Source organism: Streptomyces sp. NPDC006798, from assembly GCF_040635975.1.
In the GTDB taxonomy this organism is placed as follows: domain Bacteria; phylum Actinomycetota; class Actinomycetes; order Streptomycetales; family Streptomycetaceae; genus Streptomyces.
Genome location: NZ_JBEYIS010000016.1, coordinates 1 through 57,346 on the forward strand (window position 1 = coordinate 1; position 57,346 = coordinate 57,346).

Here is a 57,346-nt window from a genome sequence, read left to right on the forward strand (position 1 = left end):
ACCACCCGGGCCGTCCGCGACGGCGACACCTATGTCCTCGAGCCCCGCGCCCCTGACGGGGCCCGTCCTCTTACGAGGTCGGAGAGGGGGAGAGCATTTAGGGGCGCGGGGAACTGCGCGACCAGCCGCAGGCGGTCCGCAGGCCGCCGACAACCCGCGGTTGTCGGGCGCGGCCCGGGTAGTTCGGGGCGATGCCCAGGAGGGCCGGGGCGCTGGGGATCCCCCCATCGCCGAAGGCACAGGGGGCGGAACCGCGCGACCAGCCCACGACGGGCCGCGGTCGAAACACCTCCGGACGAGGCACTGCCCCCCCGTGGCGCTACCCGACCGCAGGGGTCAGGTGGAGGCGGGTGAAGGCGAGGGCCTCCGCGAGGTCGGACTCGCGTTCCGCGGAGGACATGGCGCGGCGGGTGTTCACCTCGATCACCACATGGCCGTCGAAGCCGGTGCGGGCCAGGCGTCCGAGGAGTTCGGCGCAGGGCTGGTCGCCGCGGCCGGGGACGAGGTGCTCGTCCTTGGCGGAGCCCTTGCCGTCGGCGAGGTGGACGTGGCCCAGGCGGTCGCCCATCCGGTCCACCATCGCCAGGGCGTCGGTGCGGGCCGTCGCCGTATGGGACAGGTCGACGGTGAAGTGGCGGTAGTCGTCTTTGGTGACGTCCCATTCGGGGGCGTAGGCGAGCATCTCGCGGTCGCGGTACCGCCACGGGTACATGTTCTCGACGGCGAACCGGACGTCGGTCTCGTCCGCCATCCGCCAGACGCCCGTCACGAAATCGCGGGCGTACTGCCGCTGCCAGCGGAACGGGGGGTGGACGACGACCGTCGATGCGCCCAGCCGCTCGGCGGCGGACCGGGCCTTGTCCAGCTTGACCCACGGGTCGGTGGACCAGACCCGCTGGGTGATCAGCAGGCAGGGCGCGTGGACCGCGTGGATCGGTACGGAGTGGTAGTCGGAGAGTCCGCGGAGCGCCTCGACGTCCTGGCTGACGGGGTCCGTCCAGACCATCACCTCGACGCCGTCGTAGCCCAGCCGGGCGGCGATCTCGAAGGCGGTGGCGGTGGACTCCGGGTAGACGGAGGCGGTGGAGAGCAGCACTTTGGGGGTGGGGCGGCTCCCGCCGAAGCGTGCGGCCCGGGTGCTTGTCGCTGCCTGTGGCGCTGAATCTTCCACGGGGACAGGGTACGGGGCGCGGGGGCGGGGGCGGCCGGGCCACCCCCGCGTCGTCCGTGGTGGGGCAGGGCCCGTCAGCGGGCTGTCGGGGACGGCAGGTGGTCGAGGCGGCGGAGGATGACGCCCTCGCGGAGGGCCCAGGGGCAGATCTCCACTTCCTGGGCGCCGAAGAGGTCCATGGCGCCTTCCGCGACCAGGGCTCCGGCGAGGAGCTGACGGGCGCGGCCGGTGGAGACGCCGGGGAGGTCGGCGCGTTCGGCGGCCGTCATCGCGGCCAGTTTGGGGACCCAGTCCTGGAGGTCCTTGTGGCTGAGTTCCCGCTGGACGTACAGGCCCTCGGCGTCCCGGGCGGCGCCCGCGATCCGGGCGAGCTGTTTGAAGGTCTTGGATGTGGCGACGATGTGGTCGGGGCGTCCGAAGCGGCTGAACTCGCCCACCGTACGGGCGATCTCGGCGCGGACGTGGCGGCGCAGTGCCCGTACGGCTTCCGCGTCCGGCGGGTCGCCGGGGAGCATTCCGGCGGTGAGCCGGCCCGCGCCCAGGGGCAGGGAGACGGCCGCGTCGGGCTCCTCGTCGATGCCGTACGCGATCTCCAGGGATCCGCCGCCGATGTCGAGTACCAGCAGCTTTCCGGCGGACCAGCCGAACCAGCGGCGGGCGGCGAGGAAGGTGAGTCGGGCCTCCTCCGCGCCGGTGACGACCTCCAGGGCGACCCCGGTCTCCGCCTTGACGCGGCCGAGGACGTGGTCGGCGTTGCTGGCCTCGCGGACGGCGGAGGTGGCGAAGGCGATGACTTCCTCGCAGCCCTGGTCCTCGGCCGCTTCCATGGCCCGGCCGATGGTGCCGATCAGGCGCTCTATCCCGGCGATGCCGATCGCGCCGTCCGCGTCGAGGAGTTCGGCGAGGCGCAGTTCCGCCTTGTGGGAGTGGGCGGGCAGGGGGCGGGCGCCGGGGTGGGCGTCCACCACCAGCAGGTGCACTGTGTTCGAACCGACGTCGAGGACTCCGAGTCTCATGAGTACGAACGCTACTGCGGTTGCGGACATACCCTTGACCTGTGCCAAAGACGAAAAAGGCGAAGCCGGGCAAAGCAGAGCGCTCCACGGCCCCGGACCCGACCCCGCGTGACGAGGTCGGAGTGGACTTTCCGCGGGCCTGGGTGGAGTTTCCCGACCCCGCGGACGACGAGCAGGTCTTCCGTTGTGATCTGACCTGGCTGACCTCGCGCTGGTCCTGTGTCTTCGGCAGCGGCTGCCAGGGCATCCAGGCCGGGCGCGCCGACGACGGCTGCTGCACCCTGGGCGCGCACTTCTCCGACGAGGAGGACGAGGAGCGGGTCGCGGGGCATGTGGCCAGGCTCACGCCGGATGTGTGGCAGTTCCACGACGTGGGGACGGACACCGGCTGGGTGGAGGTCGACGAGGACGACGGCGCGCGGCAGACCCGCAGGTGGAAGGGGTCGTGTGTGTTCCAGAACCGGCCCGGGTTCGCCGGGGGCGCGGGCTGCGCGCTGCACATCCTGGCCCTGAAGGAGGGGCGGGAGCCGCTGGAGACCAAGCCGGACGTCTGCTGGCAGTTGCCGGTGCGGAGGTCGTACGACTGGATCGAGCGGCCCGACGACACCAAGGTGCTGCAGATCTCGATCGGCGAGTACGACCGGCGTGGCTGGGGTCCCGGCGGTCATGATCTGCACTGGTGGTGTACGTCGGCGCGGTCGGCGCACGGCGCGGGCGAGCCGGTGTACGTGTCGTACCGGGCGGAGCTGACGGAGCTGATGGGCAAGGAGGCGTACGACGCGCTGGTCGGCCTCTGCGAGCAGCGGCTGGCTTCGCAGCTTCCGCTGCTGGCGCCGCATCCGGCGGACCCCGTCTGACCTCCTTTTTCGCGGTTTCGTACGGCTCAGGGTGCGGGCTGGGGCCCTCCGCCGTCGTCGCCCGATGGCGCCGGTGACGGGTCCGGGTCCGTCGGGCTCGGGGTCGGTGACGGATCCATCGACGGCGTCGGCGACGGCGTCGGCTCGGTCGGGGTGGGGCTCGGGGTCGGCGACGGCGTGGGCGAGGGGGTCGGGGCCGGGGTCGGCGAGCCGGTCGGGTGTGCCGGGCGGGGCGGCAGCGGTGGCGTACGGCCGCCGCCCTCGATCCTCAGTACGGCTCCGGCCGGGTCGATCCGCAGATAGGCGCGCCACGGTCCGAGGGGTTCGCGGTCCCGGTCGACGGTGACCAGGACGGTGACGGACTGGCCGGGGCGGAGGGTGCCCGACGCCCGGTTCGGCAGCAGCCAGCGGGCTCCGGTCCTGACCGTCCAGTCGACGGGGGCGCCGCCGGAGGCGGTGAGCGTCAGCCGGGTCGTGTCGCCGTACGCCCTGGCGGTGACGCCGAGCCTGCCCGGGGCGGGCGCGCCGGGCCTGGCCCGGGGGACGGTACCGGTACTCACCACCTCGACGGTGACTCCGGGGTGTCCGGCGGAGCCGGTGGGGGCGGCGCTGCCGGTGTGCTCGTACCGGTCGTAGGGGTCGTGCCGGTCGCCGGGGTGTTCCGTACCGGTGTCGGCGCCGCCGTTCCCGGGGTCCTCGGTGGTGACGGCGGGCCCGGCGCCGGATTGGCCGGTGGCGGGGGCGCTCCGGTAGGCCGCCCAGAAGGCGAGGACGGGCGCCGCGAGGACGGTGGCGACGACCGTGGTGGTGACGGCGCGGGCCCGCAGCCGCTCGCGGCGGGCCGCGTGGTCCTTGGGGTCGAGGGGGAAGCCGCCGGGCCCGAAGCGGGGCGTACCGGCCCGGGTGCGCCCGGCGCGCGCGGCGCTCATCGCGGCGTACGCGGCCGGGCGCTCGCACCGGACCAGTGGCAGGCCCGCCGGGGCCGGGGCGGATCCCGGCCAGGGGCCGAGGGCTTCGACGCGTTCGGCGGCGGCCCGGCAGCGGGGGCAGTCGTCGACGTGGCGGACGAGTTCGGTGCGGAGGGCGGCGGAGATCAGGACCCGGTCGTCGGCGCCGAGCCGGGCGACTGCGGGGCAGTCGCCGCGGCCGACGACGGCGAGGGCGGCCCGGGTGCGTTCGAGTTCGCAGACGGCGGTGGCGAGGAGGTCGCGGGCGTTTGCGGGGTCGAGGGAGAGGACGGCGGCGATGTCCTGGGTGGCCAGACCGTGGCGGACGGCGAGTTCCAGGGCCTCGCGCTGTTCGGGGGTGGTTCCGGCGGCCTCGGGCCAGGCGAGCAGCGCCAACTGGTCCCGGCGGCCGTCGGCGGGCGGGTGCGGGGTTCCGGTCGTGGCGGGTTCCTGGGGGCGTACGGGCGGATGCGCGCGCACCGGCGGGGGCGCGGGGGCGTGCGTGGGGCGGCGGCGGCCGGTGTGCGCGCCGGGGCGGGTACGGCGCTGTTCGACGAGACGGCGACGGCAGGTCCAGCGGGCGAGCGCGTAGAGCCACGCCCGGCGGCCGGGGCGGGCGGTGGTGTGCTCGACGGGGGCGCGGCCGTGGTGGCGTTCCGCGACGGCGAGGACGTCGCCGAGGGCGGCGGTGGCGGCGTCGTGGTCGCAGAGCACGGAGAGGCAGTAGGTGAAGAGGCCGTCGAGATAGGGCTCGTACCGCTCGTACCGCCGCTCGTACCGGTCCGGCCGCCCGGGGCCGGGGTTCGGCGCGGGGGCCGAGTCCGGCGCGGAGGCTGATTCCGGCGCGGGGGCCGCTGATGCCGGGACACCTGCGCCGGAGGTCCGGAGGACCCGGCCCGCCGGGCGGCCGGGGGCGGAGGGGGCGACCGGTCCGGCCTGCGCGGCAGGGCCCTGGTCCGGCCCTGCCGGTGGGTACGGCTCCGTCGCGCCCGCGCCCGCGCCTCCGGCGGGGGCGGTGGGGCCGGACGGCCGCTCCGCCTGCCCCGAAGGCCCGGCCGACCCGATGGCGCCCGGCCCGAGGCCGGAGCCCACGGGGCCGGGGCCGTCCCATTCCTCCGGCCGGACCGGGCCCGCCGCGCCCGGGCCCCGGACGGGGTCGTCGGCGCCGGAAACCGGCCGGGGCCCGGCGGGGGCGGGCTGGCCGTGGCGGGCCGCACCGGCGGGGGCGCCGGGTGGGTGGGGGTCGTGGCGGCGCGGCCGGTGCGGGACGGCGGTGTGCGGGGTGCGGGAGGTCGGCTCCGGCCGGCTGCTGCTCGTCACCCGGCGACCGTAGGCACCCGAAGCATGCCCTTCTCGCCACTTTCCCGCTTTTCATTCTTACGGGTGAGTAGTTCGCTCAAAAGGGGACACCAATCTTTCGATCCGCCCCCAATTGAGCCGCTTCGGAGCCGTTCGCGCCCCGGGCCTGAAGTGGCTCCGGCCCCGGCCCGCGCGCCGGAGCCGCCGGAGTTACCGGAAGGGACGGCCGGGCGGGGCGGGTGGGATGGGTGGGATGGGTGGGACGGGTGGGGTCGGCGCGGAGGACGGCGGGGCCGGTTGTCGGTGGCGGGGGCTACGGTTTCCCCATGGCTGCCCGTACCAAGTCCGCTAAGGACCGTCCGTCCTACCGCTGTACCGAATGCGGCTGGACGACCGTGAAGTGGCTCGGCCGCTGCCCCGAATGCCAGGCGTGGGGCACGGTCGAGGAGTACGGCGCGCCCGCCGTACGGACCACCGCCGCCGGGCGGGTCTCCAGCCCCGCGCTGCCGATCGCCCAGGTCGACGGGCGGCAGGCGACCGCCCGTACGACCGGGGTGGCCGAGCTGGACCGGGTGCTGGGCGGCGGTCTCGTGCCCGGGGCCGTGGTGCTGCTCGCGGGCGAGCCCGGTGTCGGCAAGTCGACCCTGCTGCTGGACGTCGCCGCCAAGGCGGCGGGCCCGGAGCACCGGACGCTCTATGTGACGGGCGAGGAGTCCGCGAGCCAGGTCCGGCTGCGCGCGGACCGGATCAACGCGCTGAGCGAGCATCTCTATCTCGCCGCCGAGACCGATCTCTCCGCCGTCCTCGGCCATCTGGACGAGGTGAAGCCGTCGCTGCTGATCATGGACTCCGTGCAGACGGTCGCCTCGCCCGAGATCGAGGGCGCGCCGGGCGGGATGGCGCAGGTCCGGGAGGTCGCGGGCGCCCTGATCCGGGCCTCGAAGGAGCGGGGCATGTCGACCCTCCTGGTCGGCCATGTCACCAAGGACGGCGCGATCGCCGGTCCCCGGCTGCTGGAGCACCTGGTGGACGTGGTGCTCCACTTCGAGGGCGACCGGCATGCCAGGCTGCGGCTGGTACGGGGCGTCAAGAACCGCTACGGGGCGACGGACGAGGTCGGCTGCTTCGAGCTGCACGACGAGGGCATCACCGGTCTCGCCGACCCCTCCGGCCTGTTTCTGACCCGCCGTGACGAGCCGGTTCCCGGCACCTGTCTGACGGTCACGCTGGAGGGCCGCCGCCCGCTGGTGGCCGAGGTGCAGGCGCTCACCGTGGACTCGCAGATCCCCTCGCCCCGGCGGACCACGTCCGGTCTGGAGACCTCCCGGGTCTCGATGATGCTGGCCGTGCTGGAACAGCGCGGCCGGATCAGCGCCCTGGGGAAGCGGGACATCTACAGCGCCACCGTCGGCGGGGTACGGCTCTCCGAGCCCGCCGCCGATCTGGCGGTCGCCCTGGCGCTGGCGTCGGCCGCGAGCGACACCCCGCTGCCGAAGAACCTGGTGGCGATCGGCGAGGTCGGCCTGGCGGGTGAGGTCCGCCGGGTGACGGGGGTGCAGCGGCGGCTCGCCGAGGCGCACCGGCTCGGCTTCACCCACGCCCTGGTGCCCACCGACCCCGGCAAGGTGCCCGCGGGTATGACGGTGACCGAGGTGGCGAACATGGGGGACGCGCTGCGGGTCCTGCCGCGCGGCCGCCGCCGGAGCGACGCGCCGAAGGGCGGCGGTACGGGCGGCGGACCGGAGAACGCGCCCTGGTAACCCGGCAGCGGGAGCCGGACCGCCCCGGTGACCGGCGAAAACGCGATGGCCGAGCCGTCGGCGAACGGCCCACGGGCCGTGGCCGGGCCGGTTCACCGGACGTGTGCACCGGGCCCGTGAGCGGTCGTCGTGGAGCTTTCGGCGGGCGGTGTGACGGCGCCCGGCGCACAGAGGGCGCGGACAGCCCACGGGGCGCGGAGACGCGCCGGTAGACTTTGCCCTGGTCTCGCCCATCCGTACGAGCCGGAGGAGTGCAGTGGCAGCCAACGACCGGGCAGCAGCACCCGGAAAGTCCGGCGCGGGCTCCGGTACCGAGGGGCAGATCCGCGCCGCCCTCAGCTCCGTCGCGCCCGGTACCGGTCTCCGCGACGGCCTGGAGCGCATCCTCCGCGGCAACACCGGCGGCCTGATCGTCCTCGGGATGGACAAGACGGTCGACTCGATGTGTACCGGCGGCTTCGTCCTGGACGTGGAGTTCACCGCGACCCGGCTGCGCGAGCTGTGCAAGCTGGACGGCGCGCTCATCCTCGACAAGGACATCACCAAGATCCTCCGCGCCGGGGTGCAGCTCGTCCCGGACGCCTCGATCCCCACGGAGGAGACCGGCACCCGGCACCGTACCGCCGACCGGGTCTCCAAGCAGTGCGGCTTCCCCGTCGTCTCGGTCTCCCAGTCGATGCGGCTGATCGCGTTGTACGTGGACGGCGAGCGGCGGGTGCTGGAGGAGTCCGCGGCGATCCTGTCCCGGGCGAACCAGGCGCTGGCGACCCTGGAGCGGTACAAGCTCCGCCTCGACGAGGTCGCGGGCACCCTGTCGGCGCTGGAGATCGAGGACCTGGTCACGGTCCGGGACGTCACGGCCGTGGCGCAGCGGCTGGAGATGGTCCGCCGGATCGCCACCGAGATCGCGGAGTACGTGGTCGAGCTGGGTACGGACGGGCGGCTGCTCACCCTCCAGCTGGACGAGCTGATCGCGGGCGTGGAGCCCGAGCGGGAGCTGGTGGTCCGGGACTACGTCCCCGAGGCCACGTCCCCCAGGGCCATGGCGTCGAAGAGCGGGCGGCCCCGTACGGTCGAGGACGCGCTGGCCGAACTCGACGCGCTCAGCCATCCCGAGCTGCTCGAGCTGGCCAATGTGGCGCGGGCCCTCGGCTACAGCGGCTCGCCCGAGACTCTGGACTCCGCGGTATCGCCGCGCGGTTACCGGCTGCTGGCGAAGGTGCCGAGACTGCCCGGGGCGATCATCGAACGGCTGGTGGAGCACTTCGGCGGGCTGCAGAAGCTGCTCGCGGCCAGCGTCGACGACCTCCAGACCGTCGACGGCGTCGGCGAGGCGCGGGCGCGGAGCGTCCGGGAGGGGCTTTCGCGGCTGGCGGAGTCCTCGATCCTGGAGCGGTACGTCTGACCCACGGGGTTACGGGAACGGGGGCGGGGCCGTCGCGACACGGCCCCGCCCCCGTTCCCGTACCTCCGGTACATCTGCCCGGCCCGCCCGGGGCCGGGCCGGGCCGGGCGGGTGAGCCGTCGAGGCCACGGCCCCTAAGACGACCTGCGGACCTCTGCGAGGCGCGTGCCCCGGGGTCCCTCGCCTTGGCCTCGCCCCGGAGAGGCGAACCGAGCCACAAAAAAGATCAATCCTTGGCGAGGACGAATGATGCCGGGCTGACGGTCTCGCCGGGGAACTTCGCCTCCAGGAGGTACGTACCGGCGCCGACCTTGGCCGGGGCGGCGGTGGAGCAGTGGCCGGTGCTGCGGGAGCGGTCCCACTCGTAGGTGTGGGTGATGGTGGTGTTGGCCGGGACGCGCAGGAGCAGGCTGGCCCGGTCGCGCGGGCAGTCGTTGGACGACCAGATCCGCTCGTCGTCGGCGTCCGTGACCGTCAGAACGGCCGAGGACCGGCCGAGGTCGACCTTGCAGTCGCCGCTCGACGAGTTGACGGCCTTCAGCCGGAAGCCGGGCTTCTCGCCGAGCGGATAGGTCAGCTTGGTGGGCTCCAGGCTCAACTTGAGGGTGTCCGTGGAGCAGTTCGGCAGGTTGGAGCCGACGGCGACGGGGCGGCCTTCCGAGCCGCCGGAGCTCCCGGATCCGCCGGCGCCGCCGGTGCCCTGGCTCGTACCGCCGTCGTCCGTTCCGGTCCCGCCGGTGCCGTCGGTGCCCTCGGAGGAGCCGCCGGTGGCGTCGCCGCCGGAGGAGTCCCCGCCGTCGCCGGTCTCGTCCCGCCCGCCGGGCTGCTGGCTGATCGCCGGACCGGACGGTTTGGGGCCCGGGGTGATCGAAGACGCGGGCGGGGAACTCTTGTTGGCCCCGTCGGTCTTGTCGTCGTCTCCCCCGCCCGACGTCAGCATCCAGACGACGACCAGCAGGGCGAGCACGGCCATCGCCAGCGCCACCGCCCTCCGTCGCCAGTAGATGGAGGAGGGAAGCGGCCCGATCGGATTGCGCAGAGATCCCACGGGGCAACTCTACGAGAGGACGGGCCCAACTCCCGTCCCACCCGCCGCACTCGTCCGAAGTTCTACGGATCATCATCCCGGAATCGGCCCCGGGGGCCCTCGCGGCGGCGCCCCGGAGGAGCAACGGGCCCGGTGGGGACCCCCTACTTTCGTCGGGGTCGGCTCATGCCGATCGCCTGAGGGCCGGGGCGGGCGGACTCGATACGTTCGCCCGTATGGACAGTTCTCTCACCCGCGGTCTGTACCGCGACATCACCGATCTCGCCCAGGACTCTCCCGGCTGGCTCCAGCACCTCGCCGAGTTGTGGACGGAGGCCGGGCTGCTGCTGTTCGGGGCGCTCTTCGTGGTCGCCTGGTGGCGGGCGCGGGTCGCGGACGCGCGGGCCCTCGCCGTCGCCGTACTGGCGCCGCTCGCGACGGCCGTGGGCTATGTCGTGAGCGAGTCCCTGAAGACCGTCTTCGACGAGGAGCGGCCCTGCCGGACCGTCGAGGACGCGGCGGCGTCGCTCGTGGCGTGCCCGCCGACCGGGGACTGGTCGTTTCCCAGCAACCACGCGTCCATAGCGGGCGCGGCGGCGGTGGCGCTGGTACTGGCATGGCCCCGGATCGCGGCGCTCGTCGTCCCGATGGCGCTGCTGATGGGCTTCTCCCGGGTCTTCGTCGGGGTCCACTACCCGCACGACGTGGCGGTGGGGCTGGTTCTGGGCGCGGTGGTCGCGGCGGTCGTGATGACGGGCGCGGCGCGGGCGGTGACGGGGTTGGCGACGACGGTACGGGCCGGTACCCCGGGGGTCTTCACCCGGCTCGCGGGCCCGGGCCCGGGCCCGGAGGCGCGGGTGCGCGGCAGCCACCGCGCGTAGCGCCGTATGGCCTCGGGCCCCGTGCTCCGTGCTCCGTGCTCCGGAGCGCCGCGCCCTCCGGGTGGGAGGGGTAGTGCTCCCTCCGGAGGTGTTCCGACCGCGCGCCGTCGGCGGCCGTTCGCGCAGTTCCCCGCGCCCCTGGTTGCCCACCTCCTGGCCCCTTCAAGGGCAACGCCCTCGCAGTGCCACCTCTGGAAGTCTTCCGACCGCACGCCGTCGTGGGACGTTCGCGCAGTTCCCCGCGCCCCTGGTTGCCCACCTGACCGTCCCTCCGGGGAGACGGGCCCTCCGAGGCCGGGAACCCTTTCAGGGGCGCGGGGAACTGCGCGAACGGCCAGCCACGGTCCGCAGACCGCCGACAGCATCAGGGCGCCGGGCTTATCCCGGGCTCAGGGGCCCGGGGTCGTGGACGCGGCCCGTAGGCCGGGGGCGGCGCGGGAGGCGGGGGCGCGTGGACCAGTTGGGGCAAGGGACTGCGCCACACGGCCGGACGGGCTCCACCGCTTAGCCGACGGCCCGGGGCGGCTGCGGTGGGCCTCCTCGTGGACGTGTCAGGATCGACGGGCCATGACTGACACGACGACTGCCCCCGCCCCCGCCGCCGGGATCGCCGGCGAGCCTTCCGCATCCGATGCCGCTTCCCTTCACAGCCCGGTGATCTCGTGGTTCGACGACCACGCCCGCGATCTGCCCTGGCGCCGCCCGGAGGCGGGTGCGTGGGGTGTGATGGTCTCCGAGTTCATGCTGCAGCAGACGCCCGTCAACCGGGTGCTGCCGGTCTACGAGCAGTGGCTGGCCCGCTGGCCCCGGCCCGCCGATCTCGCCGCCGAGCCCTCGGGTGAGGCGGTCCGCGCCTGGGGCCGGCTCGGCTATCCGCGCCGCGCGTTGCGGCTGCACGGGGCCGCGCAGGCGATAGCGGAGCGGCACGGCGGCGATGTTCCGAGCGATCACGCCCAGCTGCTGGCGTTGCCGGGGATCGGCGAGTACACGGCCGCGGCCGTGGCGTCGTTCGCGTACGGCCAGCGGCACGCGGTGCTGGATACCAATGTGCGCCGGGTCTTCGCCCGGGCGTCGACCGGGATCCAGTATCCGCCGACGGCGACGACCGCGGCCGAGCGGAAGCTGGCCAGGGCACTGCTGCCGGACGACGACGAGACCGCCGCCAAGTGGGCCGCCGCGTCGATGGAGCTGGGCGCGTTGGTGTGTACGGCGCGCGGCGAGGACTGCGGGCGCTGTCCGATCGCCGCGCAGTGCGCCTGGCGGCTCGCCGGGAAGCCCGCGCATCAGGGTGCGGCCCGGCGGGGTCAGACATATGCCGGTACGGACCGTCAGGTGCGGGGAAAGCTGCTCGCGGTGTTGCGGGCGTCCCGTGAACCGGTGTCGCGGGCGGCGCTGGACCGGGTCTGGCACGAGCCGGTGCAGCGGGCCCGCGCGTTGGACGGGCTGGTCGCGGACGGGCTGGTCGAGCCGCTGGACAACGGTCAGTACCGGCTGCCGGGCTGATCGTCTCCACCGGCTTCACCGGCCTCGGAGCAGGCACCGAGCTGTCCCCGAAACAGTCACCGAGCGGCGCACGGTCATCGGTGAACGTAACGTCCGCCGTATCGCCCCTACCTCCGGGGCATTCCATCCCGAACTACGACAGAACACCCCCGGATTGACCTCTCCGTCAAGAGGAGTCGACCTCCGTTCCCCATCCGCCCGGCGTCGAAACATCCGCTGTTACACAACCGATGGACGGCCGTGCGTCCGCCGTCGGGTGTACACGACAGTGCCGTGACAAGCGCTCCGTAACTTCTGTCTCACAAGGACCGGCAGGGACGGGAAGCGCCGAGCGACACGGGTCGCCAGGGGCGGGATCCGCGGTGGCGTTCGGTTCACGGACACGGGGTGGAGGCGGTCGGGATGACGGTACAGGGCGAGGTGCTCGGCTTCGAGGAGTACGTACGAACCCGGCAGGAGGCGTTGCTGCGCAGCGCCCGCCGCCTGGTGCCGGACCCGGTCGACGCCCAGGACCTGCTGCAGACCGCCCTCGTACGGACCTACGGCCGCTGGGACGGCATCGCCGACAAGTCGCTGGCCGATGCCTATCTGCGCCGGGTGATGATCAATACCCGGACGGAGTGGTGGCGGGCCCGCAAGCTGGACGAGGTGCCCACGGAGCAGCTTCCGGACGCCTCGGTGGACGACGGTTCCGAACAGCGCGCCGACCGGGCCCTGCTGATGGACGTGCTGAAGGTGCTGGCGCCGAAGCAGCGCAGTGTCGTGGTGCTGCGGCACTGGGAGCAGATGAGTACCGAGGAGACGGCTGCCGCGCTCGGCATGTCGACCGGTACGGTAAAAAGCACCCTGCACCGCGCGCTCGCCCGGCTCCGCCAGGAGTTGGAGAGCCGGGCGCAGGAGTGCGAGGACCTTCAGCTCGGCGAGCGGGCCCTGCGGGCGGTGCGTTCCGGCGGTGGCCGGGTCGCCGGGCCCGATGGAGCCGGCGTGCCCGCCGCGCCCCGGTCCGCCCGCGATCTGACCGACCGCGGGGACCTGGCGCACGGGTCGGTACGGACGCGGGACCGGGTGGGACGACAGCGGCGGCAGGACGGACGGGGGCAGGAGCGGTGCGCGGCCTGACGGGCGGACGCGACGGCGGCAGGCGGACGGCGAGCGGAACGGCGATGGCCGGGCTCGCCGTCCTCGGCGTGTTCGCGGCGGGGTGCTCGACGGGCGGTACCGGGCTGCGGGACGACGGTCCGGCGACGGGTGAGGCGGGCCGGGCGACCGGCTCCGCCACTCCGTCGGCGCCCGCGTCCCCGGGGCCGGTCTCGCCGGGCGCCGCGGCGGGGGCCAAGCGGCCCGATCCGCTGAAGCTGCTGCGGAAGGACCCCGAGGTCGACCCGGAGATCAAGGCGGCGCTGAAGCCGTGCGTGGAGGGCGGTCCGTATCCGGTCGACACGGCCTTCGGGCATCTCACCGGCGGTACCGCGCCCGATGTCGTGGTCAATGTGGCGACCTGCGACGACAGCATCGCCCTCGCCTCGTACGTCTACCGGCTCGAAGGCTCCGGTTACCGGAACGTCTTCATCCGGGAGGAGCCCGCGGTCTTCTCCGCGATCGACCGGGGCGATCTCGTCGTCACCCAGCAGATCTACGAGAAGGACGACCCGACCGCGACGACGGCCGAGGAGGTGCTGACGTACCGCTGGACCGCCGGTACGGACGGCGGCGGCCGGTTCGTCGAGACGCACTGGACCCGTACGCAGTACCGCAGCCTGCCCGCGGAGGACGGGGAGGCCTACTCCCCGACCTTCGAGGGCGATACCGAGCCCGAAGCCGAGCCCGGCGGAGGCCGGGGCGGGGTGTCCGGCGGGATCCGGTCCGGTTCCCTCCCGTCCGGACCGGCCTCCGGAAGCGCCTCCGGTACGACCGGTTCGGCTGCCCGCGGTGCTTCCGGTTCGGTTTCCGGTACGGCCTCCGGCGGCGGGCTCGCCGTCGCCGTGGACCGGTTCTACGCCGTTCCTTCCCCCGTCCTGCCCGCCGCCCTGGCCGTCCCGCCCGGCACGGGCGCGCGCCGAGAGAGCTGAGAGACCCGATGGCCGAGACCCATGTCCTGTTCGTCGAGGACGACGACGTCATCCGGGAGGCCACCCAGCTGGCCCTCGAACGTCAGGGCTTCGTCGTCACCGCGATGCCCGACGGGCTGCTGGGCCTGGAGGCGTTCCGGGCGAGCCGGCCGGACATCGCCCTGCTCGATGTGATGGTGCCGGGGCTCGACGGGGTCAGCCTGTGCCGCCGGATCCGGGACGAGTCGACCGTGCCGGTGATCATGCTCTCGGCGCGCGCGGACTCCATCGACGTCGTCCTGGGCCTGGAGGCGGGCGCCGACGACTATGTCACCAAGCCGTTCGACGGTGCGGTGCTGGTGGCCCGGATCCGGGCGGTACTGCGGCGGTTCGGCCATGCGGGCGGTGGTGACGGCGGCGGCCCGGGCGAGGGCCCGGGCGGCCAGGGCCCGGTCCTGACCTTCGGCGATCTGGTGATCGACACGGAGGGGATGGAGGTCCGCAAGGACGGCGTGCCGGTGGGGCTGACCCCGACGGAGATGCGGCTGCTGCTGGAGTTCTCCTCGGCGCCGGGGACCGTGCTCTCCCGGGACCGGCTGCTGGAACGGGTCTGGGACTACGGCGGCTGGGGCGGTGACACCCGGGTCGTGGACGTCCATGTCCAGCGGCTGCGGACGAAGATCGGCCAGGACCGGATCGAGACGGTCCGCGGCTTCGGCTACAAGCTCAAGGGATGAAGCGCTCACCGAAGGAGTGCGCGACGGCGGCGGTCGGCGTACCGGATTCGACCCCCGAGCCCGCTTCCCCTTCCACTTCCGCTTCTCCTTCCTCCTCCGCTTCCGCTTCCCGTTCCGTTTCGTCTTCCGGTCCTCGTCCCGGGTCCCGTTCCGTACCGGCTGCCCGTACGGCCTTTGGCAGCGGCTCGGGCCCCCGCGGCTCCGGCGGGTGCGCGGGGCGGCTGCGCGCCCTGTTCCGGCGGATCAAGCCCGGCCGCCGGGATTCCGGAACGGCGGGCGTACGGCCCCGGCGCGCCCGGCGCGCGGTGATCCGTACCGGCATCCGGTGGAAGATCAGTATCGCGATCGCCGCCGTGAGCGCCCTGATCGCGGTGGCTCTCAGCCTGGTCGTGCACAACGCGGCCCGGGTCTCCATGCTCGACAACACCCGCGACGTCCAGATGGACCGGGTCCAGCTGGCCCTGCGGGCGTACGAACCGCACAAGTCGAAGGAGAGCCGCTACGGGGCGAAGCTGAACGACCCCCAGCTCCCGCGCGAGCTGCGGAAGCTCGTCGACCAGAACCGGAAGGGCACCTATGTGGTCGACTCCGGCGACGGCCCGCCGGAGATCTGGGCCGCGGTGCCGACCGTGGACGGCAATGTGCTCTCCTCACGGATCCAGTTCACCGGCCGTAACGCCGCCATCCTCAAAGACCTCAACCGGGCCCTGATCATCGGCTCGGTCTCGGTCGTCGTCGGCGGCTGCGCCCTCGGGGTGCTGATCGGCGGGCAGATCTCGCGCAGGCTGCGGAAGGCCGCCGCGGCGGCCGGGACGGTGGCGGCGGGCCATACGGAGGTCCGGGTCCGGGACGCGATCGGCGGTTACGTCCAGGACGAGACCGACGATCTGGCCCATGCCGTGGACGCCCTCACCGACGCCCTTCAGGAGCGGATCGACGCCGAGCGCCGGGTGACCGCCGATATCGCGCACGAGCTGCGGACCCCGGTGACCGGGCTGCTGACGGCGGCCGAGCTGCTGCCGCCGGGACGCCCGTCCGAACTGGTCCGGGACCGGGCCCAGGCCATGCGGACCCTGGTCGAGGACGTACTGGAGGTGGCCCGGCTGGACGGCGCGTCGGAGCGGGCCGAGCTCCAGGACATCGCGCTCGGCGAGTTCGTCGCCCGCCGGATCGGCAAGCTCAATCCGGGCGTACGGGTCCAGGTCGTCCACGAGTCCTGGGTGGCGACCGATCCCCGGCGGCTGGAGCGCATTCTGCTGAATCTGCTGTCGAACGCCGCGAAGTACGGGGCCGCGCCGGTCGAGATCACGGTCGAGGGGCGGGTCGTACGGGTCCGGGACCACGGGCCCGGGTTCCCCGAGGCGCTGCTGCGGGACGGGCCGAGCCGGTTCCGTACCGGGGCGAGCGACCGGGCGGGCAGCGGGCACGGCCTCGGGCTGACCATCGCGGCGGGGCAGGCCAGGGTGCTGGGCGCCCGGCTGACGTTCCGCAACGCGGGGCCCGGTATCGGCACGGCGGCGACGGGCACGGCGGCCACGACGACTACCGCGACCCCGGACCTGGTGAAGGCCACGGACACCGGCCCGGTGAAGGCGGCGGGCACGGCGCCCGGTGACGGTGTGGAGCCGGGCGGTGCGATCGCCGTGCTGTGGCTGCCCGAGCACGCGCCCACGAATACGGGCAGCTTCCCGATGCTCGCCGAGGACGAGCTCCGGTCGCTCGGCCCCTGACCCCGCCGGTCACCCGGCGCCACGGCGCCGAACGCCACGACCCCGAGGCGGCGGATCGCCGTTCTCGGGGTCGTGGCGCACGGGGGGGGTGACCGTCACGGCCGGTACGCGATCACGTACCGGCCGCCCGGTCCCGGCCCGTCGGACCGTTCAGGCCCTCCGGGTCGTACAGGTCATGCGGTTCATGCGGTCCGCGCGGCCCCGGTCGGGTCAGATGCTGACGCCGACGGAGCGCAGGAAGGAGACCGGGTCGACGGCGCTGCCGTAGTTCGCGGTGGTGCGGATCTCGAAGTGCAGGTGGGGACCGCTGGAGTTACCGGTGTTGCCGGACTTGGCGATCAGCTGACCGGCCTTGACGGTCTGGCCCGCGGAGACGTTCACCGTGGAGAGGTGGGCGTACTGCGAGTACTTGCCGTTGTTGTGCTTGATCACCACGGCGTTGCCGTACGCGGGACCGTCACCGGCACCGTTCGGACCGGCCTTCACGACGGTACCGGCGCCGATGGAGACGACGGGGGTACCGGTCGGGACGGCGAAGTCCTGGCCGGAGTGGTTGCTGGCCCACATGTTGCCGGCCTTGCCGTAGGTGGCGGTCAGGGCGTACGAGCCGACGGGCTTCACCCAGGACGGCGCGGCGGCCTTGGGCGCGGCGGCGGGCTTCGGCGCGGCCTTAGGCGCGGCCTTAGGGGCGGCGGCCTTCACCTCGACGGTCTTGACCGGGGCGGCGGCCTTGGCCTCCAGCGGCTTGGCGGCCGGGGCCTTGGCCGGGGCGGCTACGGGAGCGGCGGACGGGGAACCGGTGGCCTCTACGGCGAACGCGGCGCCCGTTCCGAGCACGGCGGTTGCTCCGAGACCTGCGGCGAGGACGCCGGCCCGGGTGCGGAGAAACGCCGGGCGGGAGAAACGAGTGGTGACGCGCGTCATATGAGAATGCCTCCGGACAGAAACTGACCCGACGCGGAATTGCGCCGGGGGTGCGTTGTCGCCATCCCTTGGTAACCGATCCCGGCACTTCACCTCAAACCCCCCAACTACGACATTCCGTCGTAGTGGCGACGCAGTGATTCACCCCATTGACACCCTTTGGTCATCACTGTCTTACATGATCGAAAAGTCGGAGATTTCCGCTCCGAAATGGGGTTTAGCCCCCGGTACGTACGGTGGACCGGGCCCTCCGAACCACCCCGGAACCCCCCGGGGCCGCTCCGGCGGCCTCCGGAGGCCCCCGCCCGGCCGCCGCACCGGCTCCGGCCGCCACCGGCCCGGAGCGGCCCGTCCCGGCGCCGCTCCTAATCCGGCTAGTAGGCCCGAAACGGCCTGTGCGCCTTGTCACGGATTCGGCGGCGGAATTGTGGCCCGCGCCACTAATGTCGGAGCAGAAACGGGGCGCGTAAACGGGGGTGGAAAGCGTGCGGAACGGCCCTTCCATGCGCGTGGTCGCCGTTCTCGGCGGTCAGCAGGGCACCGGCGTCCTCCTGACCCCCAGATACGTGCTGACCTGCGCACATGTCCTCAACGGCCAACGCGGGGCACCCAGCGTGCTCCATCTGACCAGCTCCCGCGCCTTCCGCTGCGACGTGGTGAAGCTCTGGCCCGGCCGGGACGCCGCCCTGCTCCGCGCGGAGGACGACATCGTCTCCGCCGACCGGCTGGGCCGCCTCAGGATCGCCCGGCTGACCAGGGACGATCCCCTCCCCGGCGCCCAGACCACCGGCTTCCCCGGCCAGCAGCGCTACGGCGGCAACAAGCTCGACTTCGGCCAGTACACGGGCACCGTCTTACCCGCCGCGGGCCAGGCCCGCGGCACCCTCACCCTCTGGCTCGACCACACCCCCGGCCCCCCGCTGGCCGACGGCCGCTCCCCGCTCTCCGGGCTCTCCGGGGCGCCCGTCCTGGCGGGCCCCGTACTCCTCGGCATCGTGGCCCGGGTCAACGGAGCCCCCGGCCAGCAGCTGGAGGCCGTACCGATCGACGCCCTGCGGAACTGGGCCTTCGACCTCCTCCCGGTCAACCCCCGGCTGGAGAACATGTCCGGCTTCGACCCGGCGGACGCCCCCTTCGAGGAGCGGTACACGGGCGCGGTGAAAGCCCAGTACGGCAAGACGGAGATCTTCGGAATCGACGAGCTGGGCGTCAGCGAATCCAGCTGGGACCTGGACACCGCCTATCTCAGCCTGGAGGCCACCGGGCTCGACGAGGAGCTGCGCCGGACCCCCCAGCAGTTACTGGACGAGCTCCGGGACACCCTGCCCGACCAGCGGATCACCGAACTGGGCCTGCCGACCGACGGCCGGCGGATCACCATGACGCGCGAGGCCGAGCAGCGGCTGCGCAATCTGCTCGACCACCGGCCGCCGGGCCAGGTGGCCGGATCCCGCCGCCGGGTGGAACAGCTCATCGGCCGCAACCCCCGCACCCTGCTCCGCGGCGAGGCGGGCGCGGGCAAGACCACCCTCGTCTGGCGGCTCGCCGCCCACGCCGCCTGCGACACCCTCCCCGCCGAGCTGGACGAGCTGAACGGACTGATCCCGTTCGTCGTCCCGATGCGCAGCGTCCGGGCCCACGGCAGCGGCTTCCCCGCCCCCGACGGCCTCGGCCACGCCGCCGAGCTGCCGGTCGGCCGGGCCCCCGACGGCTGGGCCGAACGCACCCTGGAGGCGGGCCGCGCCCTGCTCCTCGTCGACGGCCTCGACGAGCTCCCCCAGGGCGACCGCGACCGGGCCCGCGGCTGGCTCACCCGGCTGCTCGCCCGCTATCCCGACACCCGCTGTCTGGCCACCGTCCGGCCCGGCGCCGTCGAGAAGGACTGGCTCACCGCCGAGGGCTTCACCGATCTGCTGCTGCTGCCGATGAGCGACGAGGACATCTCCGCCTTCGTCGCCGCCTGGCACCGGGCCGCCAAGCTGGAGTACGAGGGACGCGACGACGGCCGGGCCGCCGCCGAACAGCGCCGCCTCGGCGAACTCAGCCGACGGCTCACCCGCGAGTTCACCGGCAACCGGGTCCTGCGCGACCTGGCCAGGACCCCGCTGCTCTGCGCCGTGATCTGCGCCCTGCACCGCAAACGCCGCGGCCGCCTCCCGCACACCCGCTGGGAGCTGTACCGCGCCACCCTCGACATGCTGCTCGGCAAACGCGACCGGGAACGCGGTATCGACGCCCCCGAGGGGCTGATCATCGGCGTCGACGAGCACAAACTGCTGCTCCAGCACATCGCCGTCTGGCTGGTCCGCTGCGGCCAGACCCAGTTCACCCCCGAGGAGGCCGTCCAGCAGATCGACAAGGCCACCGGCTATATGCCGCAGGTACGCGAGCAGGGCGGCGCGTACCGGGTCCTGGCCCATCTGGTCAACCGCAGCGGACTGCTCCAGCAGCGCACCGGCGACACCATCCAGTTCATCCACCGCACGTTCCAGGACTATCTCGCCGCCAAGGAACTCGCCGAAACCGACAGCGTCGGCGAACTCGTCGGCCGCGCCGGGGACGAGCTGTGGCGCGATGTCATCCTGCTCTCCGTCGGCCATCTCGACCGCCGCGTCGGCCGGCTCGTCACCCGGCTCGTCGAGAAGGCGGGCACCCTTCCCGAACCGCCGGCCCGGCCGCTCCGCATCCTCGCGGGCCAGTGCGCCGCCAATGCCGTCTTCCTCGACGCGGACGCCCGGCTCCGGGCCGAGACGGCGGTACGGGAGGTGATGCCGCCGCGCTCCGACGAGGAGACCCACCTCCTGGCCGAACTCGGCGAATACGTCCTCCCCCTGCTGCCGGGGCCCTCCGGCGACTGGGTCACCGACCGCCTCGTGATCGGCGTCCACGCCCGGGTCGGCGAGGCCGCCGCGATCCCCCTGCTCCGCGAGTTCACCGGCCTGACCGACCCGAACACCCGTGACGCCCTCGCCCGCGCCTGGGGCAGTTTCCCCGCCGAGGAGTACGCCCGCGAAGTCCTGGCCCGGATCGACCTGAGCCGCACCCGGCTGCCCGTCCCCACCCCCGAACACCTCGGGCTGCTCAAAAGCCTCACCGGCGTCAGTTCCATCGCCCTCTACGGGAACCACCCCGTCCCGGCTCTGCGCTCGGCCCTGCCCGACAGCGGACTCGTCATCGTCTTCTTCGAGGACAACACCGTCCTCACCGATCTCCGGGTGATCGCCGAGCGGCCGTCGGTCCGGCGGCTGGGACTGCTCGGCTGCCCGGCGCTGACCAGCCTCGGACACCTCGCGGACCGCACCCTGGACTCGCTCACCATCGACGCCCGGATCTTCGCCCTGCGCGGCCCGCGCCCCGAGATCCACACCCTCCAGATCGTGGACGACGCGGAGCTGCCGTACGACTCCCTCGTCACCTGGCGGCCCGCCAGTCTGATCGTCAGCTCACCGGCCCGGCTGTCGGCGCTGACGGCAGTGGCGAACCGGATCCCCCGGCTGCACGAGCTGCAACTCGATTCGCAGCCCGGGATCGACATCGACAGCGCCGCGACGCCCTCGTCGCACATCACCGACCTGCTGCTGATCTTTCCTCCGTCCGCGCCCGACACGGAGGTAATCGCTCGCGCCTTCCCCAATCTGACGTCCCTGCGGATCAGCACCCCGCCCAATGTCTCGCCGTATCGGCTCGACCTCGGCCCGTTCCACGACTCCCACCCCGAGCTGCGGATCAAGCTCTACGCCAACCACACCAACCAGTTGCTCCTGACCGGTCACGAGCACTTCGGCGCCCGGCTCAGCACCACCCCCTGACCGGAGCCCGGGGCGCATCCGGGCGTACCTCGCGCAGTTCTCGCAGTTCTCGTACCTCTCGTCCCTCCGACCGAACGGCGGTCCCCATGAACCACACCGACCCCGGTGCCAACCGCACCGGCTCCGGCCTCGACGCCGGTATCGATCTCGCGGACGCCGTGGACGCCGTACGCGCCCAGCTCGTCACCGCGGCGGCCCGCGCCGACGGCTCCCCCGTCCGGTTCGAAGTCGACGGCATCGAGCTGGAGTTCACCGTCGAACTGCGCCGCGACACCACCGGCGGCGGCCGGGTCAGAGCCTGGGTGGTGGACGCGGGCGCCGAGCGGACCACCGGAACCGGCCGTACGCACCGGGTCGCCGTCACCCTCACCCCGCGCGGCGCCGGAACCAACGACTCCTGGCTGGTCGGCAATGACGACCTCGACATCTCCGCCGACTTCGGCCGCGACCGCACCGGCCACGACGGCGCTTCCGACACCGGCACCCCATGATCTCCGCCAGGCCCGGGCTCGGCACCACGATGGTGGTGGTCACCGGCGCCGCCCGGGGCACCGGGGTCTTCCTCTCCCCCCATCTCGTCCTCACCTGCGCCCGGGTCGTCGGCGACCGGGAGACCGCCGCCGTGGTCGAACCCGCCACCGGATCCGTCGGCACCTGTCGCGTCATGTGGACGGACCGGCGGCTGGACGCCGCCGTACTCCTCGTCCCCGGCGGCCGGATCGACCTCCGGCCCCGGCTCAGCGCCCTCACCACCAGCCGGCCGCTCCGGGGCTGCCGGATACTCGGCTTCCAGCCCACCGGGGACGACGACCGGCTCGACCTCGTCACGTACCACGGCACCGTCCGCCCACCCGGCGAGCCGGGCGGCACCGACGGCGTGATCTTCGACTTCGACGACACCGCCGCCTTCGTCGCCGTCGGCGGCGACTCGTCCTTCGCCGGGCTCTCCGGAGCGCCCGTCTTCGCCGGGAGCACCCTGCTCGGCATCGTCCGCGAGGTCAGCGGCAATCTGGGCCACCGCCGCGCCGACTGCCTCCCCCTCCAGCGGCTCGCCGACCACGCCGGGCTCCGCGTCTGGGTCCCGTGGATCTCGGCCCTGGAACAGATCACCGGCGCCCGGTCCGACGACTCCCGGTACGAGGAGGAGTACGCCGAGGCCCTCGCCGCCCGCTACCGGACCACCCGGCTCCACGGCCTCGACTCCCTCAGCCCCGGCCGCGCCGCATGGGACCTGGATACCTCCTTCGTCGATCTGGCGGCGGTCGGCAATCCCGGGCACCCCGGCCGCCCGCTCAGCCAGGCGATCGGCCGGGTCGCAACCTTCCTGGAGGGCAATCCCCGCATCCTGCTGCACGGAGAAGCCGGGGCCGGTAAGACCACCCTGGTCCAATGGCTGGCCAGGGCCGTCGCCGCCGGAACCCTCACCCCCGGCCCCGGCCCGCTCACCGGGCTGGTGCCCTTCCTCGTCCCCCTGCGAGCCCTGCACGCCCGGGGACAGCGGCTCCCCACCCCGGACCGGCTGGCATCGCTCACCGGCCCGGAGACCGGGGATCCGCCGCCCGGCTGGGCCGAGCGGGTCCTCGCCGACGGCCGCGCCCTGCTGCTGGTCGACGGGTTCAACGAGATCCCGAGGGCCGACCGCGCCACGGCCGGGCGCTGGCTCTCCGACCTGCTCCGGCGGTATCCGGAGACCCGCTGTGTGGCAACCACCCGGCCGACCGCCGTCGAACCGGAGTGGCTGGCCCGGGACGGCTTCGACAAGGTCCGGCTGCTGCCGATGGACGACGCCGACATCAGAAGATTCGTCACCGCCTGGTACGACGCGGCCCGGGTCGCCTCCGACGACGGCCCCGGCGGCGGCAACAGCGGCAGCGGCAGCGGCAGCGGCTCAGCGGTGACCGAACGGAATCTGATCCGGCAACTGGAACGCGACCGCACCCTGCGGGACCTCGCCCGGACGCCCCTGCTCTGCGCCGTGATCTGCGCCCTCCACCGCCGGTTCGACGGACTGACACCGGATACCCGGTGGCAGCTCTACGACCAGTCGCTGACGATGCTGCTCGGCCGCCGGGACCAGGCCCGGCTCGTCGACCGGGCCGAGGAGATCCGGCTGACCGTCGAGGGACGGCGGTTCCTCTTCCAGCGCCTGGCCGTCTGGATGGTCCGCAACCGCTCGACCGAGATCCCCCGGAGCACCGCCGTCGCCCAGCTCGTCCAGGCGCTCACCGGAATGCCGACCGTCCGCCACCAGGGGACCCCGGAGCAGATCCTCGACCATCTCCTGATCAGCGGCGGAGTGCTCCAGGAGGAGGCACCCGGCTATCTCGGCTTCTCCCACCGCACCTTCCGGGACTTCCTCGCGGCCCGGGAGTTCGTCGAAGGCGACCACCTCGCCGAGGTACTCCGGCACACCCACAGCGACGAGTGGCGGGATGTGATCCTGCTGGCGGCGGGCCACTGCGACCGCGTACAGCTGACCCGTCTGATCCAGGAACTCCTCAGGTCGGCCCGCTCCACCGACGACCGGATGCCGTCGGTCCGGCTCGGTGTCCTGGCCGTGCTCTGCTCCCGGCACGCGCCCTGGCTCGACGAGGAGACCCGGCGCCGACTGGACGACGTACTGGGCCGGGTACTGCCGCCGAGGACCCCGGAGGCGGCGGAGCTGCTGGCCGAGCTGGGACCCGATGTGCTTCGGCTGCTCCCGGCCCCCGACCGGCTCCAGCCCGATGCCCTCGCCGGTGTCGCCTATCTGCGGGAGCTGCTGGGCCTGACCGACCCCGGGGACGACGAGAGCTGACCACCCGGGACCGGCGCCTCCACGGCACCTCCCGCACCTCCCGCGCCTCCCGGGACCGCCCGGCCCGTTCCGGCGCCTTTCCGGCCGTACGACGACGGCCGCCCCGGTCCCGTACGAAGCCGTACGGGACCGGGGCGGCCGTCTCACCGCGCGGGGCTCACCCGCGCGGCGGTGTTACGCGTCCTTCGACAGGTTGGGACCGGCACCGCCGGCCGCCTGCTCGATCGGGGGGACGTCCGGCAGGGCGGACTTCTCCTCGCCGCGGAAGACGAACTTCTTCTCCTCGCCCTCGCCCTCGGTGTCCACCACCACGATGTGACCCGGGCGCAGCTCACCGAAGAGGATCTTCTCGGAGAGGATGTCCTCGATCTCCCGCTGGATGGTCCGGCGCAGCGGCCGGGCGCCCAGCACGGGGTCGTAGCCCCGCTTGGCGAGCAGCGTCTTGGCCGTGGGGCTGAGCTCCAGGCCCATGTCACGGTCCTTCAGCCGCTCGTCCACCTTGGCGATCATGAGGTCGACGATCTGGATGATGTCTTCCTCGGAGAGCTGGTGGAAGACGACGGTGTCGTCGACACGGTTCAGGAACTCGGGGCGGAAGTGCTGCTTCAGCTCCTCGTTGACCTTCGCCTTCATCCGCTCGTAGCCGGTCTTCACATCGCCCTGGGCGGCGAAGCCCAGATTGAATCCCTTGGAGATGTCCCGGGTCCCGAGGTTGGTCGTCATGATGATGACCGTGTTCTTGAAGTCCACGACCCGGCCCTGGGAGTCGGTCAGCCGACCGTCCTCCAGGATCTGGAGCAGGGAATTGAAGATATCGGGGTGGGCCTTCTCGACCTCGTCGAAGAGGACGACGGAGAACGGCTTGCGGCGCACCTTCTCGGTGAGCTGGCCGCCCTCCTCGTAACCCACGTATCCGGGCGGGGAGCCGAAGAGGCGGGAAACCGTGTGCTTCTCACTGAACTCCGACATGTCGAGGGAGATCAGGGCGTCCTCGTCGCCGAAGAGGAATTCGGCGAGCGTCTTGGACAGCTCGGTCTTACCGACACCGGACGGACCGGCGAAGATGAACGAGCCGCCGGGGCGCTTCGGGTCCTTCAGACCGGCACGGGTCCGGCGAATGGCCTGGGAGAGCGCCTTGATGGCGTCCTTCTGCCCGATGACGCGCTTGTGGAGTTCGTCCTCCATACGGAGCAGTCGGGACGACTCCTCCTCGGTCAGCTTGAAGACCGGAATGCCGGTGGCCGTGGCGAGGACTTCGGCGATGAGTTCGCCGTCGACCTCGGCGACGACGTCCATGTCGCCGGCCTTCCATTCCTTCTCCCGCTTGGCCTTCGCCGCCAGCAGCTGCTTCTCCTTGTCGCGGAGGGAAGCCGCCTTCTCGAAGTCCTGGGAGTCGATCGCCGACTCCTTGTCGCGGCGGACGCCCGCGATCTTCTCGTCGAACTCGCGGAGGTCCGGCGGAGCGGTCATCCGGCGGATGCGCATCCGGGATCCGGCCTCGTCGATCAGGTCGATCGCCTTGTCCGGCAGGAAGCGGTCCGAGATGTACCGGTCGGCCAGGGTGGCGGCCTGGACCAGCGCCTCGTCGGTGATGGAGACCCGGTGGTGCGCCTCGTAGCGGTCGCGCAGGCCCTTGAGGATCTCGATGGTGTGCGGCAGCGACGGCTCCGCGACCTGGATGGGCTGGAAGCGGCGCTCCAGCGCGGCGTCCTTCTCCAGGTGCTTGCGGTACTCGTCGAGCGTCGTGGCGCCGATGGTCTGCAGCTCGCCCCGGGCCAGCATGGGCTTGAGGATCGAGGCCGCGTCGATGGCGCCCTCGGCGGCGCCCGCGCCGACCAGGGTGTGCAGCTCGTCGATGAACAGGATGATGTCGCCGCGGGTGCGGATCTCCTTGAGCACCTTCTTCAGGCGCTCCTCGAAGTCACCGCGGTAGCGGGAGCCCGCGACCAGCGCGCCGAGGTCCAGGGTGTAGAGGTGCTTGTCCTTGAGGGTCTCGGGCACCTCGCCCTTGACGATGGCCTGTGCCAGGCCCTCGACGACCGCCGTCTTGCCGACGCCGGGCTCGCCGATGAGCACGGGGTTGTTCTTGGTGCGGCGGGACAGCACCTGCATGACCCGCTCGATCTCCTTCTCGCGCCCGATGACCGGGTCGAGCTTGGATTCGCGGGCCGCCTGGGTGAGGTTGCGGCCGAACTGGTCGAGGACCAGGGACGTCGAGGGGGTGCCCTCGGCCGGGCCGCCGGCCGTGGCGGCCTCCTTGCCGGAGTAACCCGAGAGCAGCTGGATGACCTGCTGACGGACCCGGTTGAGATCGGCGCCCAGCTTCACGAGGACCTGGGCGGCGACGCCCTCGCCCTCGCGGATCAGGCCGAGCAGGATGTGCTCGGTGCCGATGTAGTTGTGGCCGAGCTGAAGGGCCTCGCGGAGCGACAGCTCCAGCACCTTCTTGGCCCGGGGGGTGAAGGGGATGTGGCCGGACGGGGCCTGCTGGCCCTGGCCGATGATCTCCTCGACTTGCTGGCGGACCGCCTCGAGCGAAATCCCGAGGCTCTCCAGGGCCTTAGCGGCGACACCCTCACCCTCGTGGATCAGGCCCAGGAGGATGTGCTCGGTGCCGATGTAGTTGTGGTTGAGCATCCGGGCTTCTTCCTGAGCCAGGACGACAACCCGCCGCGCGCGGTCGGTGAACCTCTCGAACATCGTTAATCGCTCCTCAGAGCGGTCAGGCAGTAAGGGGTCGGTCCCCTCCCTGTCCTTCCGCAGCTTAGTCCCGCAAGCGGGGACCGCTCATTCCAACTGCCGACACCCGTCTGTGGCCTCCTGACCCCTGAACGCCGACACATGCTCCAACCCGATGGTGCGAGACCATGTTCCCGCAGGCCAAGCGGTTACTCTCGCCAGCTGTACGCCGATGGCGAACGCACGGCCTCCGTGCGAGCGTGTCGCCCCTCCTCACTAGGAATGTCTTACCCGTAAGCACTGACACTCCATGCGGCGCGCAGCGGTTCCCCTCAGCTATGGGCGAACAAATCCGGGGGCCGAACGCACCCGATCACCGCGGGACGGCCGGTGATCACGGGACGGAGTGCGATGCTTCAGACACTCTGCGTAACCCTCGGTGGTCCCGCGGAGTTCCCGGACCATGAGTCCTTCCCCGTCGGCAGGTGTTCCGCCGCTCGTCCCGGCCGTACCGCCCGTCCCGTCGGCCCCTTCCGGACCTCCGGTACCGGCCGTGCTGCCGTCGCCGCGCCGGGCCGCCGACGGCCGGGCGATGCCGTTCGCGCGGGCCGGACAGTCCGCACGGGCCGTGCCGTCCGTGCCGATCGCGCCGATCGCGCCGACAGTCCCTTCGACGGATTCCGCGGCCGTGGCCCACTGGTACCGGACCCGGCTCGGCTGGCCGGTCGCGGAGCCGTCCGGGGACGGGCCCGTGGAGCTGCTGACGGGGCTCGCCTTCGACGTACTGGAGGTACCGGCCGACGCGGGCGCGGCCGTACTGCGCCGGGCCGCCGTCGGGCCGGTCGCCCTGGCCGGGGACCGGGCGCTGCTGCTGATCGCCCCCGGGGCCGCCGACGAGGTGCCGGGCGTGCTGGCCTGGCTGGAGTGGGGCGGGGTCGCCCTGGATCTGACGGCCGTGGGCACCGGCGGGCGGATGCCCGCGCCCCCGCCGCCCGGAACGGCCGGGACCCGGGGGGCCGCCGTATGGCTGCGGCCCCCCGTACCGGGTCCGTACCTGCCGTGTCTGCCGGAACCGCCGGGCGCGGCGGGTCCGGCGGCCGCGGAAGCCGGCGGGCACCCCGGACGCGTACGGGGGCCCGATCTCCTGCGGCTGCTGGACACGGTGGCGACGGAATGCCACCGGGCCCGATTGCTGCGGCCGAATAGCCGCACCGGCATCGGATACCTGTGCGATTGCCCGATCCGCGAATAGAGCCGATTAGCGGGCGCGGACGCCCGCCGGTCGGTGCCGGTCAGCCGTTGGCCTTCTCGTACGCCTCGCGGACCGTGGCGGGTACACGCCCGCGGTCGTTGACGTCGTAACCGTTCGCCTTGGCCCAGGCGCGGACTTCCGCGGTGTTCTTGTTGTCGCTCGCGGCCCGGCCCTTCCCGCGACCCGTGGACGCGCGACCGCCCGTGCGCCGGCCGTTCTTCGCGTACGGCTCCAGCAACGAGCGGAGCTTGTCCGCATTGGCGGTGGTGAGGTCGATCTCGTAGGTCTTGCCGTCCAGCGCGAACGTGACGGTCTCGTCCGCCTCGCCGCCGTCGAGGTCATCGACAAGAAGGACCTGAACCTTCTGTGCCACCGGATTTCCTTTCATCGAAAATGTGTTACGCGGAAAGGAAACCGCTTTTCTCTGGAAAACTCAAACCCTTGACAGAGGTTCAGAACCCGAAGAACGCGGGAAACGTGCGCGATTCGGACATAGGGATCGCGCCTCGATGGCTCCGTGATGCTCCGGAGGGACCCCGGAGGGGGATCACAGCTGGAGAAGCATCCGGCTGTTGCCGAGGGTGTTCGGCTTCACGCGTTCGAGTCCCAGGAACTCGGCGACACCCTCGTCATAGGAACGGAGCAGCTCGGTGTAGACATCTCCGTCGACCGGTGTCTCACCGATCTCCACGAAGCCGTGCTTGCCGAAGAAGTCCACTTCGAAGGTGAGGCAGAAAACCCGGCGCACACCGAGCCACCGCGCGGTGCGCAACAGCTTGTCGAGCAGCAGGTGACCGATGCCGGAGCCCTTGTGGAGCGGGTCGACGGCGAGAGTGCGTACTTCCGCGAGGTCTTCCCACATGACGTGGAGGGCCCCGCATCCGACGACCGTACCGTCGGTGTCGCGTTCCGCGACCCAGAACTCCTGGATGTCTTCGTAAAGAGTGACAGTCGCTTTGTCGAGCAGGATGCCATCGTGTACGTAGGGGTCGAGGAGCCGGCGGACCGCGGACACATCCCCGGTCCTGGCCCGGCGGACGGTGATGGCATTCTCTGCGGGATTCGACATGGGCCGACGCTATCGCCCCGGGGGTTCGCCCTCGTCAGCGCCCTCGGCCGCGCCTTCCGGGCCGCGTTCGCCCGCGCGGGCCCGCGATCCGTGTTCCGGACCGCCTTCGGGGACGGCTTCCCCGGAGCCTTCCGCGGCGGCTTCCCCGGCACCTTCGGGCTCGCCTTCCCGGGCGTCTTCCAAGGCTGCTTCAGGATCGCCTTGGGCGGCGCCTTCCGGGGTGGCGGCGGGGGCCGGGGCGGGTTCGGGGACCGTATCGGTCTGCACCATACGAACGGCCGCCTGGAGCGCTTCCCGCTGTTCCGGCGACATCATCCCGAAGAAGGCGACGAGGGCGGCGGCGGGGTTGTCGCTCTGCGCCCATGCGTCGTTCATCAGGGCCGCGGAGTAGGCGGCCCGGGTCGAGACCGCCGTATATCGATAGGCGCGGCCTTCGACTTCCCGGCGGACCCAGCCCTTCTGATGGAGATTGTCCATGACCGTCATGACGGTCGTGTAGGCGATGGAACGGTCCTGTTGAAGGTCTTCCAGTACTTCCCGGACGGTGACCGGCCGGTTCCATTGCCAGACGCGCGTCATCACGGCGTCTTCAAGGTCTCCCAATTGACGGGGCACATACCCACCATAGTGGGAAATCTCCGAAAATCTCGGATTACTCGACATAACCGGAGGTTGGCGAACAAAAAGGACGCACGGCGGCGGCGATCGCCGTCCGTGCGTCCCGGGTGTCCCCCGCTTGCCCCGCTCGCCGACCCCGCGCGGGGTCAGTCGTCCTTGGCGGCGGCGGAGGCCGTACCACCCGCCGGGGCCTGGCCGACGGCTTCGGCGCGGGCGAGGGCGGCGTCCACGAACGCGTCCTCCTTGGTCTTGTTCGGACCGCCCTGACTCTTCACGATCGTCACGATCAGGATGGTGAAGAAGGTGGCCATCACCGCGGGAGGCACGAGCGCCGAGATGTAGTCCATGACCTCAGGGTAGCCAAGGCCCCGCGGACGCCTGCCGCGGGGCCGGGCGGAGAGGCCGGGCGGCCCCCTTGCGGGATCAGGCCGTCGCCAGCCGCTCCGGCGGGGGGACCGGACGGCGGCGCGGCGGGAACACCTCGGACGGCTTCGGCACCGGCCGCTCCCCCGGCTTCGCGGGCGCCGGCCCGGCGGGCCGGGGCGCGGGCTTCGGCCTCGGCTCGGGCTTCTCCTCGGACGCCTCGCCGTCGTCGGCCGCGGCCCGGCCGCCGGGCAGGGCGAGCAGCCGGGTCCTGGGCGCGGGCGCGGTCACCCGGCGCCCGGCGAGCCTGGCCCGTACGGACCGCTCCGCCAGCACCTGGCAGCGTTCGAGTACGGCCTCGGCGGCGGGCAGCGCGCGGAGCCCCCGCAGGGCGGCCAGATCCTCGGGCCTGGGGTCGTACCCGGCCGCCAGCGCGTCCTGGAGCAGCTCCAGATAGCCCGCCGCCGCGCCGGGCAGCGCGGCGCGATACCGCCCGAGATCGGCGAGGAGGAAGGCGCGGAGGCGGCCCGCCTCCCGTGCCGCCTCGTCCACGGAGTCCGCGAGCCGGAAACAGTCCTGGACGTCCTCGTCGGCGAGTGGGGCGGGATGCAGGGCGACGGCGAGAGCGCGTCGGACGACCCGCAGCTCGTCCGCGCTGAAGGCCATACCGCCGCGGGATCCGTAAGGCGTGGGCATGTCCTGACGATACGGTCGCTTTTAGACAATATCGGGCTATTCCCGATTCCCGGGCGCGTCCCCTGAGCCGCGATCCGCGCCCGCGCGCCGCGTGTTGCTCCCCCCGCGCCGCAAAGCCCCGCCACCCCCAAGTTCCTTGGCCCCGCAAGGTCTCGGGCCCCCGCGCATTGGCCCTCCGGGGCGCCGCCCCGAACCACCCGGGTCTCGCCCGGCGACCGGGTGTTGTCGGCGGTCCGCACCCCGCCTGTGGCTTGTCGCGCAGTTCTTCGCGCCCCTGGGTTGCCCTTCTCGCCGCCCCCGCAAGGAGGCGGCTACCCCTTTCCAGGGACGGGAGCGGGAGAGCATTCAGGGGCGCGGGGAACTGCGCGACAAGCCAGCCACCGGCGCGCGGTCGCCCGACAACACCCGCACCGCCGGGCGGACTGCGTGGGCCTCACCCGGAGAGCCAAGGCGCTGGGGGTCCCCCCATCGCCGAAGGCACAGGGGGCGGAACCGCGCGAACGGCCACGACAGCGCTGCCGTCGGCGGCGGGTCGCGGCGCGGTGCCTCAGAGGCGGGCGATGTTGCGTTCGTAGACCAGGCGGAGGCCGATCAGCGTGAGCCACGGCTCGTGCTCGTCGATCTCCGAAGACTCGCCCAGCACCATCGGCGCCAGTCCGCCCGTCGCGATCACCGTGACCTCGTCGGGGTCCTGCGGGGCCAGCTCGCGTTTCATCCGCTGGACGACTCCGTCGACCTGGCCCGCGAAGCCGTACACGATGCCCGACTGCATGGCCTCGACCGTGTTCTTGCCGATCACGCTGCGGGGCCGGGCCAGCTCGATCTTGCGGAGCTGGGCGCCCTTGACGCCGAGCGCGTCCACGGAGATCTCGATACCGGGGGCGATGACGCCGCCGACGTACTCGCCCCGCGCGCTGACCGCGTCGAACGTGGTCGCCGTACCGAAGTCCACGACGATCGCCGGGCCGCCGTACAGCTCCACGGCGGCCACCGAGTTGATGACCCGGTCCGCGCCGACCTCCTTGGGGTGGTCGGTCAGGATCGGCACCCCGGTCTTCACGCCGGGTTCGACGAGGATCGCCGGTACGTCGCCGTAGTAGCGGCGGGTGACCTCGCGCAGTTCGTGCAGGACGGCCGGGACCGTGGAGCAGATGCAGATGCCCTCGATACCGTCGCCCAGTTCGACCCCGAGCAGTGGGTGCATCCCCATCAGGCCCTGGAGGAGGACGGCCAGTTCGTCCGCGGTGCGGCTGGCGTCGGTGGAGATCCGCCAGTGTTCGACGATCTCCTCCCCGTCGAAGAGACCGAGGACCATATGGGTGTTGCCGACGTCGATGGTGAGCAGCATCAGTCGTCCGCCCCCGCCGTGTCCGCCGACGGCTCGCGCAGGTCGAGTCCGATGTCCAGGACGCGCGCGGAGTGGGTGAGCGCGCCGACCGCGAGGAAGTCGACGCCGGTGTCCGCGTAGGCCCGGGCGTTCTCCAGGGTGAGCCGGCCCGACGATTCGAGCACCGCGCGGCCCGCGACCAGGGCGACCGCCTCGGCGGTGGCCTCGGGGGTGAAGTTGTCGAGGAGGATCAGGTCGGCGCCCGCTTCGAGCACTTCCCGTACCTGGTCCAGGGTGTCGACCTCGACCTCGACCGGTACGCCGGGGAAGACGTCTCGGACGGCCTTGAACGCCTCGGCCACCCCGCCCGCGGCGATCACGTGGTTGTCCTTGACGAGGGCCGCGTCGGAGAGCGACATCCGGTGGTTGACGCCGCCGCCGCAGCGGACCGCGTACTTCTCCAGGGCGCGCAGTCCGGGGGTGGTCTTCCGGGTGTCGCGGACCTTCGCGCCGGTGCCCTCCAGGGCGTCCGCCCAGGCCCGGGTGGCGGTCGCGACGCCGGAGAGGCGGCCCAGGATGTTGAGGGCGCTGCGCTCGCCGGTGAGGAGTTCCCGGGTCCGGGTGGTGACGGAGAGCAGTTTCTGGCCCGCCTCGACCCGGTCGCCGTCGGCGACGTGCCGCTCGACCTCGAACTCGTCGGTGGCGACGATGGAGAGCACGGCCTCGGCGATCTGGATGCCCGCGACCGTACCGGCCTCGCGGGCGGTGAAGTCGCCGGTGGCGACGGCGTCGGCGGGGACGGTCGCCACGCTCGTGACGTCCACCCCGCCGTCGAGGTCCTCGCTCAGGGCGAGATGGGCGATGTCCTCGACCTGGACCGGGTCGAGTCCGGATTCGGCGAGCAGTACGGCGAGGGCGGGGTCGAGCCCGCATTCGTACAGCTCGCCGTCGGGGTCCGCCGGGTCCGCGCCGTGGCCGCAGCCGCAGGCGTCCCCGCAGCCGCCGGCGGAGGGATCGGAGCCGATCTGGATCAGGGGTACGTCCACGGGGACCGGACGTTCTTCGGGCGTGCTCACGACTGGTGCTCCCTGGAGGATGTCGGGGGGAAGGCGGTGGTGTCGGTCCGGTGCGCGACGACGCTCCGGTCGGGGTCGAGCCGGATCACCAGATGGCGGCGCCACTCCCGGTCGTCCCGGTCGGGGCGGTCCTCGCGCCAGTGGCAGCCCCGGGTCTCCTCGCGGCGGAGCGCGGCGGCCGTGAGGACGCGGGCGACGCAGAGGAGGTTGGTGGTCTCCCAGGCGTCGACTCCGGGGACGGCGGGCTTGGACACATGGACGGCCGCCGGGGCGCCGGGGGCCGTAGAGGTACTCGGGGCGGTGGCCGGGGTGTCGGCCTCCGCGCGGATCGCGTCGAGGGCCGCGGCGGCCTCGCGGAGGCTGTCGGCGGAGCGCAGGACTCCGGCGCCGAGGGACATGGTCCGCTGGATCCGGGCGCGGGCGCCGGGGTCGGTCAGCGGCAGTACGGTGGCCGACCCCGGGGTGGTGACCGGCGCCCCGGCGGCCAGCGGCTCCCGGGCCGCCTCGGACGCGATGTCCGCCGCGATGCGCTCGGCGAAGACCAGCCCTTCGAGGAGGGAGTTGGAGGCGAGCCGGTTGGCGCCGTGGACGCCCGTACAGGCGACTTCCCCGCAGGCGTACAGGCCGGGGACGGTCGTCCGGCCGTACCGGTCGGTGCGGACGCCGCCGGAGGCGTAGTGCGCGGCGGGGGCGACCGGGATCGGCTCGGTGACGGGGTCGAGGCCGTGGGCGCGGCAGGCCGCGAGGATCGTCGGGAAGCGGTGCTCCCACATCTCGGCGCCGAAGTGGCGGGCGTCGAGGTACATATGGTCGGCGCCCTGCTCGCGCATCCGCCGCATGATCGCCTTGGCGACGACGTCGCGCGGGGCGAGTTCGGCCAGTTCGTGCGTACCGGCCATGAAGCGGACGCCGGACGCGTCGACGAGATGAGCGCCCTCGCCCCGTACCGCCTCGGAGACGAGGGGCTGCTGGCCCTCCGCGTCGGCGCCGAGGAACAGGACCGTGGGGTGGAACTGGACGAATTCGAGGTCGGAGACCTCGGCCCCGGCGCGGAGCGCGAGGGCGACGCCGTCGCCGGTGGAGACGGCCGGGTTGGTGGTGGCGGCGAAGATCTGGCCCATGCCGCCGGTGGCGAGGACGACCGCCGGGGCGTGGACGGCGCCGACGCCGTCGTGCTGGCCCTCGCCCATGACATGCAGGCTGACGCCGGCGGTGCGGCCGTCGGCGTCCGTGAGGAGATCCAGGACCAGGGCGTTCTCGATGGTCCGCAGTCCGGCCGAGCGGACCGCGTCGACCAGGGCGCGGGAGATCTCGGCGCCGGTGGCGTCGCCGCCCGCGTGGGCGATCCGGCGGCGGTGGTGGCCGCCTTCGCGGGTCAGCTCGATCTCGCCGGTCTCGGGCGAGGTGTCGAAGTGCGCGCCGGATTCGATCAGCCGGTGTACGGCTCCGGGGCCCTCGGTGACGAGCAGCCGTACCGCCTCCTCGTCGCAGAGCCCGGCGCCCGCGACGAGGGTGTCGGCCAGATGCTGCTCGGGGGTGTCGCCGTCGCCGAGGGCGGCGGCTATGCCGCCCTGGGCCCAGCGGGTGGAGCCGTCGTCGAGGCGGGCCTTGGTGACGACGACCGTGGTCAGCCCGGCGGCGGCGCAGCGCAGGGCGGTCGTGAGCCCGGCGACGCCGGAGCCCACGACGACGACGTCGGCGGCGACGGACCAGCCGGGGGGCGGGGCGTCGAGCCGTATCGCGGTCCGGGGGCGGGTCGTGGTCTCCCCGGACGCGATCTCGGTCGCGGTATCGGTCGCGGTCCCCGTAGGCCCGGACTCGGGCGCGGAGGGGGTGCCGAGGGTCTGGGGCCTGGGGTGAGCGGTCACGGCATGGCTCCGAAGCTCAGCGGGATGTTGTCGATCAGCCGGGTCGTGCCGACCTTCGCCGCGACGGCGAGGATCGCGTCGCCCCGGTGGTCGTCGGGGACCTCCGTGAAGTCGGCGGGGTCGACCAGGGCCAGATAGTCCAGGTCGAGCGGCGGAGTGGCGTGGGCCGCGTCCTCGATCACCGTACGGGCGGCGGCCCGGACCGCGTCTGCGCCGCCGTGTCCCGCCGACGCAACAGCCGCCGCGTCGGCGGCGGCCCGTGCCTCGCCCATCCGGGAGAGCGCCCGCGCGCGGGCCCCGGCGTTGGGGTTCGTCTCGGCCCTGGCGGACAGCGCCTGCTGGGCGGCGAGCCGTTCGGCGGCGGCGAAGAGGGCGGTGGAGAGCGCGAGGGCCGTCCGCCGCTCGGCCGGGGAGAGATAGCGGTTACGGCTGGAGAGCGCGAGCCCGTCGTCCTCCCGGACCGTGGGCACCCCGGCGATCTCGACGGGCAGGTCGAGATCGCGGACCATCCGGCGGATCAGCGCCAACTGCTGCGCGTCCTTCTGGCCGAAGAACGCCACATCGGGGCGGGTGAGGTGGAGGAGTTTGGCGACCACGGTCAGCATGCCGTCGAAGTGTCCCGGGCGGCTGGCGCCTTCCAGGCGCTCGCCCATGGGCCCGGCGGCGATCCTGACCCCCGGCTGCCCGCCGGGGTACATCTCGGCGGCCGAGGGGGCGAAGACGGCGTCGGCGCCCGCCGCCGCCGCGATCTCCAGATCGGCGCCGAGGGTCCGGGGGTAGCGGTCCAGGTCCTCGCCCGCGCCGAACTGGAGCGGATTGACGAAGACGGTGACGACGACCCGGCCGTCCTCGCCGACGGCGGAGCGGGCGGTACGGATCAGGGTGGCGTGGCCCTCGTGCAGCGCGCCCATCGTCATCACGACGCCGGTACGGGCCCGGGGGCGGTCCCGGGCGGGGTCGGGGCCGTCGGGATATCCGGCGAGGTCGGCCTTATACCCGGCGAGGTCGGCCTTCGTACGGAGCAGTACGAGCCCTTCGGGCACGGCGGGCGGCCCCTCGGACGGCGGCGGCAGGGTGTGCTGCCGGTCGGCGGTCATCGCTGGTCGCCCTCCTCGCCGGGTCTTCCGTCCGTCCCGCCGTCGCCACCATCGCGGCCGTTATGGCCGTTATGGCCGCTGTGGCCGGGGCCTCCGCAGCCGTCCCGGCCGTCGGCGAGGACGCCGAGCAGGTCCTCGGCCAGTTCGGGCTTGAGCAGTCCGTGGGCCAGGGCCCGGTCGGCGGTGGTACGGGCCATGGCGAGATAGCCCGCGACCGTCCCCGGGGCGTGCTTGCGCAACTCGGCGACATGCGCCGCGACCGTACCGGCGTCGCCCCGGGCGACCGGGCCGGTGAGGGCGGCGTCGCCGGAGCGCAGGGCATTGTCCAGGGCGGCGCCGAGGAGGGGGCCGAGCATCCGGTCCGGGGCGGTGACGCCCGCCTCGCGGAGCAGTTCCATGGACTGGGCGACCAGGGTCACCAGGTGGTTCGCGCCGAGGGCGAGAGCCGCGTGATACAGCGGACGGGCGTGCTCCGCGATCCACTCGGGCTCGCCGCCCATCTCGATGACCAGCGCCTCCGCGGCCAGCCGCAGCTCGTCCGGGGCGGTCACCCCGAAGGAGCAGCCCGCCAGCCGCTGGACGTCCACACCGGTACCGGTGAACGTCATGGCCGGGTGGAGGGCCAGCGGCAGCGCGCCCGCGCGGGTCGCCGGGTCGAGCACCGCCGTGCCGTACCGGCCGGAGGTGTGGACGAGCAGCTGTCCCGGCCGTACGGCGCCGGTGCCGACGAGGCCGTCGACCAGGCCCGGCAGGGTGTCGTCGGGGACCGTCAGCAGCACCAGCTCGGCCCGCGCGAGGACCTCGGCGGGCGGGACCAGCGGCACATCGGGCAGCAGGGCGGCGGCCCGGCGCCGGGAGGCGTCGGAGACCCCGGAGACGGCGACGGGGCGGTGTCCGGCGAGCCGGAGGGCGGCGGCGAGCGCCGGTCCGACGCGGCCTGCGCCGACGACTCCGACGGTCAGCCGGGCGGGCCTGTCCCGGGGGTCGGGCGGTTCGTGCTGGGGGGCTGATGCGTTCACGCGGTGGGGCCTTCCGTTCCAGTCCGCGGTGGGTACCGGACGATGTTCCGTCATGCTACGCCAGCGCCGTGGACGCCCCTCCGGTCGTCCACAGGCGAGTTATCCACAGGGCGTGGACGGGGTCGCGGACCCGGGGAATCATCGTGAGTGATCGCGAAGGAGCGGTCGCCGGGCGGGCCCGGAAACCCGGGTGCGCGCGGCCGACCGCTCCGGCACGCTCGCACGGATATGCCGTGACCGGGGCACCGACCGGCGCGGGCGGACAGGGACGGGTCGCGGACGGGCGACCGGAGGAGATCGGGGGCGGTTCGATGACCGACACGGATACGGCGGGCACGGCGGACGACACGGCGGGTACCGCGGACACGGGACCGTCCGAGGAGGAACTGAGGCGGCGCAGGCGGGCGGCCTGGCGGGCCTCCGGCCGGACGTTGTGGCGGCAGTCGACCGACCGGCCGATGGCGGAGCTGCTGGCGGGGCTGACGGCGGACGCGGCCGGGGCGTACGACCTGGCGGAGCCACCCGACTGGTACGGGGACGGGGTGGTCGGGGAACTGGAGCGGCGGGTGGCCGGGCTGCTCGGGTTCCCGGCGGCCGTGTTCTTCCCGACCGGGACGATGGCCCAGCAGGTCGCGCTCCGCTGCTGGGCGGGGCGGACCGGGAACGGCACGGTGGCGCTGCATCCGCTGGCCCATCCGGAGCTGCACGAGCGGGGCGCGTTCGGAGGGGTGAGCGGTCTGCGGACGGTCCATCCCACCCGGGAGCACAGACTGCCGACGGCGGCCGAGGTCAGCGGCTTCGAGGAGCCGTTCGGGGCGCTGATGCTGGAGCTTCCGCTCCGGGACGCGGGCTTCGTCCTGCCGAGCTGGGACGAGCTGGTCGCGGTCACGGCCGCGGCGCGCGAGCGGGACGCGGTGGTCCATTTCGACGGCGCCCGGATCTGGGAGTGCGTGACGCACTTCGACCGGCCGCTCGACGAGATAGCGGGCCTCGCCGACAGCGTCTACGTCTCCTTCTACAAGTCGCTGGGAGGGCTGGCGGGCGCGGCGCTGGTGGGTCCGGAGGAGGTGATGGCGGAGGCCCGTGCCTGGCGGCACCGCTACGGGGGCACGCTGTTCCACCAGTTCCCGACGGCGCTGTCGGCCCTGGTGGGTCTGGAGCGGGAGCTGCCGAGGCTGCCGTCCTATGTGGCGCGGGCGAAGGAGGTCGCGGGCGCCCTGGCGGACGGTTTCCGGGCGGCGGGGGTGCCGTGGTTCCGGCTCACCCCGGAGACACCGCATACGCATCAGTTCCTGGTGTGGCTGCCGTATCCGGCGGAGGCGCTGATGGCGGCCTCCCTCTCCCAGGCCGAGGAGACGGGGACGACACTCTTCCGCTACTGGTCCGAGGGGACGCTGGTGCCGGGGGTGTCGTCGACCGAGGTGACCGTCTCGTCGGAGGCGCTGGAGTGGACGCCGGAGGAGATGGGAGAGGCCGTGGTGGAGTTCGTCCGGCGGGTGGCGGCGGAGACGGCGGCCGGGGCGGCCGGCTGACGCCCGGGCGCGGCGCCCGTACGGCGGGTCCGGACGGGGCCGGGCCAGGCGGGTTCCGGTCCGGGCGGGTCCCGTCAGCTCCGGGTCGGTCCGGGCGGGTCCCGTCCGGACGACTTCGGTCCGGCCTGGTCCCATCAGCCCCGGGTACGGCTGGCTCCGGGTACGGCCAGTTCGGGGGGCGATCCGCACAGGTCCCTCCGGTCAGCTCCGCCCCCGGCCCCGGTCCGGACGGGTTCCGGTCCGGACGACTTCGGTCCGGACAGGTTCGGTCCGGACGGGTTCCATCAGCTCCGGGGGCGCTCCGCACCTGCCCGTACCGGTCCCCCCGGTCAGTTCCGGGCGGCGGACCGGGGCGCTCGGAGCAGGCGTGGCAGACGGGCGAGCCCGGCGAGGAGGGAGCGGGCCGGGGACGGACCGGGGCGCCGCCGCCGGACCCGGGCGGCGCGGCGGACGAGGAGGGCCTGTGAGGTGAGTTCTCGGGCGGCCTGCCAGTCGTGGTCGCCGGGCCGGGGCGGGACCGGGGCCCCGTGCCGGGAGGCCCGGTAGCTGTCGAGGGTGTGCTGGTGGAGTGCGTTCATGCCCGACACGCTCCGCTCGTCGACGGGTGGCCGTCACGTGGATTGACGCCGCTGGTCAACCGGTGCCGGGTGGATTGACGGGCCCCGTCAATCCACGTCGTCGCGCCCGTGCGCGGGGCGCAGAATGAGGGGGTGGCCGTGACCATCGACATCGCCGGGCTGCCCCGGGAGCACATCGCGTTCGAGCTGTCGCCCCTCGCCGAACTGGGGCTCTCCCTGCACGCCCTGTCGGAGCCCGGTCACCATCCGGCGCTGCACGGCTGGGTGACGGCGACCGCCGCCGGGCTCCCGCCCGATCTCGCGGACCGGCTGCACGAGGCGGACTTCCTGTGGCGGGCCTCGCACTCCGACGTACTGGCCCCGTTCGCGGGGCTGTCGGCGGGCCGGGAGCGGCCGGGGGCCACGCTCGCCGAAGAGCTGGACCAGATGGACCGGCTGGAGGACGAGCGGTTCGTCACGGCGGCGCTCGACTTCGCCTGCGGCAGCCCCGACCGGGGCGGCGATCTGCTGGCGAACGCGGCGAACCGGGACCGGATCCTGTCCCTGGCCGCCGGGCGCGGCCCTCAGGTCCTGGCCTCCGCCAGACGCCTCCTGGAGGACCCGCCCGCGATCCGGGTCTGGCTGCGCCGACTGCTGGAGGACTGCGACGAGGCGTTCTTCGCGGACGCCTGGCGCCGGGTCGCGCCCCAGCTCGCGGCCGACGCCCGGCACAAGACGGAGCTGCTCCGGCACAAGGGCCTCGCCGAGGCGCTGCGCGCGATATCGCCGGCCCTGACCGTGGACGAGGAGCTGACCCGGATCTCCGTCGACAAGCTCGTCCCCGGCCGGACGACGGCGGTCGATCCGGCGGTCGGCCCCGGCATGACGTTCATACCGTCCAGCTTCGGCCGCCCCCATCTGCTGGTACTCGACGCCCCCGGCTGGCGCCCGGTGATCTACTACCCGATCGGCGCGCCGAACCTCACCGGACCGGGCTCGGTCGATCTGCTGAAGCTGCGGATGGACGCCCTGGCGCATCCGATGCGGATCCAGCTCTGCCGCCATCTGGCCCGTACCCCGCACACCACGAGCGAGCTGGCGGAGGCGCACGGCATCACCGCGCCCGAGGTCTCCCGCCATATCGCGGTCCTGAAGAAGGCGGGATTGATCTCCACCCGCCGCCGGGGCCGCTACGTCCTCCACCAGTTGGACGTCGGTACGGTCGCCCGGCTGGGCACCGACTTCCTGGAGACGGTCCTGCGCTGATCCGCCGGTGACCCCGTCCTCCGGCGCGTGCGGGATGCCCGTCCGCGCGGCGGACCGGCAGTTACCACATGTGCCCATGCGAGCACTGCGGCGTCCGGAACACCTTCAACTCCCGTACGGGCCTGGCATTCTGAGAATGTGAGCAGCGACAAGCATCCGTTGGCCTATCTGCTGCACCAGCAGGGCTGGTCGGCCAACGACTATCTGGTCCGCTTGGGCGCGGTGCATCAGCGGCTCGGCTACGGCCCGATCGCCCGGGACCGCAAACGCGTCACCCGGTGGACCCGGGGCGGTGTCACCCCGGATACGCACGCCCAGAAGGCGATGGCCGCCCTGCACGGCGTACCGGAGTACGAGATCACCGCCCGCCCCTGGCCGGAGTGGCTCCGCCTCGCCTGCGTCGGCAAGCGACAGTTACTGGACGCCGCCTGGACTCCGGCCACCGCGATCGAACTCCTCGACCACGTCGCCACCGTTGGAGGTTCCATGGACCGCAGAGGATTTCTCGTCGTCTCCGGGATAACCCCCGTACTCGCCGGAATCATCACCGCCGTACCCGCCACCGCCAGCACCCGGGGTCGCCGGATCGGGGCCGCCACCCCCAAGACGTTCGAAAAGTCGCTGGCGATCCTCCGGCGGCAGGACGACCAGTTCGGTTCGGGCCGGGTCCACGCGTCCGCCCACGCCCAGCTCCAGTTGATCGTCGGGACCCTGAAGACCTCGTCGTACACGGAGAAGACCGGACGCCGGTTGTACGGCGCCGCCGCCGAGGCCGGTCGGATCTGCGGCTGGACCGCCTACGACTCGGGGCGCCACGGCCTCGCCGAGGAGTACTTCCTGGCCGCCCTGCGCGCGGCCACCTCCGCCGACGACCCCGTGGTCACCGCCAACATCCTCGCCTTCTGGGCCGGGCTCCGGTACTCCGCGGGAGATCCGCGCGGCGGCGCCGACCTCGCGACGGCCGGGGCGGACGCGGCCCGCCGGACCGGGTCGCCCAGGATGAACGCGCTGCTGTACGCCTCACGCGCCAGGGCCCACTCACGTGCCGGTCGCGTTCGCGAGACGGAGCAGGACATCGACGCGGCGTTCGAGGCGTTCGACCGCTCCCGGGACCGTACGGATGATCCCGATTGCGTGTACTGGGTGACATCGGACGAGTTGCATATGAAGGCGGGGAGCTGCGAACTCTCCTTGGGGCGTCCCAACCGGGCGCTCTCCCGGTTCGCCCAGGCTTCGGCGGATCTGCGGAGCACAGCCGCCTTCCAGGACGGCTTCCCTCGGGACGCCGCCATCTACCTCATCCGGGAAGGCCAGGCCAGGGCCGATCTGGGCGATCTGGACGGCGCCGTGGACGCGGGGCAGCGGGCCGTCGAGTGCCTGGGGGGCGTCTCGTCCGCACGCGGCAGCACCAGCCTCACCGAGCTGCGGACCCGGCTCGACGGACACCGGAACGTCCCCCTCGTCCGGGACTTCCTGGCCCGGACCGCCTGACAGAAGCAGGCTCAGCGCCCGGCGGTCGGCCCGGCCCCCGGGCCGCCGCCCGCGCGGACGAGGCCGGACTCGTAGGCGAGGACCACGACCTGGACCCGGTCGCGCAGGCCGAGCTTGGTGAGGATGCGGCCCACATGGGTCTTGACCGTGGCCTCGGAGAGGACCAGACGGGCGGCGATCTCCCCGTTGGAGAGGCCCTGCGCGACCAGGAGCATGACCTCGCGTTCGCGTTCGGTGAGGCGGGTCAGTTCCTTGTCGGCGGGTTCCGTGCCCCGGCTGGGGAGCATCGGGGAGAAGCGGTCCAGCAGCCGGCGGGTGGTCGAGGGGGCGACGACCGCGTCGCCGCTGTGGACCGAGCGGATCGCGGCCAGGAGTTCCCCGGGCGGCACGTCCTTGAGCATGAAGCCGCTCGCCCCGGCCTTGAGGCCGGAGAAGGCGTACTCGTCGAGGTCGAAGGTGGTGAGGATCAGCACCTTGGGCGGTTCGGGTTCGGCGCAGATCCGGCGGGTGGCCTCGACGCCGTCGAGGCGCGGCATCCGGACGTCCATCAGGACCACGTCGACCGCCGTGGACCGCAGGATCTCGATCGCCTCCGCGCCGTCGCCCGCCTCCGCGACGACCTCCATGTCCGGCTGGGCGGCGAGCACCATCCGGAACCCGGTCCGCAGGAGTACCTGATCGTCGACGAGCATCACCCGGATGGACATATCAGCAAGATCCTCTGTCTGTTGTGAAGGAAGTTCGGACGGGAGGAGGGAGGAGGGAGGAGGGAGGAGGGCAGGACGGGCAGGAGGGGCGGGAGGGAAGGTCAGGCCGTCTTCAGCGGCAGCAGCGCGCTGATCCGGAAGCCGCCGCCGGGCCGGGGCCCGGCGTCCAGCGTGCCGCCGACCATACCGACCCGCTCCCGCATGCCGATCAGCCCGTGGCCCTGCCCGTCCGCGCCGCCGTCCTCGTACAGCTCGTGGGCCGCGCCCCGGCCGTCGTCCTCGACGAGCAGTCCGAGCCCGTCGTCGAAGTAGACCAGCCGGACACTGGCCCCGGCCTCGGGCCCGCCGTGCTTGCGGGTGTTGGTGAGGGCTTCCTGGACGATCCGGTACGCGGTCAGCTCGACGCCGCTGGGCAGCGGGCGCGGGGTGCCCTCGATCCTGAAGTCGACGGTCAGTCCGGAGCCGCGGACCTGTTCCACCAGGTCCTCTATCTGCTGGACGTCGGGCTGCGGCACGTACTCGCCGCTCTCCGGGTCGTCACCGGTCCGCAGCACCCCGAGCAGCCGCCGCATCTCGGCCAGCGCCTGCCGGCCGGTGGTGGAGATCGTCTCCAGCGCCTGCTTGGCCTGGTCGGGGGCGGCGTCGAGGACATAGGCGGCGCCGTCGGCCTGGACGACCATCACGGAGACGTTGTGCGCGACCACGTCGTGCAGCTCACGGGCGATCCGGGCCCGCTCGGCGGCGACCGCGACCTTCGACTGGGCCTCCCGCTCCCGCTCCAGCCGCCGGGCCCGCTCCTCCAGCTGGGCGAAGTAGGCCCGCCGGGTCCTGACCGAGTCGCCGAGGACCCAGGCCAGGGCGAACGGCACGGTCAGGATGATCGTGAGGAAGATCTGGCCGAGCGCCGTGGTGTCCGGATAGGGCCAGCGGATCATCGACAGCGTGGCCGCGCTCAGCCCGCCGATCAGGGCGAGCCGGGACGCCCACCGCGAGGCGGACTGCGCCACGACCGTATAGATGATCACCAGCATGGCGAAGTTGCCGGGGCCGGTCTGGACGTCGGTGATCAGCTGGAGTACGCCCAGTACGGCGGCGAGGACCAGCATCTTCTCGGGCGCCTTCCGGCGCAGCGCGACGACGAGACTCAGCCCGACGCCGATCGGGAGCGCGAGCCAGGACTGCCGCCCGTCCACCGTGCCCGGTTCGATCCACGCCACGACGGACATCCCCAGGAGGACGACCGCCCAGAAGCAGTCGACACCCGTGGGGTGCCTGCGGAGAAAGTCATAAAGGCGCTGCACGTAACCCAGCGTAGGGAAGACCGGCAGGTGTAGGGGTCAACCGCCAGAGCGATCCCGGCAACGGAGGCATACTCCGCAAGGTGGAGACTGATGGTCGTGGCGGACGAGGAGACGATCGATGTGACGGCCGGGACTCCTGGCGATTCCCCTGGTCAGAGGGGTGATGGCGGGGGCTGCGCGCCCGCCGGGGCGAGGGGCTGGCGGGTCGCCGCCGAGCACGCGCTGTACGGGCCCGGCGGCTTCTATCTGCGGCCCGAGGGCCCGGCCGGGCACTTCCGTACGTCGGTCCACGCGTCGCCCCTGTTCGCCGCCGCCGTCGCCCGGCTGCTGGTGGAGACGGCGGCGGAGCTGGGGCCCGGCGCCGGGGTGCCCGCCTTCGTCGATCTGGGCGCGGGCCGCGGTGAGCTGGTGTCCGGTGTCCTCGACGCCCTTCCTGAGGGGTTCGCGGTACGGGCCTACGCCGTCGAACGCGCCGCCCGTCCGGCCGGGCTCGACCCCCGGATCAGCTGGGTGGCGGCCCCGCCCGCCGGGGTGAGCGGGCTCCTCTTCGCGAACGAGTGGCTGGACAACGTGCCCGTTGACGTCGCCGAGGCGGACGCCGACGGCGTACCCCGGCTGGTCCTCGTCGAGCCGGACGGCACCGAGCACCTCGGGCCGCCCGTCACCGGCCCGGACGCCGACTGGCTGGCCCGCTGGTGGCCGTCGGCCGGGCCCGGTACGCGGGCCGAGATCGGGCGGCCCCGGGACGAGGCGTGGGCCGCGGCGGTCGGCACCCTGCGGGCCGGGCTGGCGGTCGCCGTCGACTACGGGCACACCGCCGCGGCCAGGCCGCCGTACGGCACGCTGACCGGGTTCCGGGCCGGGCGGGAGGTGCCTCCGGTGCCCGACGGCGAACGGGATCTGACCGCGCACGTCGCCATGGACGCCTGCCGGGACGCCTGCGCGGACGCGCACGGGCTCCCGGGAGCGACGCTCACCTCGCAACGGGACGCCCTGTCGGCCCTCGGGGTGGTCGCGGACCGGCCGCCGCTCGCCCTGGCGTCGTCGGACCCGGTGGCGTATCTGCGGGCGCTGTCGGCGGCGGGCGAGGCGGGCGAACTGCTGGCCAGGGGCGGCCTCGGGGACTTCCGCTGGCTGCGTCAGCCCGTACCGCCGCGACGGTAGGCGGCGGAGCCCGGGCGGCCGTGAGGGCACGGGCCGGGCCGGGGGCGGGCCGGGGGATACTGAGCCCATGACGGAGACCACGTTCAGCCTCGGCGGGGCCGCGGACAGTACCGACATGGTGCTCAACATCGGGCCGCAGCACCCGTCGACCCACGGGGTGCTCCGGCTCCGTCTGGTGCTGGACGGCGAGGTCATCCGGTCCGCCGAGCCCGTCGTCGGCTATATGCACCGGGGGGCGGAGAAGCTCTTCGAGGCCCGGGACTACCGCCAGATCATCATGCTCGCCAACCGGCACGACTGGCTCTCCGCGTTCTCCAACGAGCTGGGCGTGGTGATGGCCGTCGAGCGGATGCTGGGGATGGAGGTCCCGGAGCGCGCGGTCTGGATCCGGACCCTGCTCGCCGAGTTGAACCGGGTCCTGAACCATCTGATGTTCCTCGGCTCCTACCCGCTGGAGCTCGGCGGGATCACCCCCGTCTTCCACGCGTTCCGGGAGCGCGAGGAGTTGCAGGCCGTGATGGAGGAGGTCTCCGGCGGCCGGATGCACTACATGTTCAACCGGGTCGGCGGGTTGAAGGAGGACCTGCCCGCGGGCTGGGCGGACCGGGTCCGGCGGGCCGTGGCGGACGTACGGTCCCGGATGGACGTCTACGACCGGCTGGTCCTCGGCAACGAGATCTTCCGGGGCCGGACCCGGGGCGTCGGCGTACTGAGCGCGGAGGCGGTGCACGCGTACGGGGTCAGCGGGCCCATCGCCCGCGCCTCCGGCGTCGACTTCGACCTGCGGCGGGACGAGCCGTATCTGGCGTACGGGGAGCTGGGCGGCGTACTGAAGGTGGTGACCCGGCCCGACGGGGACTGCCTGGCCCGCTTCGAGGTACTGCTGGACCAGACCCACAACTCCCTCGACCTGGCCGACGCCTGTCTCGACCGGCTGGCAAAGCTGCCGCCGGGGCCGGTCAACCAGCGGCTGCCGAAGGTACTGAAGGCGCCGGAGGGGCAGACGTACGCCTGGACCGAGAACCCGCTCGGGATCAACGGCTACTACCTGGTCTCCAAGGGCGAGAAGACGCCCTACCGGCTGAAACTGCGCTCGGCGTCGTTCAACAACATCCAGGCGCTGGCCGTACTGCTGCCGGGGACGCTGGTCGCGGACATGGTGGCGATCCTGGGATCGCTGTTCTTCGTCGTCGGCGACATCGACAAGTAACGCCGAACAACCGCTGACCGGTACGGAAACACCGCCGCCCGGCTCCTCTTCTCGAGGAGCCGGGCGGCGGATCGTCTTCTGTCGGCCGGACGGGCCGGGCGGACTGTTACGAGCTGAGCGCGTCGCGCAGTCCGGTCATGTCCAGCTTCTCGGTCTCGTCGTGCGCGGTGAGATCGATGACCTGGCTCACCGGGGCCCGGGCGCCGGTGTGCTGGCGGTGCTCGGCGAGGGCTTCCTCGCCGACGACATCGGCGAGATCGGACCGCTGGGCCGCCGCGATCGCCAGATCCTCGGGGGACTCGGCCGCCTCGCCGGTGGCCGCCGGGGCGGCGGCGGTGCCGGAGGGCTGCTGCCCGGGGGCGCCGGTGCCGAAGAAGTCGAAACCGCCCTCGGGCCGCCGGGCGGGAGTACCGGTCGTACGGCGCGGACCGTACGGGGCGATCGCCGCGGGCGCGGCCACCCCGGGGCCCGGCCCGATCGCCCGGACGGTCCGCCCGGCGGGAGGCCGGGGCAGGGCTTTCGGGCCGTCGTGCGCGGCGGCGTCGGCACCCGCCGGAAGCGGGGCCGCCGGTACGGGGGCCTTCGCCCCGGGCGGCACCGGAACCGGCGCAGGGGCAGGAGCCGGGGCAAAAACAGGAGCAGGGGCCGCCGGGGCGGAAGCGACCGGGGCGGGGGCCATCCCTCCGGGCGGCACCGGCACGGGCGTCATCCCAGCGGGCGGCACCGACGTCATCGGCGCGGGCGCCGGAGCGCCGTTCACCGCCGCGGCCACGGCGACCGCGCCGCTCGTCACCACACCCGTCGTACTGGTCGTGGGACCGGCCGGGCCGCGCTCGGCGGGCCCGGCGGCCGAAGCCGGCTCCGAGGGGCCGTCGGCACTGCCCCCGCTCGCCGCACCGGACCCCGTATCGGTCTTCGCCGCGGTACCGGTCCCGGCGGGCGCCTTGCCGCCGCCCGGACCTCCGCCGGGGCCACCGGGACCACCGGGGCCGCCCGGGCCGCCGCCGTCGGTCCGGTCGTCGTCCGGCCGGGGCGTATCCGGCGTCTGCCCGGCCGCCGTACGGTCCTTCTGGTCCGCCGCGTTACGGGCCAGCGCGTCCAGGGCCCGGGCCGCGCGCAGATACAGCGCCGGCGTCGGCGCCGCCCCGGCACCGGCCCCTGTCAGCGCCTTCGGCTTCGTCTTCGTCCCGGCCGACGGCGGTTCGGAGGTCCGCTTGCGGCGGCCCTCCAGCGCGCTGGCCCGGCCCGTCTCCGCCGCCGCGTACCGGCGCAGGAGTTCGGCGTGCTCATTGCGGAGGTTGGCCAGTTCGACCCGCTTGGCCCGGAGTTTGGTCTCCAGCTTGGCCCGCCGCTCGCGGATCTCCTCCGCCTCGGACTCCAGCTCGGCTATTCGCTCCTCACTGCGCCAGGCGTCGCTCGCCCGGCCCCGGGTGAGATCGGCGACCCGGAGGCCCGCCGCCCGGTCCCACCGGCGCATCAGCACCGCCCCGGTCACGGCGGCGGCAGCGGCGACCGCGGCCAGCGACCGCAGCAGCAGCGGATCGGTGAGGAACCACGCGCCTGCGGCGCTCAGCACCGAAGCTCCGGCCACCGCCGACGGCGGCAGCAGCCTGTGCAGGGGAGGGGAATGGCGGTGACGTCCACGGGGCATGGCCCGAAATTTACCGTGCGTAGACCCCGAATGGGATGGCGGGGTGGACAATTGTCCTGCGCCTAAGCCCGGTCGGCGGCCGAAGGCCCAGGATTCGACGGTGCCGCCCGGGCCGGGAAGTTCCGAACTCCCCCGTGGCACCCGGTTCCACCGGTCCGCCGGTTCTTCACCGCCCCTTCACGGCACTTCATCAGATGGTTCCGATACCTCCGCCCGGCTTACCGCCGTCCCGTAACGGACCCCGATACGGAGCCCGTTGCGGAGTCCGTTACGGCGGTGGTTACGGACGCCGTAACGGAACCCCATAACGAGGCCGCGTATCGGGAACCGTTACGGAACCCGTTACGGGCGGGATACCCGGGGCGAGTGGTGCCCCGGGTACGCCGTCTCCGGCAATCCCGGCCGCGCGCCGCCGCTACTTCTTCAGCAGCGACTTGGACGTCAGATACTCCTTCGCCACATCCCCGGGCTTGGCCCGCTCGGAGTCCACCTTGCGGTTGAGGGCGGCCAGGTCCTCGGTGGTGAGGACCTTCGTCAGCCGGTCGAGGGCGGCGGCTATCCCGGGGTCGCCCGCGTCCTTCGCGTTCACCACGGGCAGGACGTTGTCGGCGTTCTGGAGCTTCTTGTCGTCCGCGAGGAAGACCAGTCCGTCCATCACGGCGTCCGTCGTGGTGGTGAGCACGAGCTGCGCGTCGCCGTCCCTCACCGCCTGCTTGGACTGCGGGGTGCCTACGCCCTTGGGGTCGATACCGGTGACGTCGATGCCGTACGTCTTCTTCAGACCGGGCGCGCAGAAGATCCGTACGGCGCACTCGTCACCGGCCGCGATCCGTACCCCCAGCTTCGCCCGGCCCAGATCGGAAAGGGTCTTGAGGTTGTTCTTCTCCGCGAATTCGGTACTCACCGCGAAGGCGTTCTGATCGACCGCGCCACCGGCCGGGAGGACCTTCAGACCGCGCGGTTCGGCCAGCTCGGTGAGGGCGGCCACGGTGGCCGTCACATCGTTGGAGGCGACCGGCTTCTCCTCGGCCGCCTTCGGCCCGTTCACCTTCGCGTTCAGGAATTCGGCGAGGGTCGCCGCGTATTCCGGGACGATGTCGATCTCGCCCTTCTCCAGCGATGGTTCGTACAGCTCCCGGTTCTTCACCGTCGTGACGGAGGTCTTATAACCGTGCTCCGCGAGGAGTTGGGCATACAGCTCGGCCAGGATCTTCGACTCGGTGAACGCGGCGGCCCCCACCACGAGGGATCCCTTTCCGCCCGAACCGTCCTTCGACTTCTCCAGGCTGTCGCCGTCACCGCAGGCGGCGAGGGTGCCCGCGAGCGCCAGCGCCGTCATCGCGGCGGCGGCACCCTGGAAAGCCTTCACGGACTTGATGGACTTGATGGACTTGATGGACTTCGAGGACATGGGTGTTTCTCCGTTCGGACGGCCGCGGCCCGGACCGGACGCGGCGGATGGGGCGGTTGAAAGCCGGATACCACCGGATGGAGCCGAATGGGGCCGGACAGGGCTGGACGGGACGAATGGAACCGGATGGGGCCGGACTGACGGCCGGGGCCGGGCCACCCGGGCGGCAGGTCGCTCAGCCGCCCGCGCCCGCCGGGGCGGGGCGGCGGTCCGCCGTACGCCGGGCCCGGCGGCGCGCGGCCCCCGGGTCGACCAGCCGGTCCAGCCCGATCAGCGCCCCCTCGACGGCCAGCGCGAGCAGCGCCGCGAGCAGCGCCCCGGCCACGACCTGCGGGGTGTTGTAGGTGTTGAACCCGGCGGTGATGATCCGGCCGAGGCCGCCCTGTCCGACCATGGAGGCGATGGTGGCGGTGGCCACCACCTGGACGGCGGCGGACCGGATGCCGGTCATCAGCAGGGGATAGGCCAGCGGAAGCTCGACCCGGCGGAAGATCTGCGGGCCGGACATCCCCATACCGCGCGCGGCCTCGACGACCGCCCGGTCCACCTCCCGCATGCCGATATAGGCGTTGGTCAGCAGCGGCGGGACGGCGAAGAGGACCAGGGCGATGATCGTCGGCAGATAGCCCTCGCTCCGCAGCGGGGTGAGCATCAGCAGCGCCAGCACCGCGAAGACCGGGATCGCCCGCCCGGCGTTGGAGAGATTGACCGCGAGCGCGCCGCCGCGCCCGATGTGGCCGAGCCAGAAGGCGATCGGCAGGGCGATCGCACAGGCGACGGCGAGAGCGACCCCGCTGACGTACATATGCTCGCCCAGCCGGTGCCAGACGCCGCTCTCCCCGGACCAGTTGGATCCGGTGGCGAGCCAGGTCCACGCATCGGCCACGACCCCCATCAGGCCCCCTCCCCCACAGGCTGTATTCGGGAACCGGACGGCCCGCCGGCCGTATTCCCCGTAGTCCCCGTAGTCCCTGTACTCCCTGTACTCCCCGCGTTCCCCTTGCCGCCGCCGCTCCGGCCGCGCCGGGGGCTCCTCGTCCACGGCGTCAGCAGCCGCTGGATCCCGAGCAGCAGCAGATCGGCGATCACGGCGAGCAGCACACAGAGCACCGACGCGGTCAGTACCTGGGCCTTGAAGGTGGTCTGCACGCCCTCGTCGATCAGATTGCCCAGACCGCCCTTGCCGACCAGGGCGCCGACAGTGGTCAGCGCGATCGTCGACACCGTCGCCATCCGCAGCCCGGCCATCAGCGCCGGTATCGCCAGCGGCAGTTCGACCTCCCAGAGCAGCCGCCCCGGCCCGTATCCCATCCCCCGGGCGGCCTCCCGCGCCTCGGCGGGCACGGCGGCCAGTCCGGCCAGGATGTTCCGGACCAGGATCGTCAGCGAATAGAGCACCAGGCCGGTGACGACGAGGGCGGCCGAGAGGCCGAAGACCGGCAGCAGCAGCGAGAACATCGCCAGCGACGGAATCGTGTACAGCAGGGTCGTCAGGCCGAGGACGGGGCCGGTGAAGGCCGGTTTCGCCCGGGCCAGCAGGGCGAGCGGAAAGGCGACAGCGAGCCCGATCAGCACGGAGACGACGGTGATCCAGACATGCTCGGCCGTGGCGTCCGTCAGCTCCTGGCTCCGGGAGCGCAGATACTCCCCGCAGATCCAGTCATTGGCCGCCAGACAGCTCTGGCCCGCGGCCGTGCCGATACTCATGCTCCCCCACCTCCCCGTCGGCGCCGAACCTATGTCTGGTGCCCGGAAACGACCCTAACTCCCGCCACTGACAATCGCCCGGGGGTATCCCACAGCGGCAACATGGGCTTCACAGACCACCCGGCACAATGGGGAACCATGATCCGTTTCGAGCACGTCACCAAGCGGTATCCGGACGGCACGACGGCCGTCGACGATCTGTCGTTCGAGGTGAACCAGGGCGAACTGATCACGCTCGTCGGCCCGTCCGGCTGCGGCAAGACCACCACGATGAAGATGGTGAACCGGCTGATCGAGCCGACCTCCGGCCGGATACTCCTCGACGGCGAGGACATATCCACCGTCGATCCCGTCCGGCTGCGCCGCCGGATCGGCTATGTCATCCAGCAGGTCGGGCTGTTCCCGCACAAGACCGTCCTCGACAACACGGCGACCGTCCCCCATCTGCTGAACTGGTCCCGCGAGAAGGCCAGGGCCCGGGCCGCCGAACTCCTCGACCTGGTCGGGCTCGACCCGTCCGTACACGGCGACCGCTACCCCGACCAGCTCTCCGGCGGCCAGCGCCAGCGCGTCGGGGTGGCCCGCGCGCTGGCCGCCGATCCGCCGGTGCTGCTGATGGACGAGCCGTTCGGCGCGGTCGACCCGGTGGTCCGCGAGCACCTCCAGAACGAGTTCCTGCGGCTCCAGTCCCAGGTCCGCAAGACGGTGCTCTTCGTCACGCACGACATCGAGGAGGCCGTCCGGCTCGGGGACCGGATCGCCGTCTACGGCGCCGGGCGGATCGAGCAGTTCGACGCGCCCGCGGCGGTGCTGGGCGCGCCCGCGACGCCGTACGTCGCCGATTTCGTCGGCGCCGACCGGGGGTTGAAGCGGCTCTCCGTCACCCCGATCGAGGAGGGCGATCTGGAGCAGCCGCCGGTGGTCCGGCTGGACGATCCGCTCCCCGTCGACCTGGGCGCGCGCTGGGCCGTCGTCCTCGACGCCGAGGGCGCCCTGCACGGCTGGATCCCGGCTGAGCCCGCCGGGACGGGCCCCTCCGGCGCGCGGGGCACCGTACGGGACCACGCCCGCCGGATGGAGGCGTGGCTGCCGCTGGGCGCGTCCCTGAAGCAGGCTTTCGCCACCATGCTCCAGCACGACGCGGGCTGGATCGCGGTGATCGACAAGGAGTCGGAGGGACGTTTCCTCGGGGTCCTGACCCCGGCCCGGCTGCACGAGGCGCTGCGCCGCTCCATCGACGCGGACGGGCGGGACGTGCCGCGTACGGAGGTCGATCTGGAGTCCGTCGACGCGCTCCCGGACCCGTCCGCGCCGCGCCGCCCGTAACCCCGACCGCCCCCGCCCCGTAGCCCTGTTTCGTACGCGGCCCCGCGCGCCCGGACCGGGAGGGTCCGGCCGCGCGGGGCCGCGTACGGGGTACGGAGGTCAGGCGGAGGTGAGCCGTCCGCTCAGCCACTCCAGCGCCGGGGGGATCTCCCGCTTCCAGGTGGTGAAGTTGTGGCCGCCGCTGTCCAGCAGGATCGACGAGACCCGGGCGGGCGGCCGGACCTTCTCGATGAAGCGGAGGGTGTCCTTCAGATTGGGCTCGCCCTTCTTGGAGGAGGTGACCAGGAAGGACGTCTTCGCGGGCGGCTTGTTGTCCAGGCTCCACAGCAGGTTCGAGCGCTGCCGCAGCTCCTTCTTCCCCTGGAACAGATCGCCGGTCGTCCGGTCCTCGGCCGCCTCGTAGTAGGCGGAGAGCCCGGCCCCGGCCGCGAAACGGTCGGGGTGGTGGAGCGCGATCTTCAGTGAGCAGTAGCCGCCGGTGGAATTGCCGATGATGCCCCAGTTCGCGGAGCCGGTGCCGACCCGGTAGACACCGGAGACCGCGGCGGGCAGATCGTCGGCGAAGAACGTCTCGGTCTGCGGCCCGCCCGGAATGTCGACGCATTCGGTGTCCCGGGGCGGTGCCACGGTCGGCCGCAGCATCACCAGCACCATCGGCTGGATCTTCCTCTTGGCCGCCAGTTCGTGTGCGGTCCTCGGATACTTCAGCGCCTTGATCAGGTTCTCGGCGGTGCCGGGATAGCCGGTGAGGACGATCGCGGCCGGAAAGCGCTTCTCCGCGTACTGGGGCTGGAAGTACTCGGGCGGCAGATAGACATAGGCCGGGCTCTTGATCGCGGACTTCTCGCCCTCGACGGCGATCTTCTGGATCTGGCCGCCCCGCTCGGGCCGGTCGCCGCCGGGGACGTCGAGCCGCTGGGTGCCCATCACCTTGATCCGCTTGCCGCCCGCCGAGTGGTCCACGACCACTCCGAGGTCCTGCTGCTTGCCGAAGAGGTCGGCCCAGGATCCGTAGAAGAGGAACGCGTTGTTCGCCACCAGGCCGACGGAGGCGAAGATCGCCAGTTGGGTGGCGAGCAGCAGGGCGACCCGGCCGGTGACAGCACGCCAGGTTCTGCCCGCGAGCCGGGGCCACAGCCAGATCGTCGAGGCGAACAGCACGACGGCCGCTACGACCGCCATGACCAGGACCGCAGTACTGGTCAGACCCATGGGAGGGCCCTTCCTTGTCGGGGGTCCCGACAGCCGGGACCGGCGAAATGTTCAGATTCCCCGGACAGGAAGGAACCCGTCCAGGAGGACTTTCGTCCTACAGGGCGCACATCGCCCGAGCCGTCCGACCAACGGCTCACCGGCGGAAGAAACTCTCGCGAAACAGAACGAGCACGAGAAGTACCGGAGCACAGTACTGCCATGTCCGTATCCCTAGATGGTGATAAATCGCCTTCGGTTCCCCGGCCGTCAGATCGGAATCAGGACGGACGGAACCTGGACGAACGGTCCGGAACCACTCCGGACCGGAGTACCGGATCACCGGGACAGGGGACGAGGGGCACCGAGACGGGGGCGGAGAAGACCATGAGGAAACGGGCGATGAGGGAACGAATACAGCGGGTGGCGGACGGCGTACGGCGGATTCCGTTCGGTCCCCGCCCGGAGTCCGTACCCGCGTTCGTCGGGACGGCGTGCACCCTCGTCGGGCTGATCGACATCGCCTCCGGGATCGTGCCGCGGTTCCGCCACAGCAGCGCCCATGCCCTCGTCGAGGTCCTGCCGGGCGCGACCGGCCCCTTCGCCGCCGCCCTCTCCCTCGGGGTCGGCGTACTGCTCCTGCTGCTCGCGCACGGCCTCAAGCGGCACAAGCGGCGGGCCTGGCGGGCGGCGGTGATCCTGCTCCCGGTGGGCGCCTTCGTCCAGTACGCGTACCGCGAGTCCGTCGTCGGAGTGGCGGTCTCCCTGCTGGTGCTGGCGCTGCTGCTGCGCCACCGGGCCCAGTTCTCGGCCCTGCCCGACCCGCGCAGCCGCTGGAAGGCGCTGGCCAATTTCGTGGTGATGAGCGCCGGATCGATCGGCCTCGGCCTGGTCGTGGTCAGCGCCCACCCCGACAACGAGCTGGGCAACCCCGGCATCGCCGACCGGCTGGAACACACGCTCTACGGCCTCTTCGGCTTCGAGGGCCCGATCGCCTACGCGGGCGACGACTCCTGGACCGTCGGCTACTCACTCGGCGCGCTCGGCCTGCTGACCGCCGTCACCACCATCTACTTCGCCTTCCGGCCCGAGCACCCCACCGCCCGGCTCACCGAGGAGGACGAGCGGAAGCTGCGCGAACTGCTCGACCGGCACGGCGCCCGCGACTCCCTCGGCCATTTCGCGCTCCGCCGCGACAAGAGCGTCGTCTTCTCGCCCAGCGGCAAGGCCGCCGTCTGCTACCGGGTGGTGTCCGGGGTGATGCTGGCCAGCGGCGACCCGATCGGCGACGTCGAGGCGTGGCCCGGCGCGATCGAACGCTTCATGGACGAGGCGAAGGCCCACTCCTGGACCCCCGCTGTGATGGGCTGCTCCGAGACAGGCGGCCAGGTGTGGACCCGGGAGACCGGCCTCGACGCGCTGGAGCTGGGCGACGAGGCGGTGGTGGACGTCGCGGATTTCTCCCTCTCCGGGCGCGCCATGCGCAATGTCCGGCAGATGGTCAAGCGCATCGAGCGCAATGGCTACACCACCCGCGTACGACGCGCCCGTGATCTGTCGGAGCCGGAGCTGGCGCAGGTCAGGAAGGCGGCCGAGGAGTGGCGCGGTACGGAGACCGAACGCGGCTTCTCCATGGCGCTCGGCCGGATCGGCGACCCCTCGGACGGCGACGCGGTGATCGCCACCGCCCACAAGGACGACCCGGACTCCCCGTACGGCGATCTGAAGGCGATCATCCACTTCGTTCCGTGGGGGAAGGACGGGATGTCCCTGGAGCTGATGCGGCGCGACCGCTCGGCCGACCCCGGGATGAACGAGCTGCTGATCGTGGCCGCCCTCCAGGCCGCGCCCGGCCTCCGGGTCGAGCGGGTCTCCCTCAACTTCGCGATGTTCCGCTCGGCGCTCGCCCGGGGCGAGAAGATCGGCGCCGGGCCGGTACTGCGGGCCTGGCGGGGGCTGCTGGTCTTCCTCTCCCGCTGGTTCCAGATCGAGTCGCTGTACAAGTTCAACGCCAAGTTCCAGCCACGCTGGGAGCCCCGGTTCGTGGTCTTCCGCAAGTCGGGCGACCTGCCCCGGATCGGCTTTGCCGCGATGCAGGCGGAGGGGTTCGTTCCGCCCGGTCCGCCGCGCCCGTTCGCGGCCCGCAGGCCCCCGCGCCCGGAGCGCCCCTGCACCCATGTGATCCCGGTCACCGCGCGTCCGGCGTCCGGGGTGGGCCGGGCGGCGTAGCCGGGGCGGCCCGCCGGGCGGCGCCCCGGGTGCCGGTCGCGGTCCCGGGGCGCGGGCCTACGCTGGCCCCATGAGTACGTTGCGTGGATTGCCGGAGTGGGACCGCTGTGCGGTCATGGGCGTCGTGAACGTCACCCCGGACTCCTTCTCCGACGGAGGGCGCTGGTTCGACACCACGGCCGCCGTCAAGCGGGGCATAGACCTGGTCGCGGACGGCGCCGACCTGGTGGACGTCGGCGGCGAGTCGACCCGCCCGGGCGCCAGCCGGGTGGACGAGGAGGAGGAGCTGCGGCGGGTGGTCCCCGTCGTCCGCCAGCTCACCGCCGAGGGCGTCACGGTCTCCGTCGACACCATGCGGGCACGCGTCGCCGACCGGGCGGTGGCCGCCGGGGCCGTACTCGTCAACGATGTCAGCGGCGGACTCGCCGACCCGGAAATGGTCCCGGCGGTCGCCGCCGCGGGCGTCCCGTTCGTGGTCATGCACTGGCGTGGTTTCAGCCATGACATGAACAGCCGGGCCGTCTACGGGGACGTCGTCACCGAGGTCGTCGGGGAGCTGCGGACCCGGATGGAGGCCGTCGTGGCGGGCGGGATCCCGCCGGAGCTGATCGTCGTCGACCCCGGGCTCGGCTTCGCCAAGGAGGCCGCCCACGACCTGGCGCTGGTCGCCCGGCTCGACGCCCTGCGGGAGCTGGGCCGCCCGCTGCTGGTCGCCGCCTCCCGTAAGCGGTTCCTGGGCCACGTACTGGCCGGGGACACCAAGGACGGGCTGCCGCCGCGCGCCCGGGAGCGGGACGCCGCCACGGCGGCGATCTCGGCGATCGCCGCGTACGAAGGGGCCTGGGCGGTACGGGTCCACGAGGTCCGGGCCACGGCCGACGCCGTACGGGTCGCCCGCGCCGTCGGGGCCGCCCGGTGACCCCGGGCCCCGGAGCGGGGGGCGCGGACGGCAGCCCGGACGACGGACCGGGCAACGGGCCGGGCGACGGCCCGGAGCGGCGGGAGCAGGGGCCTTCGGGGCAGCCGGGGCCCGCCCTCTCTCAAGAGGCGGCCGACATCGCCGCCGTGACCGCGGCCAATACCGCCTTCTACGAGGCCGTGGAGCGCGGCGACGCCGAGGCCATGGACGAGCTGTGGCTCCTCGACGACGGGGTGTCGTGCGTCCACCCGGGCTGGCCGGTGCTCTCCGGCCGGGGCGAGGTGCTCCGCTCGTACGCGCTGATCATGGCGCATACCGAATACATCCAGTTCTTCCTCACGGACGTCCGGGTCGAGATCGCCGCCGGCACGGCCGTCGTCACCTGTACCGAGAACATCCTCAGCAGCGACCCGGCGGAACCGGCCGACGCCCCGGGGGCCCTGGTCGGCGCGCATGTGGTGGCCACCACGGTCTTCCGGCGCACGGGCGACGACTGGCGGATCTGGTCCCACCACGGATCACCGGTCCTCACCGACGACGCGCCGGGCGGCTCCGGCGACGGCCCGGCGAGTGGCTGATACCGGACGCCGGACACCGCTGGGGGGTACCCGTCCGCGAAGGGTGTCAGTGGGCGCAGGTAGATTCGAATCGGGCGAAGGCGCCCGCCGGGCCCGGTACGGACGGGCCGCACCGGCGGCGTCCGCCCGTA

At 72.8% G+C, this 57,346-nt stretch carries 46 protein-coding genes; 22 read left to right on the top strand and 24 right to left on the bottom strand.

Going from position 1 to position 57,346, the window contains the following annotated elements:
- Positions 1-319: 319 nt before the first annotated feature.
- Together ABZ714_RS13445 and ABZ714_RS13450 are read right to left on the bottom strand one after the other, a co-directional pair.
- Entirely contained in the window at positions 320-1,096 is a 777-nt protein-coding gene (locus tag ABZ714_RS13445) for a sugar phosphate isomerase/epimerase (RefSeq protein ID WP_358825446.1), read from the bottom strand.
- Between the two features lie 149 nt (positions 1,097-1,245).
- Positions 1,246-2,187, bottom strand: coding sequence for a Ppx/GppA phosphatase family protein (locus ABZ714_RS13450; protein ID WP_358825337.1), 942 nt, complete (start codon positions 2,185-2,187; stop codon positions 1,246-1,248).
- A 41-nt stretch (positions 2,188-2,228) separates the two neighbouring features.
- Between ABZ714_RS13450 and ABZ714_RS13455 the strand changes: the two genes are divergently transcribed.
- The gene (locus tag ABZ714_RS13455; RefSeq protein ID WP_358825338.1) at positions 2,229-3,044 is read left to right on the top strand and encodes a hypothetical protein; all 816 of its coding nucleotides are present in this window, start codon (positions 2,229-2,231) and stop codon (positions 3,042-3,044) included.
- A gap of 26 nt (positions 3,045-3,070) precedes the next feature.
- On the opposite strand, the gene ABZ714_RS13460 is transcribed toward ABZ714_RS13455, so the two are convergent.
- Positions 3,071-5,311, bottom strand: coding sequence for a hypothetical protein (locus tag ABZ714_RS13460; protein WP_358825339.1), 2,241 nt, complete (start codon positions 5,309-5,311; stop codon positions 3,071-3,073).
- A gap of 305 nt (positions 5,312-5,616) precedes the next feature.
- Here ABZ714_RS13460 and radA point away from each other — a divergent pair, with 305 nt between their 5' ends.
- Positions 5,617-7,050 carry a DNA repair protein RadA gene (gene radA / locus ABZ714_RS13465; protein WP_358825340.1) on the top strand — a complete coding sequence of 478 codons (1,434 nt, stop codon included), beginning with the start codon at positions 5,617-5,619 and terminating at the stop codon, positions 7,048-7,050.
- Between the two features lie 256 nt (positions 7,051-7,306).
- The gene (gene disA, locus ABZ714_RS13470; protein ID WP_358825341.1) at positions 7,307-8,455 is read left to right on the top strand and encodes a DNA integrity scanning diadenylate cyclase DisA; all 1,149 of its coding nucleotides are present in this window, start codon (positions 7,307-7,309) and stop codon (positions 8,453-8,455) included.
- A gap of 226 nt (positions 8,456-8,681) precedes the next feature.
- Here disA and ABZ714_RS13475 read toward each other — a convergent pair whose 3' ends face one another.
- The gene (locus tag ABZ714_RS13475; protein ID WP_358825342.1) at positions 8,682-9,503 is read right to left on the bottom strand and encodes a hypothetical protein; all 822 of its coding nucleotides are present in this window, start codon (positions 9,501-9,503) and stop codon (positions 8,682-8,684) included.
- 215 nt (positions 9,504-9,718) lie between these two features.
- Here ABZ714_RS13475 and ABZ714_RS13480 point away from each other — a divergent pair, with 215 nt between their 5' ends.
- The 6 genes from ABZ714_RS13480 to cseC all read left to right on the top strand — a co-directional run bounded on the left by ABZ714_RS13480 (position 9,719) and on the right by cseC (position 16,381).
- A complete protein-coding gene (locus tag ABZ714_RS13480) occupies positions 9,719-10,363 on the top strand; it encodes a phosphatase PAP2 family protein (protein WP_358825343.1) in 645 nt (214 codons plus the stop codon).
- 567 nt (positions 10,364-10,930) lie between these two features.
- Entirely contained in the window at positions 10,931-11,866 is a 936-nt protein-coding gene (locus ABZ714_RS13485; protein ID WP_358825344.1) for an A/G-specific adenine glycosylase, read from the top strand.
- A gap of 402 nt (positions 11,867-12,268) precedes the next feature.
- Positions 12,269-12,985 carry a SigE family RNA polymerase sigma factor gene (locus ABZ714_RS13490; RefSeq protein ID WP_358825345.1) on the top strand — a complete coding sequence of 239 codons (717 nt, stop codon included), beginning with the start codon at positions 12,269-12,271 and terminating at the stop codon, positions 12,983-12,985.
- The gene (locus ABZ714_RS13495; RefSeq protein ID WP_358825346.1) at positions 12,973-13,935 is read left to right on the top strand and encodes a hypothetical protein; all 963 of its coding nucleotides are present in this window, start codon (positions 12,973-12,975) and stop codon (positions 13,933-13,935) included. Before ABZ714_RS13490 ends, ABZ714_RS13495 begins: the two co-directional genes overlap by 13 nt.
- 8 nt (positions 13,936-13,943) lie before the next feature.
- On the top strand, positions 13,944-14,651 hold the full coding sequence (gene cseB / locus ABZ714_RS13500) for a two-component system response regulator CseB (protein ID WP_358825347.1): 708 nt from the start codon (positions 13,944-13,946) through the stop codon (positions 14,649-14,651).
- Between the two features lie 305 nt (positions 14,652-14,956).
- Positions 14,957-16,381, top strand: a complete 1,425-nt coding sequence (cseC, locus tag ABZ714_RS13505; protein WP_358825348.1) for a two-component system sensor histidine kinase CseC — start codon at positions 14,957-14,959, stop codon at positions 16,379-16,381.
- A 210-nt stretch (positions 16,382-16,591) separates the two neighbouring features.
- On the opposite strand, the gene ABZ714_RS13510 is transcribed toward cseC, so the two are convergent.
- A complete protein-coding gene (locus tag ABZ714_RS13510; protein WP_358825349.1) occupies positions 16,592-17,305 on the bottom strand; it encodes a M23 family metallopeptidase in 714 nt (237 codons plus the stop codon).
- Positions 17,306-17,808: 503 nt separating this feature from the next.
- Between ABZ714_RS13510 and ABZ714_RS13515 the strand changes: the two genes are divergently transcribed.
- From ABZ714_RS13515 to ABZ714_RS13525, 3 genes are all read left to right on the top strand, one after another.
- On the top strand, positions 17,809-21,114 hold the full coding sequence (locus ABZ714_RS13515) for an NACHT domain-containing protein (RefSeq protein WP_358825350.1): 3,306 nt from the start codon (positions 17,809-17,811) through the stop codon (positions 21,112-21,114).
- 86 nt (positions 21,115-21,200) lie between these two features.
- Positions 21,201-21,605: a trypco2 family protein gene (locus ABZ714_RS13520; RefSeq protein WP_358825351.1), complete on the top strand. Its 405-nt coding sequence runs from the start codon at positions 21,201-21,203 to the stop codon at positions 21,603-21,605.
- Positions 21,602-23,911, top strand: a complete 2,310-nt coding sequence (locus tag ABZ714_RS13525; RefSeq protein WP_358825352.1) for an NACHT domain-containing protein — start codon at positions 21,602-21,604, stop codon at positions 23,909-23,911. Before ABZ714_RS13520 ends, ABZ714_RS13525 begins: the two co-directional genes overlap by 4 nt.
- Before the next feature lie 174 nt (positions 23,912-24,085).
- On the opposite strand, the gene ABZ714_RS13530 is transcribed toward ABZ714_RS13525, so the two are convergent.
- Positions 24,086-26,611 carry an ATP-dependent Clp protease ATP-binding subunit gene (locus tag ABZ714_RS13530; RefSeq protein WP_358825353.1) on the bottom strand — a complete coding sequence of 842 codons (2,526 nt, stop codon included), beginning with the start codon at positions 26,609-26,611 and terminating at the stop codon, positions 24,086-24,088.
- Positions 26,612-27,053: 442 nt separating this feature from the next.
- Between ABZ714_RS13530 and ABZ714_RS13535 the strand changes: the two genes are divergently transcribed.
- Positions 27,054-27,842, top strand: coding sequence for an SCO3374 family protein (locus ABZ714_RS13535; RefSeq protein ID WP_358825354.1), 789 nt, complete (start codon positions 27,054-27,056; stop codon positions 27,840-27,842).
- Between the two features lie 40 nt (positions 27,843-27,882).
- Here ABZ714_RS13535 and ABZ714_RS13540 read toward each other — a convergent pair whose 3' ends face one another.
- From ABZ714_RS13540 to ABZ714_RS13585, 10 genes are all read right to left on the bottom strand, one after another.
- Positions 27,883-28,215 carry an Lsr2 family protein gene (locus ABZ714_RS13540; protein ID WP_358825355.1) on the bottom strand — a complete coding sequence of 111 codons (333 nt, stop codon included), beginning with the start codon at positions 28,213-28,215 and terminating at the stop codon, positions 27,883-27,885.
- 174 nt (positions 28,216-28,389) lie between these two features.
- Entirely contained in the window at positions 28,390-28,911 is a 522-nt protein-coding gene (locus ABZ714_RS13545) for an amino-acid N-acetyltransferase (RefSeq protein ID WP_358825356.1), read from the bottom strand.
- Between the two features lie 9 nt (positions 28,912-28,920).
- Positions 28,921-29,574, bottom strand: a complete 654-nt coding sequence (locus tag ABZ714_RS13550; protein WP_358825357.1) for a BlaI/MecI/CopY family transcriptional regulator — start codon at positions 29,572-29,574, stop codon at positions 28,921-28,923.
- A 101-nt stretch (positions 29,575-29,675) separates the two neighbouring features.
- A complete protein-coding gene (locus tag ABZ714_RS13555) occupies positions 29,676-29,876 on the bottom strand; it encodes a hypothetical protein (RefSeq protein ID WP_358825358.1) in 201 nt (66 codons plus the stop codon).
- Between the two features lie 76 nt (positions 29,877-29,952).
- Positions 29,953-30,558, bottom strand: coding sequence for a hypothetical protein (locus ABZ714_RS13560; RefSeq protein ID WP_358825447.1), 606 nt, complete (start codon positions 30,556-30,558; stop codon positions 29,953-29,955).
- 577 nt (positions 30,559-31,135) lie between these two features.
- Positions 31,136-31,936, bottom strand: coding sequence for a type III pantothenate kinase (locus tag ABZ714_RS13565; RefSeq protein WP_358825359.1), 801 nt, complete (start codon positions 31,934-31,936; stop codon positions 31,136-31,138).
- On the bottom strand, positions 31,936-32,991 hold the full coding sequence (gene nadC / locus ABZ714_RS13570; protein ID WP_358825360.1) for a carboxylating nicotinate-nucleotide diphosphorylase: 1,056 nt from the start codon (positions 32,989-32,991) through the stop codon (positions 31,936-31,938). The genes ABZ714_RS13565 and nadC overlap by 1 nt, the downstream gene beginning before the upstream one ends.
- On the bottom strand, positions 32,988-34,769 hold the full coding sequence (locus ABZ714_RS13575; protein WP_358825448.1) for an L-aspartate oxidase: 1,782 nt from the start codon (positions 34,767-34,769) through the stop codon (positions 32,988-32,990). The genes nadC and ABZ714_RS13575 overlap by 4 nt, the downstream gene beginning before the upstream one ends.
- An 86-nt stretch (positions 34,770-34,855) precedes the next feature.
- Positions 34,856-35,956, bottom strand: coding sequence for a pantoate--beta-alanine ligase (gene panC / locus ABZ714_RS13580; RefSeq protein ID WP_358825361.1), 1,101 nt, complete (start codon positions 35,954-35,956; stop codon positions 34,856-34,858).
- Positions 35,953-36,975, bottom strand: a complete 1,023-nt coding sequence (locus tag ABZ714_RS13585) for a DUF2520 domain-containing protein (protein ID WP_358825362.1) — start codon at positions 36,973-36,975, stop codon at positions 35,953-35,955. Before ABZ714_RS13585 ends, panC begins: the two co-directional genes overlap by 4 nt.
- A 311-nt stretch (positions 36,976-37,286) precedes the next feature.
- Between ABZ714_RS13585 and ABZ714_RS13590 the strand changes: the two genes are divergently transcribed.
- On the top strand, positions 37,287-38,507 hold the full coding sequence (locus ABZ714_RS13590) for a beta-eliminating lyase-related protein (protein ID WP_358825449.1): 1,221 nt from the start codon (positions 37,287-37,289) through the stop codon (positions 38,505-38,507).
- A 329-nt stretch (positions 38,508-38,836) separates the two neighbouring features.
- Here ABZ714_RS13590 and ABZ714_RS13595 read toward each other — a convergent pair whose 3' ends face one another.
- On the bottom strand, positions 38,837-39,085 hold the full coding sequence (locus tag ABZ714_RS13595; protein WP_358825363.1) for a hypothetical protein: 249 nt from the start codon (positions 39,083-39,085) through the stop codon (positions 38,837-38,839).
- A 138-nt stretch (positions 39,086-39,223) separates the two neighbouring features.
- Here ABZ714_RS13595 and ABZ714_RS13600 point away from each other — a divergent pair, with 138 nt between their 5' ends.
- Entirely contained in the window at positions 39,224-40,330 is a 1,107-nt protein-coding gene (locus ABZ714_RS13600; RefSeq protein WP_358825364.1) for a DUF5937 family protein, read from the top strand.
- A gap of 138 nt (positions 40,331-40,468) precedes the next feature.
- Positions 40,469-41,821, top strand: a complete 1,353-nt coding sequence (locus ABZ714_RS13605) for a transcriptional regulator (protein ID WP_358825365.1) — start codon at positions 40,469-40,471, stop codon at positions 41,819-41,821.
- 11 nt (positions 41,822-41,832) lie between these two features.
- On the opposite strand, the gene ABZ714_RS13610 is transcribed toward ABZ714_RS13605, so the two are convergent.
- Positions 41,833-42,528 (bottom strand): response regulator transcription factor, encoded by a 696-nt coding sequence (locus ABZ714_RS13610; protein WP_358825366.1) that lies wholly within the window; start codon positions 42,526-42,528, stop codon positions 41,833-41,835.
- 101 nt (positions 42,529-42,629) lie between these two features.
- Complete coding sequence (locus tag ABZ714_RS13615) at positions 42,630-43,829, bottom strand: sensor histidine kinase (protein ID WP_358825367.1); 1,200 nt, start codon at positions 43,827-43,829, stop codon at positions 42,630-42,632.
- A gap of 90 nt (positions 43,830-43,919) precedes the next feature.
- Here ABZ714_RS13615 and ABZ714_RS13620 point away from each other — a divergent pair, with 90 nt between their 5' ends.
- Positions 43,920-44,993 (top strand): SAM-dependent methyltransferase, encoded by a 1,074-nt coding sequence (locus ABZ714_RS13620; RefSeq protein ID WP_358825368.1) that lies wholly within the window; start codon positions 43,920-43,922, stop codon positions 44,991-44,993.
- Between the two features lie 67 nt (positions 44,994-45,060).
- Positions 45,061-46,203 (top strand): NADH-quinone oxidoreductase subunit D, encoded by a 1,143-nt coding sequence (locus tag ABZ714_RS13625; RefSeq protein ID WP_358825369.1) that lies wholly within the window; start codon positions 45,061-45,063, stop codon positions 46,201-46,203.
- 106 nt (positions 46,204-46,309) lie between these two features.
- On the opposite strand, the gene ABZ714_RS13630 is transcribed toward ABZ714_RS13625, so the two are convergent.
- The 4 genes from ABZ714_RS13630 to ABZ714_RS13645 form a co-directional block, all read right to left on the bottom strand.
- A complete protein-coding gene (locus ABZ714_RS13630; protein WP_358825370.1) occupies positions 46,310-47,854 on the bottom strand; it encodes a hypothetical protein in 1,545 nt (514 codons plus the stop codon).
- A gap of 415 nt (positions 47,855-48,269) precedes the next feature.
- Positions 48,270-49,193, bottom strand: coding sequence for an ABC transporter substrate-binding protein (locus tag ABZ714_RS13635; protein ID WP_358825450.1), 924 nt, complete (start codon positions 49,191-49,193; stop codon positions 48,270-48,272).
- A gap of 247 nt (positions 49,194-49,440) precedes the next feature.
- Complete coding sequence (locus tag ABZ714_RS13640; RefSeq protein ID WP_358825371.1) at positions 49,441-50,160, bottom strand: ABC transporter permease; 720 nt, start codon at positions 50,158-50,160, stop codon at positions 49,441-49,443.
- The gene (locus tag ABZ714_RS13645) at positions 50,160-50,972 is read right to left on the bottom strand and encodes an ABC transporter permease (RefSeq protein ID WP_358825372.1); all 813 of its coding nucleotides are present in this window, start codon (positions 50,970-50,972) and stop codon (positions 50,160-50,162) included. The genes ABZ714_RS13640 and ABZ714_RS13645 overlap by 1 nt, the downstream gene beginning before the upstream one ends.
- A gap of 138 nt (positions 50,973-51,110) precedes the next feature.
- Here ABZ714_RS13645 and ABZ714_RS13650 point away from each other — a divergent pair, with 138 nt between their 5' ends.
- Positions 51,111-52,298 carry a betaine/proline/choline family ABC transporter ATP-binding protein gene (locus tag ABZ714_RS13650; RefSeq protein ID WP_358825373.1) on the top strand — a complete coding sequence of 396 codons (1,188 nt, stop codon included), beginning with the start codon at positions 51,111-51,113 and terminating at the stop codon, positions 52,296-52,298.
- A 99-nt stretch (positions 52,299-52,397) separates the two neighbouring features.
- Here the strand turns inward: ABZ714_RS13650 and ABZ714_RS13655 are convergent, their stop codons facing one another.
- On the bottom strand, positions 52,398-53,510 hold the full coding sequence (locus tag ABZ714_RS13655; protein WP_358825374.1) for an alpha/beta hydrolase-fold protein: 1,113 nt from the start codon (positions 53,508-53,510) through the stop codon (positions 52,398-52,400).
- A 381-nt stretch (positions 53,511-53,891) separates the two neighbouring features.
- Between ABZ714_RS13655 and ABZ714_RS13660 the strand changes: the two genes are divergently transcribed.
- The 3 genes from ABZ714_RS13660 (at position 53,892) to ABZ714_RS13670 (ending at position 57,215) form a co-directional block, all read left to right on the top strand.
- Entirely contained in the window at positions 53,892-55,718 is a 1,827-nt protein-coding gene (locus ABZ714_RS13660) for a phosphatidylglycerol lysyltransferase domain-containing protein (RefSeq protein ID WP_358825375.1), read from the top strand.
- 70 nt (positions 55,719-55,788) lie between these two features.
- Complete coding sequence (gene folP / locus ABZ714_RS13665; RefSeq protein WP_358825376.1) at positions 55,789-56,637, top strand: dihydropteroate synthase; 849 nt, start codon at positions 55,789-55,791, stop codon at positions 56,635-56,637.
- Positions 56,634-57,215 carry a nuclear transport factor 2 family protein gene (locus ABZ714_RS13670; RefSeq protein ID WP_358825377.1) on the top strand — a complete coding sequence of 194 codons (582 nt, stop codon included), beginning with the start codon at positions 56,634-56,636 and terminating at the stop codon, positions 57,213-57,215. The genes folP and ABZ714_RS13670 overlap by 4 nt, the downstream gene beginning before the upstream one ends.
- Positions 57,216-57,346: the final 131 nt, after the last annotated feature.

Excerpts from the sequence above, each read along its gene's own strand:
- ABZ714_RS13450 (WP_358825337.1), bottom strand. The coding sequence starts at position 2,187 with ATGAGACTCGGAGTCCTCGACGTCGGTTCGAACACAGTGCACCTGCTG.
- radA (WP_358825340.1), top strand. The coding sequence starts at position 5,617 with ATGGCTGCCCGTACCAAGTCCGCTAAGGACCGTCCGTCCTACCGCTGT.
- ABZ714_RS13480 (WP_358825343.1), top strand. The coding sequence starts at position 9,719 with ATGGACAGTTCTCTCACCCGCGGTCTGTACCGCGACATCACCGATCTC.
- ABZ714_RS13485 (WP_358825344.1), top strand. The coding sequence starts at position 10,931 with ATGACTGACACGACGACTGCCCCCGCCCCCGCCGCCGGGATCGCCGGC.
- ABZ714_RS13490 (WP_358825345.1), top strand. The coding sequence starts at position 12,269 with ATGACGGTACAGGGCGAGGTGCTCGGCTTCGAGGAGTACGTACGAACC.
- cseB (WP_358825347.1), top strand. The coding sequence starts at position 13,944 with ATGGCCGAGACCCATGTCCTGTTCGTCGAGGACGACGACGTCATCCGG.
- ABZ714_RS13510 (WP_358825349.1), bottom strand. The coding sequence starts at position 17,305 with ATGACGCGCGTCACCACTCGTTTCTCCCGCCCGGCGTTTCTCCGCACC.
- ABZ714_RS13515 (WP_358825350.1), top strand. The coding sequence starts at position 17,809 with ATGCGCGTGGTCGCCGTTCTCGGCGGTCAGCAGGGCACCGGCGTCCTC.
- ABZ714_RS13520 (WP_358825351.1), top strand. The coding sequence starts at position 21,201 with ATGAACCACACCGACCCCGGTGCCAACCGCACCGGCTCCGGCCTCGAC.
- ABZ714_RS13525 (WP_358825352.1), top strand. The coding sequence starts at position 21,602 with ATGATCTCCGCCAGGCCCGGGCTCGGCACCACGATGGTGGTGGTCACC.
- ABZ714_RS13530 (WP_358825353.1), bottom strand. The coding sequence starts at position 26,611 with ATGTTCGAGAGGTTCACCGACCGCGCGCGGCGGGTTGTCGTCCTGGCT.
- ABZ714_RS13535 (WP_358825354.1), top strand. The coding sequence starts at position 27,054 with ATGAGTCCTTCCCCGTCGGCAGGTGTTCCGCCGCTCGTCCCGGCCGTA.
- ABZ714_RS13545 (WP_358825356.1), bottom strand. The coding sequence starts at position 28,911 with ATGTCGAATCCCGCAGAGAATGCCATCACCGTCCGCCGGGCCAGGACC.
- ABZ714_RS13550 (WP_358825357.1), bottom strand. The coding sequence starts at position 29,574 with ATGTCGAGTAATCCGAGATTTTCGGAGATTTCCCACTATGGTGGGTAT.
- ABZ714_RS13555 (WP_358825358.1), bottom strand. The coding sequence starts at position 29,876 with ATGGACTACATCTCGGCGCTCGTGCCTCCCGCGGTGATGGCCACCTTC.
- ABZ714_RS13560 (WP_358825447.1), bottom strand. The coding sequence starts at position 30,558 with ATGGCCTTCAGCGCGGACGAGCTGCGGGTCGTCCGACGCGCTCTCGCC.
- ABZ714_RS13565 (WP_358825359.1), bottom strand. The coding sequence starts at position 31,936 with ATGCTGCTCACCATCGACGTCGGCAACACCCATATGGTCCTCGGTCTC.
- panC (WP_358825361.1), bottom strand. The coding sequence starts at position 35,956 with ATGACCGCCGACCGGCAGCACACCCTGCCGCCGCCGTCCGAGGGGCCG.
- ABZ714_RS13590 (WP_358825449.1), top strand. The coding sequence starts at position 37,287 with ATGACCGACACGGATACGGCGGGCACGGCGGACGACACGGCGGGTACC.
- ABZ714_RS13595 (WP_358825363.1), bottom strand. The coding sequence starts at position 39,085 with ATGAACGCACTCCACCAGCACACCCTCGACAGCTACCGGGCCTCCCGG.
- ABZ714_RS13610 (WP_358825366.1), bottom strand. The coding sequence starts at position 42,528 with ATGTCCATCCGGGTGATGCTCGTCGACGATCAGGTACTCCTGCGGACC.
- ABZ714_RS13620 (WP_358825368.1), top strand. The coding sequence starts at position 43,920 with ATGGTCGTGGCGGACGAGGAGACGATCGATGTGACGGCCGGGACTCCT.
- ABZ714_RS13625 (WP_358825369.1), top strand. The coding sequence starts at position 45,061 with ATGACGGAGACCACGTTCAGCCTCGGCGGGGCCGCGGACAGTACCGAC.
- ABZ714_RS13630 (WP_358825370.1), bottom strand. The coding sequence starts at position 47,854 with ATGCCCCGTGGACGTCACCGCCATTCCCCTCCCCTGCACAGGCTGCTG.
- ABZ714_RS13635 (WP_358825450.1), bottom strand. The coding sequence starts at position 49,193 with ATGACGGCGCTGGCGCTCGCGGGCACCCTCGCCGCCTGCGGTGACGGC.
- ABZ714_RS13640 (WP_358825371.1), bottom strand. The coding sequence starts at position 50,160 with ATGGGGGTCGTGGCCGATGCGTGGACCTGGCTCGCCACCGGATCCAAC.
- ABZ714_RS13645 (WP_358825372.1), bottom strand. The coding sequence starts at position 50,972 with ATGAGTATCGGCACGGCCGCGGGCCAGAGCTGTCTGGCGGCCAATGAC.
- ABZ714_RS13650 (WP_358825373.1), top strand. The coding sequence starts at position 51,111 with ATGATCCGTTTCGAGCACGTCACCAAGCGGTATCCGGACGGCACGACG.
- ABZ714_RS13655 (WP_358825374.1), bottom strand. The coding sequence starts at position 53,510 with ATGGGTCTGACCAGTACTGCGGTCCTGGTCATGGCGGTCGTAGCGGCC.
- ABZ714_RS13660 (WP_358825375.1), top strand. The coding sequence starts at position 53,892 with ATGAGGGAACGAATACAGCGGGTGGCGGACGGCGTACGGCGGATTCCG.
- folP (WP_358825376.1), top strand. The coding sequence starts at position 55,789 with ATGAGTACGTTGCGTGGATTGCCGGAGTGGGACCGCTGTGCGGTCATG.